Raw genomic sequence first — 57671 nt, forward strand, 5'->3', positions numbered from 1 at the left:
CCAGCCCGGCCGGCAACCCGTCCAGCCAGTCGGCCAGGCCCAGCTCGGTGAAGGCGGCGGCGAGGCGCGCGTCGGTCAGCTCCGGCCGGGCGAAGCGGACGTTCTCCCCGACCGTGGCGTCGAACAGGAACCCGTCCTGCGGCACCATCACCACCCGGGCGCGCAGCGAGTCGAAGCGCACCTGGCGCAGGTCGACGCCGGAGAGCAGCACCTCGCCCTCGGTCGGATCCATCAGCCGGGTGAGCAGCTTGGCGAACGTGGTCTTGCCGCTGCCGGTCTCGCCCACCACGGCCACCCGACTCTTCGCCGCGATGTCGAGCGTCACGTCGTGCAGCACCGGCGGCCCGCCCGGGTAGGCGTACGTCACGCCGGCGAACCGGACGTCGAGCGGACCGCCGGGCAGCTCCCGGCCCTGCTCGCCCGGGTCGGCGACGTCCGGTTCGACGTCCAGCACGTCGAGCACCCGGCGCCAGCCGGCGATCGCGTTCTGCGCCTCGTTGAGCACCTCGGTGGCGATCTGCACCGGCTGGATGAAGAGCGTGACCAGGAACAGGAACGCGGTGAGCTGGCCGACCGACAACGTGCGGTCGACGCCGAGGCTCACCCCGACCACCACCACGCCGGCCAGCGCGAGGCCGGCGGCCAGCTCGCCGACCGAGCTGCCGAGGATGCTGATCCGGATCGCCCGCTGCTGGGCCACCCGCTGCCCCTCGATCGCCACGTCCAGCCGGCGGGCGGTGCGCCCGGCGATCCCGTACGCCCGGATCACCGGCGCGCCCACCACGCTCTCGCCGATCGCGCCGAGCAGCGCGCCGGTCCGCTGCCGGACCAGCCCGTACGCGGCGGCGAGCCGCCGCTGGAGCTGCCGGATGATGAGCACCGCGGGCGCGAACGCCACGAGCACCACGAGCGTCAACTGCCAGGAGTACGCGAGCATCACCGCGGTGGTGACCACCAGTTGGCCCAGGTTGACGAGGAGGATCACGCCGCCCCACTGGAGGAACTGGGTGATCTGGTCGACGTCGCTGGTGACCCGGGAGACCAGCGACCCCCGTCGCTCGGACTGCTGGTGCAGCATGGACAGGTCGTGCACGTGCCGGAACGCGCGGGTGCGCACGCCGGCCAGGGCGGTCTCGCTGACCGTGAAGAGCCGGCGCATCATCAGGTAGCCGCAGGTGGTGGTGACCACCAGCACGGCGGCGGTGATCGTCACGGTCCGCGAGATGACGTCCAGGTCGAGCCCGCCGACGATGCCGTGGTCGATGCCGCGCTGCACCGCCACCGGCACGGCCACCCGGCCGACCATGTAGACCAGCGCCAGCGCCAGCGTGGCGGCGAGCCCGGTCTTCAACTCCGGCGAGAGCGCGAGCCCTCGCCGCAGCGTTCCCCAGGTCGTCTCGGTCCGCGCCTCGGCAGCGACAGTCACCGGTCCACCTCCATCTCCAGGCCGGAGGCCACCGGCGTGACCTCGTCGTACGTCCGGTTCTGCTCGCGCTCCTGCTCGGCCTGCTCGTACGCGGTGACCAGGTCGGCGTAACCGGGCACGGTGGCCAGCAGCTCGGGGTGGGTGCCGCGGGCGACCACCCGGCCCTGCTCGACGTAGATCACCTCGTCGGCGAGCGCGATGGTGGCCCGCCGGTAGGCCACCACCAGGATCGACGCCTGCGCGCCCCCACCTGCGGGGGCGCGCAGGCCGGCCAGGATGGCGGCCTCGACGCGCGGGTCGACGGCGCTTGTGGCGTCGTCGAGCACCAGCAGCCGGGGCCGCCCGGCGAGCGCCCGGGCCAGCGTCAGCCGCTGCCGTTGCCCGCCGGAGAGCGACGTGCCCCGCTCGCCGACCATGGTGTCCAGGCCGTCCGGCAGGGCGGCGACGAACCCGTCCGCCTCGGCCAGCCGCAGCGCCGCCCACACCTCGTCGTCGCCGATGCCGGCCCGGTCGAGCGTGATGTTGGCCCGGACGGTGTCGTCGAAGACGAACGGCACCTGGGCCACCAGCGCCACCGTGGCGGCGAGCGAGGCGGCGGTCAGGTCGCGCACGTCCACGCCGTCCAGGGTGACCCGGCCGGTGCGCGGGTCGACCAGGCGCACGGCAAGCGACGCGATGGTGGACTTGCCGGCGCCGGTCGGGCCGACCAGCGCGACCGTCTTGCCGGCCGGCACGGTGAACGTCACCTCGCCGAGCACCTCGGCGCCGGGCAGGTGCGCCTCGGCCGGCTCGTACGAGAAGTGGACGTCGCGGAAGGCGAGGGTGGCCGGGGCGGGCGTGGTGGGGTCGAGGGCCGTCGTGCCGTACGGCATGTCGCCGGTGGCGTCCAGGACCCGGCGCACCCGGTCCCAGCCGGCGACGCTGCGCGGCAGCTCGGCCAGCACCCAGCCGATGGCCCGCACCGGGAAGGCCAGCACGGTGAAGAGGAACGCGACGCTGACCAGCTCGGTGACGTCGATCGCGCCCTGCCTCAGTCGGACCGCGCCGACCACGAGCACGGCCAGCGTGCCGAGGCTGGGCAGGGTCTCCAGCATCGGGTCGAAGACGCCGCGCAGTTTCCCGACCGCGATGAGCGCGTCGCGCAGCTCGCCGGCCCGGGCGGCGAAGCGGGCCGTCTCCTGCGACTCGCGGCCCATGGTCTTGACCACCAGCGCGCCGTCGAAGCTCTCGTGGGCGATGCCGCTGACCTCGGCCCGCAGCCGCTGCGCCCGGGCCTGCCGGGGCGCCATCCGGCGGGAGTAGACCACGTTGAGCGCGAACAGCGCGGGGAAGACGGCGAGGCCGACCAGGGCGAGCGCCCAGTCGGTGAGGAACAGCGAGGCTACCGCGCCGACGAGCATCACCAGAGTGCCGACCGCGAACGGTAGCGGCGCGATCGGATACCAGGCGGCCTCGACGTCGGAGTTGGCGTTGGAGAGCAGGGTGCCGGTGGAGTTGCGGTGGTGCCAGGCCAGCGGCAGGTCCAGGTAGCGGCGGGTGACCCGGCGGCGGTAGGCGGCCTGGAGCCGGTACTGCATGTAGCCGGCGCCGAGCCGGCGGCCGAAGATGCCCACCACCCGCAGCACGCTGATGCCGAACAGGGCCGCCGCGGCCAGGGCGAGGGCGCCGCCGGCCACCGCGCCGCGCTCGACCGCGGGCACCACCACCTCGCCGACCACCGCGCCGATCACGTACGCGCTGGCGATCACGAGGAGGCCGAAGAGCACGCTGCCGGTGACCGCCACCGCGAAGATCCGGGGTTGTTCCCGGATCGCCTGGCCGAGCACCCGTAGCCCTCTGCCGAGAACGTCCCGACTTGTCCCGCTCGCCACGCTCGCCCCCGCCGTAAGCCGCAATTTTCTCCCCCATCCTTACCGCTCGCCGCCACCGCCGCCGACCCGCGCGGATATGTCCGCCGTCACGTTCCCACGGACCACCGACGGCGGCGGGCGGTGACCGGCCGGTCGCCGCCCGCCGCGCGGTTACCGCGCGCCGATCCGCCCGGTGGGGCCTACGATCGGGCCATGCCGCGGTACGCCCGAGCGGAGCGCGAGGCGCTCGCCGACCTGATGCTGGAACTGGGACCGGACGCGCCGACGGTCAACGAGGGGTGGACCACCCGTGACCTGGCGGCGCACCTGCTGGTGCGGGAGCGTCGCCCGGACGCGGCCGGCGGGCTCCTGCTGCCGCCGCTGCGCGGTTACGGCGAGGCGGTCCGTCGCCGGATCGCCGCCGGCCCGTACGCGGACCTGGTCGCCCGGGTCCGCCGCCCGCCGGTGTGGAGCCCGGTGAGCAACCCGCTCACCGACGAGCTGGCGAACGGCATGGAGTTCTTCATCCACCACGAGGACGTGCGCCGGGCCCGGTCCGGCTGGCGTCCACGCGACCTCCCGGCCGGGCAGCAGGCGGTGCTGTGGAAGCGGGTCGCCCTGCTGGCCCGGATGGCGCTGCGGCGCTTCCCGGCCGAGGTGCTGGTGCAGGCGCCCGGGCACGGCGAGGTGCGGGGCGGGCGGGGCGGTGAACGGCTGCGCCTGGTGGGCGCGCCGGGGGAACTCGTCCTGTTCCTGACCGGCCGGCAGCGGGTGGCCCGGGTCCAGGTGGACGGTCCGAGCGGTGCCGCACACCGCCTGCGCACCGCCGAACTGGGCCTGTGACGCAGGGTGTGCGGTCGGTGACCGACCCATCGTGAAAATTGCATCTCCAACGATGCTCACCGATCCGTTTCTGCCGTACGCTCCTGCCCGTCACCCGGCCGCACGGGCGGCGGACAGGGGGTATGGATGCGTGGCTTCGCGCTCGCGGCGCTGCACGAGCCGCCCTTTCCGGCACGGCGGCACCCCGCCGTGGAAGGCGTTGCCGCGGAGAGCGCCGGCTGGGTCCGTGACCTCGGCCTGGTCGACGACCCCGCCGGGCAGCGCCGGCTGGCCGGCGCGCACGCCGCCGAGCTGGCCGGGCGGGCCTGCCCGGAGGCGTCCCCCGGCGGCCTGCGCCTGCTCACCGACCTGATCAACTGGCTGTTCGTGGTGGACGACGCCTGCGACGACGACGGGCTGGGCACCGACCCGGTCCGGCTCGCGCCCACCGTGGCGGCGTTGCTGACCGTGCTCGACCGGCTCGGCGACCCGGCCCCGGCCGGCCCGGCCGGCGGGGATCCGCTCGCCGTGGCCCTGCACGACCTGTGCCGGCGGGCCCGCGAGGCGCAGCGGCCCGCGCTGCTGTTGCGCCTGGTCAGCCAGTTGCGTGAATACCTGCTGGCGCTGCTCTGGGAGGCGGCCAACCGGGAACGTCACCGGGTGCCCGGGGTGGCCGAGTACGTGCAGATGCGCCGGCACACCGGCGGCGTACGGCCCAGCTTCACGGTGACCGACCTGACCCGTCCGGCGCGATCCGGGCCGGCCCATCGGGCCGATCCGGCGCTGGCCGTGCTGGACGCGCTCGCCACCGACCTGGTCTGCTGGTGCAACGACCTGTTCTCCTACGCCAAGGAACGCGGCGGCGCCCCGGCGGCGCACAACCTGGTCACCACGATCGCCGGCGAGACCGGGCAGGGCGAGGAGGCGGCGCTCGCCGCGGCGGCGGCCCGGTTCAACGCGGCGCTCGCGGCGTACGCGGAACGGGACGCGGCACTCGTCGCCGGGGCCGACGACGGGCTGCGCGCGTTCCTGGCGACCCGGCGGGACTGGGTCCGGGCCACGTACGACTGGTCCCGCGCCGCCGCCCGCTACACCTGATCCCGGGGCTAGCCGCTGCCCCGGTACAGGCAATACCCTTCGGTAACCGCAGATCGGCGTGACCCCCGTCACGCCCCTCCACCCCGAAGGCGGCGCCAACGATGGCTCTCGACATACCGTACCGATCCGTACCGGACATGTTCCTCAAGCGCGTGGCGGACTCCCCCGACCGGCACGCGTTCGCCCACCCCGCCCCGGACGGTTCGGGCCCGGTCTGGTTGACGTGGGAGCAGGTCGGGCAGCGCGCCAAGGCGATCGCGGCCGGGCTGCACGGGCTCGGGGTGGGCCTTGAGGACCCGGTGGCGATCCTGGCCAACACGCGGCTGGAATGGGTGCTCGCCGACTTCGGCATCATGTGCGCCGGCGGGGCCACCACCACCGTCTACCCCACGACCGAGCCCGCGGACGCGGTCTACATCCTCGCCGACTCCGGCTCACGCGTGCTGTTCGCGGAGGACCCGGACCAGGCGGCGAAGATCTCCGGTGCGGAGTTGCCGGCGCTGACCCACGTGGTGCTCCTCGACGGCACGCCCGACCCGGCGGCCGGCGTCCCCCAGCTCACCCTGGCCGAGTTGGAGGACCGCGGGGCGGCGGCGCTGGCGGCCGAGCCCAGCCTGATCGACACGCTTGTCACCGCCATCGGCCCGGACCACCTGGCCACCCTCATCTACACCTCGGGCACCACCGGCCGGCCCAAGGGCGTGGAGCTGCTGCACGGCGGCTGGTGCTGGGAGGGGGTGGCGCAGGCCGAGCTGGGCCTGCTGCGCGTCGACGACCTGCAGTACCTGTGGCTGCCGCTGTCCCACTCGTTCGGCAAGACGCTGCTCTGCGGCGCCACCCACGTCGGGCTGCCCACCTACGTCGACGGCCGGGTGGACAAGCTGGTCGAGCTGCTCGCCGTGGTCCGGCCGACGTTGATGTGCGGCGCGCCCCGGATCTTCGAGAAGGTCTACAACAAGGCGGTGACCACGGCGCAGGGCGCCGGCGGCGCGAAGGCGAAGATCTTCGCCTGGGGGGTCGCGGTCGGCAAGGAAAAGGTCGCGCTGGAGCAGGCCGGCAAGCCGGTCCCGGCCGGGCTGCGTCTGAAGTACGGGCTGGCCGAGAAGCTTGTGTTCAGCAAGCTCCAGGCCCGGCTCGGTGGCCGGATGCGGGTGCTGGTCTCCGGCGCGGCGCCGCTGAGCACGGAGATCGCCACCTTCTTCGCCGCCGCGAACCTGCCCATCTCGGAGGGGTACGGCCTGACCGAGACCAGTGCCGGCGCGTTCGTCAACCCGCCCGACGGCCTCAAGATCGGCAGCGTCGGTCGTGCCATGGGCGACCTGGAGTGCCGGATCGACACCGACGGCGAGGTCCTGCTCCGCGGCCGTCCGGTCATGCGCGGCTACCACAACCTGCCCGAGGAGACCGCCGAGGCGTTCACCGAGGACGGCTTCTTCCGCACCGGCGACATCGGCACGCTCGACGACGACGGCTACCTGCGCATCACCGACCGGAAGAAGGACCTGGTCAAGACGTCCGGCGGCAAGTACGTCGCGCCGTCGCACATCGAGGGCGTGTTCAAGGCGGTCTGCCCGTACACCTCGCAGGCGGTGGTGATCGGGCAGGCCCGCAACTACTGCACGATGCTGGTCACCCTGGACCCGGACGCGATCCGGGCCTGGGCCGCCGGCACGCCGCTGGAGGGGCGGGACTACACCACGATCGTCACCTCGCCGGAGGCGCAGGCGATGGTCGAGGGCTACGTGGCCGAGCTGAACGCCAAGCTCAACCGCTGGGAGACGATCAAGAAGGTGACGATCCTCCCCCGTGACCTCACCATCGCCGACGGCGAGGTCACCCCGTCACTGAAGATCAAGCGCCGCAGCGTCGAGACCAACTTCGCCGGCGAGATCGACAAGATGTACGAGGGCTCGCTCGCCGAGTTGTGACGTGCCCCCGGACGCCGCGCGGGCCGTGCCCCACCGTCCCGGGGCACGGCCGGCGCGCGACGGCGCCGGTCGTCACAGGTGCCGCTGCCGCCACCGGCTCTGCTCGGCCTCGGCGGCGAGCTGCTCCTCCAGGGCGAGCCGGCGCACCCGCCGCCGGCGGCCGTCCTCGCTGCGGGTCTCCCAGGCCACGCCGGCGCCGGTGAGCACCCACAGCACGCCGAGCGCGACCACCTCCGGGATCCGGAACGCGAACGGGCCGGCCGCGGCGAGCGCCGCCACGGTGACCAGCAGCGGCAGGTGCACCTCGCCCACCGTCAGCCACCAGCACCCGGCGATGCTGAGCAGGTAGAGCGCGACGCCACCGAAGATGACGCCGCCCCAGAAGCCGCCGAGCGGCCAGCCCCAGTCCGGGGTCGGCGGGTCGGCGACCTCGGTCAGCAGGTCCTTCAGGCCGAGCGCGTAGAGGATGATGCCGGTGACCATCGGCAGGTGCAGGAAGGTGTAGACCGCGCGGGCCAGCCGCAGCCGGGCGGCCTGGTCCCGAGCGTGGTGCAGCGCCTGTTCCAGCGCGAACGCCAGCGTGTCGAAGTAGACCCACCAGAGCGCCGCCACGATCAGGATGCCGAGCAGCGCGGCCACCGCCACCGGCCCGGTCAGCGGCAGCCCGCGTTTCGGGCCGAGCCCCAGCGCGATGATCGATTCGCCGAGCGCGACGAGCACCATCAGCGCGTGCCGTTCCGCCCAGTGCCCGGCCGAGACCACCACCCACCAGCGTCGGGCCAGGGTGGACCCGACCACGTACTCGACAAGCACGGCGAGCGTCCAGAGCGCCAGTTGCAACCCCACCGCGAACCGCTCCTGCGGCAGCCGGGCCGGCACCGTGCCGGCGACCAGCAGCAGCGCGGTGGCCACGGCCGGGACCGAGGCACGCAGGAGGAACCGTTGACGGCGGACCGGGTCGGCGCGGTCGACCCAGCCGAAGACGGTGAGCTGGGCCACCCGGATCACGAAGTAGCAGCCGGCGAAGACGAGCGGGCCGGGCAGCCCGCCGGGACGGTCCACGAACGCGCCGGGGACGCTGAGCACCAGCAGGAACGTCGCCGCCACGGTGACGAAGCCGACGAGCGGCAGCACGCCCTGGTCGGCGCGGATCGCGTTGCCCATCCGGGCGAAGCCGGTCCACGACCACCAGAGCAGCGCCAGCACCAGCAGGAAGCGGTAGAGGTTGACCGGGGTGAGTTCGGAGGCGGTGAGCGTGGTGACGCTGAGGAACGCGAAGACGAAGACCAGGTCGTAGAAGAGTTCCAGCCGGGTGGTCCGGGAACCGGGCGCGCCGGCCCGCACGGCGCGCGACGACCGGACACCGGCGGAGTCTCCCACCCGGGCAGTCTGCGGGCACCTCCCGAGCCGATGGTCCCGTTCCACCGATCCCCACCGGAACGGGCGTCAGGCGATGACGCTCGGCTCCCGCCACTGCGGGCGACCGGCCCGGTCCAGGTCGTAGCGGACCGCGGCGAGCCGCCCGACCGCCTCCACCAGCTCGGTGGCGGGCAGGGTGAAGGGCAGCCGGAGGAACCGCTCCAGCGTCCCGTCCAGCCCGAACCGGGGGCCGGGCGCCAGCCGTACGCCGACCTCCTCGGCGGCCCGGGCCAGCGCGCTGGAGATCGGGCCGTCCAGCTCGGCCCAGAGCGTGACGCCGCCGCGCGGGACGGTGACCCGCCAGTCGGGCAGGCGGTCGGCGAGCGCGGCGACCAGGGCGTCCCGTTGGGCGGCGAGCTGCGCGCGGCGGGCCGCGACGATGGTCGGGGCCTGGGTGAGCAGGTGCACCGCGACGAGCTGGTCAAGCACCGGGCTGGCCATGTCCACCCCGACCCGGGCAGCGGCCAGCCGCTGCACCTGGGGTGCGGAGGCGCGCACCCAGCCGATCCGCAGTCCACCCCAGTAGGGTTTGCTCATCCCGCCGATGCTGATCACCCGGGAGTGCCTGTCGAAGACCGCCACCGGCGGCGGCAGCGGCGTGCCGTCGAGCGGCAGGTCGACGAAGGACTCGTCGACCACCAGGTCGGTGCCGGCCGCGTGGGCCGCGCCGACCAGCCGCTCCCGCAGGTCGGCCGCCATCAGGTGGCCGGTCGGGTTGTGGAACTCCGGAATCACGTACGCGAGCTTCGGCCGGGTCTGCCGGAGACTGCCGAACAGCAGGTCGGCGTCCCAGCCGTCGTCGGAGAGCCCGTGGGTGGTGATCCGGGCCCGCCGGGCGGCGAGCGCGGCGAGCGCGTTGGGGTAGGTGGGCGACTCGACGAGCACCGCGCCGCCGGGCGACAGGGCCAGGCGCAGCACCAGGTCGAGCGCGTGCTGGGTGCCGCTGGTGACCATGATCTGCTCGGGGCTGGTGGCCAGCCCGCGCTCGGTGTACCCGCGGGCCACCGCCTCGCGCAGCTCGATGATGCCGGTCGGGTGGTAGCCGGCGCCGCCGAGGTAGCGGGGCAGGTCCTCGGCCGCCGCCCGGGCGGCGGGGACGAGCTGCGGCGGGGCGGACAGCGCGGCCACACCGAGGTCGATCATCTCCCGGTCGTCGAGCGGCGTCCACAGGCCGGTGCTGGCCACCCGGTGGGTGCCGGGCAGCATGGTCCAGCTCCCGGCACCGCGCCGGCTGGCCAGGTGGCCGGTCTCCCGCAGTTCGCGGTACGCGGCCGTGACGGTGGTCCGGCTGATCCGTAACGCTTCCGCCAGTTCCCGTTCAGCCGGCAGGCGGATCCCGAGCGGGAGGCGGGCGTCTGCCAGCAGACCACGGACGGCGGCGGCCAGCGCCACGTAGTCGGGGCTGCGGCGGCGGCCCGGCAGGGCGTGCCACTGACCGAGCAACCGCGCCAATTGGGCACCGCGCACCTGGCTGGTCATGGCCACACCTCCGGAATTGGCCTCTTCAGCTTCATCAATTGGCACCTAGGGTGGCATGCATGGCACAGCTTGGCAATCTCCGGCACCGGCCAGTGCGGCGGCTCACCCAGCTCTACGCCGGCCTGGCCGTCTACGGGGTCAGCATGGCGCTGATGATCCGTTCCGAACTCGGACTCGACCCGTGGGACGTGTTCCACCAGGGGCTCGCCCGGCAGACCGGCCTCTCCTTCGGCACCGTCACCATCGCCGTCGGCGCCGTGGTGCTGCTGCTCTGGATCCCGCTGCGGCAGCGGCCCGGTCTCGGCACGATCAGCAACGTCGTGGTGGTCGGGCTGGTCGTCGACGCCACCCTGGTCGTGCTGCCACCGGGCGAGGGCCTGCCGGCGCGCGCCGCGCTGCTGGTCACCGGCATCGTCGCCAACGGCGCCGCCACCGGGCTCTACCTCGGCGCCGGCCTCGGCCCCGGGCCACGCGACGGCCTGATGACCGGCCTCACCGCCCGCCACCCCCGCCTGTCGCTCCGGCTGGTCCGGACCGCCATCGAGGTGACCGTGCTGGGCCTCGGCTGGCTGCTCGGCGGGACGGTCGGCCTCGGCACCGTGGCCTACGCGCTTGCCATCGGGCCGCTCGCCCAACTGTTCATCCCGATCTTCGCGATGCCACCCCGCCCGGTCGCCGCCTACGCTGCGTGAGCAACACCCGGCCCACCGCCACCGCGCGCGCCCGCTTCAACGGCTCTGAGCTGCAACGACGCGCGCCGGCGAAAACCGGGTGTTTCCTCCGGCGTCGCGGGCGGGCATCATGCGTGCATGGGGGAGAACGGATGGCGTTGGAGCGACGCCTGGATCTTCGTCGCGTTGGTCATCGCGAGCGGCGCCGGCCGGCACCGCCGGGCCGCCGCCACACGCCGCCCCGAGGGGGTACGCCTCACCGACGTCCTCTCCACCGCCGACCACCTCAACCAGGCCATCCCGGAACGGCACGAGGTCGAGGGGGCCGTCCGCCGGCTCGTCGGGGCCGGCCTGGTCAGCGTCTCCGACGGCTGGTTCCGGGTCACCCCGGACGGTGAACGGCTGTGGCGCACCCGGCCCAGCGCCGGGCTGGGCACCACCGTCGACACCGTGCAGGGCGTGCTGACCCGCCGGCACCCGCCCGGCGAGTCCGAGTGGCAGCTCGACGAGGACGACCACGCGGCGGCCGTGCAGGAATATGTGGTCCGTTCCATCCCGATGCCGCGCCGGTCCCCCGAGGGACGCTCCGGCCGGCCCTGACCGCCGGCCGCCGGACACCTCGGCCCGGGCGCTGGCGCGTGGCCTCGGACCGGGTCAGCGCACCGGGTGCCCGGCGCCGCGCAGCGCGTCCTTGACCTCGCCGACGGTCAGCTCGCCGAAGTGGAAGACGCTGGCGGCGAGCACCGCGTCGGCGCCCGCGCCGACGGCCGGCGGGAAGTGCGCCACCGCGCCCGCGCCACCGCTGGCGATCACCGGCACGTCGACCACGCCGCGCACCGCCTGGATCAGCGGCAGGTCGAAGCCGGCCTTGGTGCCGTCGGCGTCCATCGAGTTGAGCAGGATCTCGCCCGCGCCCAGCTCGGCGCCGCGCGCGGCCCACTCGACCGCGTCCAGGCCGGTGCCCCGCCGCCCGCCGTGCGTGGTCACCTCGAAACCGCTCGGTGCGACCCCCGCCGGGGCGCGCCGCACATCGAGCGAGAGCACCAGCACCTGCCGGCCGAACCGGTCGGCGATCTCGGCGATCAGCTCCGGCCGGGCGATCGCCGCGGTGTTCACCCCGACCTTGTCCGCCCCGGCCCGCAGCAGCGTGTCCACGTCCTCGACGCGGCGGATGCCGCCGCCCACGGTGAGCGGGATGAAGACCGACTCGGCGGTGCGCCGGACCACGTCGAGCATGGTGCCGCGGTCGCTCGACGACGCCGTCACGTCGAGGAACGTCAGCTCGTCCGCGCCGGCCCGGTCGTACGCCGCCGCCAGCTCCACCGGGTCGCCGGCGTCGCGCAGGTCGACGAAGTTGACACCCTTGACCACCCGCCCGGCGTCCACGTCCAGACACGGGATGACCCGTACCGCCACCGTCATGCCCGAAAGCCTAGCCAACGCGGCGGCGGCCGGCCGGTGCGGCCGGGCACCGCCGCCGCGCGTGCCGGTCAGAGGCGGACGAGCATCTTGCCGAGGTTCTCGCCGCGCAGCAGGCCGAGGAACGCCTCCGGCGCCTGCTCGATGCCGTCGACCACGGTCTCGTCGTAGGAGAGCCGGCCCTCCCGCAACCAGCCGGCCACCTCCTGGACGAACTGTTCGCGCAGGTGGCCGTGGTCACCGACGAGGAAGCCGCGCAGGGTCAGCCGCTTGCCGATCACCAGGGCCAGATTGCGCGGGGCAGCCGGCGGCTCGGCCGAGTTGTACTGGGCGATCATGCCGCAGATCGCCGCCCGGCCGTGCAGGTTCATCGCCCCGATCGCGGCCTCCAGGTGGTCCGAGCCGACGTTGTCGAAGTACACGTCGACACCGTCCGGGGCGGCGGCCTTGAGCTGCTCGTACACCGGCCCGTCGTGGTAGTCGAAGGCCGCGTCGAAACCGAGCGCGGCCAGCCGCTCGACCTTCGCCCGGGAGCCGGCGCTGCCGACCACCCGGCCGGCGCCGCGCAGCTTCGCGATCTGCCCCACCATGCTGCCCACCGCGCCGGCAGCGCCGGAGACGAAGACCGTCTCCCCCGGCTGCATCGCGGCCACGTCGAGCAGACCGGCGTACGCGGTCAGCCCGGTCATGCCGAGCACGCTCAGGTAGGCGCTGACCGGGGCGACCCCGGGATCGACCTTGCGGACCGCCCGGGCGTCGACGAGCGCGTACTCGCGCCAGCCGAGACCGTGCAGCACCACGTCGCCGGGCTTGACCCCGCCGGCCTCGCCGGCCACCACCTCGCCGATCGCGCCGCCGTCGAGCGGGGCGTCGAGCGCGAACGGCGGCACGTACGACTTGGCGTCGTTCATCCGCCCCCGCATGTACGGGTCGACGGACATGAACTGGTTGCGGACCACGACCTGCCCCGGTCCCGGCGTCGGCACATCGGTGGTGACCAGCCGGAAGTTGTCGGCGGTCGGCCAGCCCTCCGGGCGGGACGCCAGATGGATCTCCCGGTTGACGCTGCTCATGCTGCGTCCCGGACGGTCGGCGTGACCTCGATGTTGCCGCGGGTCGCGTTCGAGTAGGGGCAGACCTGGTGGGCCGCCTCGACGAGCTTCTCGGCGGCCGGACGCTCGACCGCGGGCAGGTCCACCACGAGGGTCACGGTCAGGCCGTAGCCGCCACTGCCGTTCGGGCCGATGCCCACCTCGGCCTCGACGACCGAACCCGAGACGTCCGCCTTGGCCTGGCGGGCCACGACGCGCAGCGCGGAGTGGAAGCACGCCGCGTAGCCGGCGGCGAAGAGCTGCTCGGGGTTGGCCGCGCCGCCGGCGCCGCCCATCTCCTTGGGTACGGCGAGATCCAGCTCGACCGTGCCGTCGGAGGTGCGGACGTGGCCGTCGCGGCCGTCGCCGGTGGCCTTGGCGGACGCGGTGTAGAGGACCTGCATGGTCACTGCTCCTTCTGTCGGTGGATCGTCTCGGTGACCCGGGTGAGGGTGTCGCGGAGGCCGATCAGCTCGGTCTCGGTGAGGCCGGTCGCCCGGGCCACCCGCATCGGCACCTCGTCCATCCCTTCCCGCAGGGCCCGGCCCCGGCCGGTGAGGCCCACCTCGACCCGGCGCTCATCGGTCGCCGAGCGGGTGCGCACCACCAGGCCGGCCGCCTCCAGCCGCTTGAGCAGCGGGGAGAGCGTGCCGGAGTCGAGCCGGAGTCGCGCGCCGAGCTCGGAGACCGTGGGGGCGTCGTCGCCGCGCTCCCAGAGCACCAGCAGCACCAGGTACTGCGGGTAGGTCAGGCCGTGCTCGTCGAGGATGGGCCGGTAGACGTCGGTGAGGGCGCGCGACGCCGCGTAGAGGGCGAAGCACACCTGCCGGCGCAGCACCAGATCATCGGTCACGCCAAAACCGTAGCGCGCAATCAAGTTGTGCACAACTTAATCGCGTGGATCCGGGTGCGAGGCCGGTCACGTTCCCGGTCCGGTGCGGCGGAGAAACCAGCGCCAAGAACGCCTTTCGAGCTGATATCAGCAACGACTCGGCAGCGTCGGGGCCGGTGAGTCGTTCGTGACATCAGCTCGAAAGGCGCCGGAAAGCCGACCCTGCCGCCGCGGGCCGAGGAGATCAGCCCTCGGGGAGGTACGCCTCCAACTCCACCTCGACCAGGTGCTCCGGGTCGAGAAGACCGGCCACCACCACCATGGTCGCCACCGGACGCACCGGGCCGAACACCGCGTTGTGCGCCCGACCCACCTCGTCGGTGTAGAGCCGGTCGGTCACGTACATCCGGGTCCGCACCACGTCGCCCGGCTGGGCGCCCACCTCGGCCAGGGCGTCCAGGCCGATCCGGATCGCCTGCGCGGTCTGCGCCGCCGCGTCCCCCACGTGCGCCACCCGGCCGTCCACGGTCGAGGTGCAACCGGCGGTGATCGCCAGCGCGCCGGCCCGGACCACCCGGGAGTAGCCGTAGAGCGCCTCCCACGGGCCGCCCGAGCCGAGCCGGGTCACCACCGCGCCGTCGAGCGGCGGCTCCCCCACGCCGTCGACCGGCGACCGGCCCAGGTCCTCGACCGGCCCGCCCACGTCGGTGGTCACGCGCCGGCCCGCAGCGTGGCCAGCGCCTCGGCGACGGTGAACGCGCCGGCGTACAGCGCCTTGCCGGCGATCACGCCCTCCACGCCGACCGGCTCCAGCGTCGCAAGCGCCCGCAGGTCGTCCAGGGTGGACACCCCGCCGGAGGCGATCACCGGGGCGTCGGTGCGGGCGCACACCTCGCGCAGCAGGTCCAGGTTCGGCCCGCGCATCGTGCCGTCCTTGGTGATGTCGGTCACCACGTACCGCGCGGCGCCGGCGGCGTCCAGCCGGGCCAGCACGTCGTAGAGGTCACCGCCGTCGCGGGTCCAGCCCCGCGCCGAGAGGGTACGACCCCGCACGTCCAGCCCGATCGCCACCCGGTCGCCGTACTCGCCGCAGATCCGGTCGCACCACTCGGGATCCTCGAGCGCGGCGGTGCCGATGTTGACCCGGGCCGCCCCGGTGCCCAACGCCGCCCGCAGCGACCCGTCGTCCCGGATGCCCCCGGACAGTTCCACCTTGACGTCGAGCTTGCCGACCACCTCGGCGAGCAGCTCGGCGTTGGAGCCCCGGCCGAACGCGGCGTCCAGGTCGACCAGGTGGATCCACTCGGCGCCGTCGGACTGCCAGGCGAGGGCCGCCTCCAGCGGGTCGCCGTAGGCGGTCTCGCTGCCGGCGGCGCCCTGCACGAGCCGGACGGCCTGGCCGTCGGCGACGTCCACGGCGGGCAACAGGTCAAGGCTCAACGCTTGTCTCCTCGCATGCTCAACGACGGTCCAACGCGATCACCACGATCGCCGGCAGGACCAACAGCAACAACACGACCAACGCCAGGCGCAGGGCGAGATCGTCGACGAAACTCCAGATGCCGGCCACCGCGACGGCGGTGAGCAGCACGATGGCCGCCCGCTCACCCCGGCTGTGCCGGCGCAGCCGACCGGTGCGACCCCGGCGCAGCCGCGGCGTCAACCGGCGTACCACCGAACGGCGTCGTTCCCGGCGCGCCACCCGGCGGGCCCGGGCGGCGCGCGCCCGCTGCTGGTCGGCCTCGCGGGCGGCCCGGCGGCGGGCTCGCTCCTTACTCAAGTGTGCCCAACCAGTTGCGCAGCAGCGCGGCGCCGGTGTCGGCCGACTTCTCCGGGTGGAACTGGGCCGCGGCGAGGGCGCCCCGCTCCACCCCGGCGACGAAGTCGGCGCCGTGCTCGGCGGTGGTGACCGTCGCGCCGGCGGCGGCCAACCCGGCGGTGTCGGTCACCCCGTAGGAGTGGACGAAGTAGAACCGGGCGTCCGCCGGCAGCCCGGCGAAGAGCACCGAACCCGCCGGCGCGCGCACGGTGTTCCAGCCCATGTGCGGCAGGCGCGGGGCGGGCAGCTTCGTCACCCCGCCCGGCAGCAGCCCGAGGCCCTTGGTCACCACGCCGTGCTCGTCGCCGTGCTCGAAGAGCACCTGCATCCCGACGCAGATGCCCAGCACCGGGCGGCCGGCGGCGACCCGCTCGGCGATGACCGGGCCGGCGCCGAGCGCCTCGATGCCGGCCATGCACGCGGCGTACGCGCCGACACCCGGCACCACCAGGCCGTCGGCGGTCGCGGCGGCGGCCAGGTCGGCGGTGACCGTCACGTCGGCGCCGGCCCGCTCCAGCGCGCGTTCGGCCGAACGCAGGTTGCCCGACCCGTAGTCGAGCACCACCACCCGCCTGCCCATCACGCCTCCCCCGGCAGCAGCCAGAGCACCCCGCCGACGGTGGCCAGCACCGCCAGCAGGCCGGTGACCACCACGGCCGGACCGGCCGCGCCCTGCTTGTGCAGCGACCACGTCCCGCCGACAAGCACCCCGGCCAGGATCAACAGCAGCGTCGGCAACACCTTCATCGGCAGTGCCGTCCTTCATTCGCGACTGCGGGACTCCGCTGCGCTGCGTTCCTCGCGCTCATCAGAGCCGTCCTTCATTCGCGACTGCGGGACTCCGCTGCGCTGCGTTCCTCGCGCTCATCAGAGCGCGCCCTTCGTGGACGGCACCACGCCGGCGCTGCGCGGGTCGATCGCGGTGGCCTCGCGCAGCGCGCGGGAGACGGCCTTGAACTGGGCCTCGACCACGTGGTGCGCGTCCGGGTGGCCGCCCGGCCGGGCCGCCCGCAACACGTCGACGTGCAACGTCACCCGGGCCGCCTGGCCGAACGACTCCCAGATGTGCCGGGTCATGCTGGTCGGGTAGACCGGCCCGATGTACGGCGACAGCGCCGGCTCGTCGTGCACCACGTACGGCCGCCCGGACAGGTCGACCGCGGCCCGGACCAGCACCTCGTCCATCGGGACGGTGGCCGAGCCGTACCGCCGGATGCCGGCCTTGTCGCCGAGCGCCCGGTCGAACGCGGCGCCCAGCGCGAGCGCGGTGTCCTCCATCGTGTGGTGCGCGTCGATCTCCAGGTCGCCGACCGTGTGCACGGTCAGGTCGAAGCCCCCGTGCCGGGCGATCTGGTTGAGCATGTGGTCGTAGAAGCCGACACCGGTCTCGATGTCGGCCTTGCCGGTGCCGTCGAGGTCGATCTCGACGAGCACCTTGGTCTCGTTGGTGACCCGCTCGATCCGGGCGGTGCGGTTCATGACAACTTCTCCATCGCGGACAGAAAGGCGTCGGTCTCGGCCGGGGTCCCGGCGGTCACCCGCAGCCAGCCCGGCAGGCCGACGTCGCGGACCAGCACGCCGGCGTCGAGCAGCGTACGCCAGGCGGCGCCCTGGTCGCCGTCGACGGCGAAGAGCACGAAGTTGGCGTCGCTGTCGGCCACCCGGTGCCCCCGCGCGCGCAGCTCGGCGACGATCCGGTCGCGTTGCTCCATGATCGCGGTGACGGTGCCGAGCAGGGCGTCCCGGTGGGCCAGCGCCGCGCGGGCGGCGGCCTGGGTGAGCGCGGACAGGTGGTAGGGCAGCCGGACCAGTTGCACCGCCGCCACCACCGCCGGGTCGGCGGCCAGGTAGCCCAGCCGGCCGCCGGCGAACCCGAACGCCTTGCTCATGGTGCGGGTGACCATCAGCCGCGGGTGGCCGGGCAGCACGGCGAGCGCGCTGACCGTGCCGGGGCGGGCGAACTCCGCGTACGCCTCGTCCACCACCACCATGCCGGGCGCCTCGTCGAGCACGGCGGCGACGACGGACGGGTCGAGCGCGGTGCCGGTCGGGTTGTTCGGCGAGCAGAGGAAGACCACGTCCGGCCGGTGCCGGCGCACCTGGGCGACCGCGTCGGCGGCGGTCAACCCGAAGTCGGCGTCCCGGTCGGCGGCGACCCAACCGGTGCCGGAGCCGAGCGCCAGCAGCGGATGCATCGAGTAGGCCGGGGTGAAACCGAGCGCGGTGCGCCCCGGCCCGCCGAACGCCTGGAGCAGCTGCTGCTGGATCTCGTTGGAGCCGTTGGCCGCCCACACGTGGTCGACGGTGAGCCCGTGGCCCAGGTAGGCGGCCAGGTCGGCGCGGAGCGCCACGGCGTCCCGGTCCGGGTAGCGGTTGAGGTCGCGCAACTCGGCCGCGACGGCCTTGCCGATCGCCTCGACCACCGGCTCGGGCACCGGGTAGGAATTCTCGTTGGTGTTCAGCCGCACCGGCACGTCGAGCTGCGGCGCGCCGTACGGGGAGCGCCCCCGCAGGTCGTCGCGGATCGGCAGGTCGTCGAGGGTGGTCACGACACGCCTCCGGGGAAACGGACGCTGACCGCCTGGCCGTGCGCCGGCAGGTCCTCGACACCGGCCAGCGTGACCACGTGCGGGGCCACCTCGCGCAGCGCCGCCTCGGTGTATTCGACCAGGTGCACGCCGCGCAGGAAGGACTGCACGGACAGCCCGGAGGAGTGCCGGGCGCAGCCACCGGTGGGCAGCACGTGGTTGGAGCCCGCGCAGTAGTCGCCGAGCGACACCGGCGACCAGGCGCCCACGAAGATCGCACCGGCGTTGCGCACCCGCAACGCCCACTCGCGGGCGTTCTCGGTCTGAATCTCCAGGTGCTCGGCCGCGTACGCGTCGACCACCCGCAGCCCGGCCTCCAGGTCGTCGACCAGGACCACCCCGCTCTGCTCGCCGCGCAGCGCGGTGCCGATCCGCTCGGCGTGCTTGGCGGCCGGCACCTGCCGGGCCAGCTCCGCGTCGACCGCGTCGGCCAGCTCCGTCGACGGGGTGACCAGCACGCTCGCCGCGAGGGGGTCGTGCTCGGCCTGGCTGATCAGGTCGGCGGCCACGTGCGCCGGGTCGGCGGTGTGGTCGGCCAGCACGGCGATCTCGGTCGGGCCGGCCTCGGCGTCGATGCCGACCACGCCGCGCAGCAGCCGCTTGGCGGCGGTGACCCAGATGTTGCCCGGACCGGTGATCAGGTCGACCGGGTCGCAGCGCCGCTCGCCGGCCGGGTCGACAGCGGCGCCGTAGGCGAGCATGGCCACCGCGTGGGCGCCGCCCACCGCGTACACCTCGTCGACGCCGAGCAGCGCGCAGGCGGCCAGGACCCGGCGGTCCGGGAGGCCGTCGTTGTCCTTCTGCGGCGGGCTCACCACCACCAGCGACCGGACGCCGGCCGCCTGGGCCGGGACCACGTTCATCACCACGGTCGACGGATACATCGCCAGGCCGCCGGGGACGTAGAGGCCGACCCGGTCGACCGGCAGCCACCGCTCGGTCACCGTGCCGCCGGCCACCACCCGGGTGGTGTGGTCGGTGCGGCGCTGGTCGGCGTGGACCCGGCGGGCCCGGGTGATCGACTCCAGCAGCGCGGCGCGGACCTGCGGGTCCAGCTCGCTCTCGGCGGCGCGGATCACCTCGACCGGCACCCGCAGATGCTCCGGGGAGATGCCGTCGAACCGCTCGCTGGCCTCCCGGATCGCCGGGTAGCCATGCTCCCGGACCGCCTCGACGAGAGGACGGATCCGCTCGACCGCCACGGAGACGTCGAGCTGGGCACGGGGCAGCAGGCGGCGCGGGTCGCGTGTCCCGCCGCGCAGGTCGATCCGAGTCAGCACGCCTGCGAGTCTAGGCTGCCGCCGGTCGGACCGGCCGGAGCCGCCCGTACGCCGGGACGGTGAGCCGGGACACGCCGGCCGAGCGCGATCGGGATACGCTCGATCACGTGAGCGCACGGCTGCCGGTGTTCCCTCTCGGGACCGTCCTCTTTCCCGGGCTGGTCCTTCCGCTGCACATCTTCGAGGAGCGCTACCAGGCGCTGGTGCGCCACCTGGTGGGCCTGCCCGAGGGCGCGCCACGCGAGTTCGGGGTGGTGGCGATCCAGGCCGGCTGGGAGGTCGCCCCGGCCGGGCCGTCGGGTCGCTCCGGGCCGGCCGGCGGCGACGTCACGTTGCACGAGGTCGGCTGCACCGCCGAGCTGCGGCAGGTCACCGAGCTGGCCGAGGGCGGGTTCGACATCGTCACGGTGGGCCGGCGGCGGTTCCGGATCGCCGAGATCGACGACGCCGCCGAGCCCTACCTCACCGCCGAGGTGGAGTGGCTGCCCGAGCCGGCCGGCCCGGACGAGGTGGCCGACGTGCTGGCGGCCCGGGTGATCTCGGTGTTCCGGCAATATCTCAGCCTGATCCGGCCGGAGCAGGAGGAGATCTCCGAGCAGCTCCCGGAGGATCCGACCGTGCTGTCGCACCTGGTCGCGGCGACCGCCGCGCTGACCGTGGCCGACCGGCAGCGACTGCTCGCCATCGACGACACCCCCGGCCGGCTCCGCGCCGAGTTGCGCCTGCTCAACCGGGAGTCGGCGCTGCTGCGCCAGGTCCGGGCGGTGCCGGTGCCGCTCAGCGAGCTGGCGGGCCCTCCGGCCCCGAACTGACCCCGGGCGCGGACGGCCCGTCGCCGTGGAACCCCGGCGCGGACGGCCCGTCGCCCTGACGTCCCGGTGGGCCACTGAAGCCGGGCGGGGGCGGCCAGGTGCCGCTGAAACCGGGCGGGGGCGGCCAGTCGCCGGGCTCCGGCTCCGGGCGCAGCGACGGCCACCGCGACCAGCCGGCCAGCAACGTGTACGTGACGGCCGCGCCGAACGCCGCGAGCAGCAGGTTGCCGTGCGGCGCCGGCAGCGGGCCGTACCAGTCGACGCCGCCGGCGCGCAGGTCGACCGGCCTGGTGAAGTCGGTCCCCGGCGGCGCGGTCTCCAGCAGCCGCTCGAAGGTGGCCAACCCGATCCGGCGGCCGACCTGCCAGGCCACCACCGCCGCGCCGAGGCCGCCGAGCGTCACCGCGAGCAGGATCACCGGGCCGCGCCGCCACCGCAGCAACATCCACAGGGCGATGGCGGCGAGCACCCCGAAGCCGAGCACGAGAAGGCTGAACCAGCCGTCGGCCGCGATCGGCTGTTCCGGCTGCGGGACGGCGTAGACCGCGCCCCCAGGGGTCTGCCGCACCGGCGTGCCCGGCGCCAGCCACACCCAGAGCAGCCCCAGCGGCACGCCGAGCGCGCTGAGCAGCGCCGTCACGCCGAGCACGGTCGCCACCGCCCGGCCACCACCGCGACGGGTCGCGGGTGCCGCGCCCAGTGTCTCCGGCTCCGTGCCGGGTGTCTCCCGCTCCGCGCCGAATGGCTCCCGCTCCGCGCCCGGATGCCCGGCGAGCGGGTCCGCAGCGGTCGGATGGTCGGCGGCGCCGGGACGGTCGGCGGTCCGCTCGGGATCAGGGGTGTCCGGACTCACCCGGTGATCCTCTCAGGCCCGAGGGCGGCGTGGGTGCGGTGGTCGGCGGTCAGCGCGCGAACGGCTCCAGCATCACCGAGGCGGCCTTGAGCCAGGCGTTGCGCGTCTCCGCCTGGAGCTGGTGGTATTCGATCGAGGAGCCGGTCTCCAGCGCCGGGTCGTAGGGCACCACGGCGACCGCCCGGGTGCGGGTGGCGAAGTGCCGCTCCAGGTCGTCCTGGAGGGAGGTGCGCCCCGGCGTCGGGCAGGAGATCAGCGTGACCGCGTTGTCGGCCAGCTCGCCCATGCCCACCTCGTGCAGCAGGTCGAGCATCCAGTCCGCGCTGAAGGCGGCGTCCTCGCGCGGCACGGTGGTCACCACGAGCTGGTCGGCGGCCTGCATCACGGTGCGCCAGTTCGGGCTCTCCACGTTGTTGCCGGTGTCCACGCAGACCACCTCGTGGGTGCGGCGCAGCAGCTCCAGCACCCGCTTGACGGTGAACTGGTCGAGCCGCTGGGCGAAGCGCGGGCTCTCCTCGCCGGCCAGCACGTCGTACGACCCGTCGGAGGCGTGCCGCAGGTAGTCGTCGAGGTGCGACAGCAGGGTGTTGCCCTCCAGGATCTCGATGTGCGCGAGGTCCTGGACGAGGTGCCGGATGGTGCGGGCGTGCCGGGCGCTGCCGGCGCGCAGGCCGAGGGTGCCCCGCAACTCGTTGTCGTCCCAGGCGAGCACGCCGCGACCGCGCACGCTGCCCACGGTGGCCGCGGCGAGCACGGTGGCGGTGGTCTTGTGCACCCCGCCCTTGGGGTTGGCGAAGGCGAGCACCCGGGGGGTGCCCAGCTCGCGGCGGAGCACGCCGGTCGCCCGCTCCAGCTCCGGATCCTGCTCCGGGGCACGCCACTGCGCCTGCGCCGGCTCGGCCCGGCCCGCCACCGGTCGGCGTGGGGCGGGCGCCACGGGTTGTTCCGGCGCCGGCGGGAGCACCGGTCGGTAGCGTCCCCGGTCCAGCAGGGCGTAGCGGGACTCCGGTGGCGGCGGCGCGGGCCGGTAGCCGCCGTCGAGCAGGGAGTAGCGCGACTCGACCGGGGCCTCGGACCGCCCGCGCGGCTCCGGGTCGGCCCGCCAGGACGGCTCGGCCGGCGACTCCGGGACGTACGACGGATCGGCCCGCCAGGAGGGATCGGCCGGCGACTCGGGGGCGTAGGACGGGTCGGCGCGCCAGGACGCCTCGGCCGGCGGCTCCGGGTCGGTGCGGTAGGCCGGCTCGGCCCGGTAGGCGGGCTCGCCGTCGTAGCGGGGGTCGGCGCGGAAGGCCGGATCGACCCGGAACGTGGCCTCGGCCCGGTAGCCGGGTTCGGCGCCGTACGACCCGTCCGCGGCGCGGCCGACGGCGGCGGCGCGCCCGGTCCAGCCGGTGCCCGCGCCCCGGCGCGGCAGCGGATCAGGGGGCGGCACCTGGTTCTCCTCGACGCGCCGGTCGGCGTCGGTGTGCTCCGCGCCGCGACCGCCGAGCCGGGCCCGGTCGAGCAGCGCCCGCCACCGCGGTGCCGGCTCGCCCTGCCGACCCCAACCGGTCTCGCTGCCGTCCAAGGATTCGCCCTCTCCCCCAGCCCATCGATCTCCGCCTGACAGGCTACGAACGAAACCCTATTCGGACCACTCCCCGCGCCGCACATCGCCCGGTGGGTCTGCTCACCGCGGCGTCCGGCCGGTGGTGGCGTACCCGGATGTCTCAGGAGGTGGGAGCGGGATTGGGCGGCCCGGACCCGGAGGCGGGTGGACGGCCGGCCGGTGAAGGTGCGCTCACTGTCGGTGCGGCTTCCGACGAATCGCCCATTCCACCGACCGGCGCGGGACCGGCATCGGCCGGCGCGGGACCGGCATCGGCCGGCGGGCGGGCCACGTCGCGCTGCTCGGGCAGCGGCGGGGTGAACACCGTGCGATCCAGCCGGGTCACCTCCGGCGCCGGGTCCACCACCCGCACCCCGGGACGCTCGGCGAGCGCACGCAGCGCGGCCGGGACGCCCCGGACCACGGCGGCGTAGAGGCAGGCGCAGCCGGCCCGGTAGCCGGCCGCCTCCCCGGCCGCGACCGCGGCGCCGGTGTCGTACTCCCGGCGACGCCCGGGATCGGCGGTGGCCGACGGGGCGGCGGCGCGGGCGCGGTACTCCGCGGCCTCCCGGTCCTTGCGCGCGGCCACCTCGGCCATCGCGGTGACCGCGTCGTCGGGCAGGCGCAGCACGGCGAGCCGGACGATCTCGGTCTGCCGACCGGGCAGCGGCACCCGCGCCAGGACCGCCGAGACCGGCGTGCCGGCAAGCGTCTCCGCCACCCGGGCCGGCGTCAGGTAGGCCGCGAACGAGACCAGGGCGTAGCCGTCGGGCGCGTCGAGCCGGGCCAGCTCGTCCCCGGCGGCGCGCAGGTACGCCGGGACGGACGCGCCGCCGGCCACCCCGACGCGGGTCACCTCGCCGACCGTCCGGTCCCCCACCGGCCGGTCCCGCCGCTGCGCGACGGCGACCACCAGCACCACCAGCGCGCAGCCGAGGGCGAGCCAGGTCAGCGCCGTGGACCGCGACCGGCGCGGCGGCGTGGTGTCGTCGCTCATGGTCAGTCGCGCAGGATCTCCAACGCCCGGGCCAGGTCGTCCGGGTATTCGCTGACGAAGGTGACCTCGTCGCCGGTGCGCGGGTGCCGGAAGCTCAGCGAGCGGGCGTGCAGCCACTGCCGGGACAGCTTGAGCCGGGCCGACAGGGTCGGGTCGGCGCCGTAGGTCAGGTCACCCACACAGGGGTGCCGCAGCGTCGAGAAGTGCACCCGGATCTGGTGCGTACGCCCGGTCTCCAGCCGCACGTCCAGCAGGCTGGCCGAGGGGAACGCCTCAAGCGTGTCGTAGTGGGTGATGCTCGGCTTGCCACCGGAGACCACCGCCCACCGGTAGTCGTGGTGCGGGTGCCTGTCGATCGGCGCGTCGATGGTGCCGCGCAGCGGGTCCGGGTGCCCCTGCACCACGGCGTGGTAGCGCTTCTCCACCTCGCGTTCCTTGAAGGCCCGCTTCAACGCGGTGTAGGCCAGCTCGCTCTTGGCCACCGCCATCACGCCGGTGGTGCCCACGTCGAGCCGGTGCACCACGCCCTGCCGTTCGGCCGCGCCGCTCGTGGAGATCCGGTGACCGATGCCGGCCAGCCCGCCGATCACGGTCGGGCCGGTCCAGCCGGGGCTCGGGTGCGCGGCCACCCCGACCGGCTTGTCGACCACCACGATGTCGTCGTCGGCGTAGACCACGGTCAGACCGGGGACGGCCTGCGGCACCACGGTCGGCGGGGCGACCGGCGCGGGCAGCGTGACCTCCAGCCAGGCCCCGGCCCGCACCTTGTGCGAGTTGGCCCGGGCCGTGCCGTCGACGAGCGCGTCCCCGGCGTCCACGAGCGCCGCCGCGGCGGTGCGGGACAACCCGAACAGCCGGGACACGGCCTGGTCCAGCCGCATGCCGTCGAGGCCGTCCGGCACGGGCAGGGACCGGTGGTCGCCGCCGGTGGCGTACGCGGCGGTCACGCGCGCTCCCGCTGACCCGCCGGGGCGTCGTCACCGGCCGGTTCGGCGCCGGCCCGGGAGCCGTCGCGCTGCCGGCCGGTCAGTTCCAGGAAGACCGCCAGCACCACGCCGCAGACAAGCGAGCTGTCGGCCAGGTTGAACACCGGCCAGACCTGGCCGTACGGGTCGAACAGGCTGATCATGTCGACCACGTGGCCGACGAAGTGCCCCGGCGCACGGAAGATCCGGTCGGTCAGGTTGCCCAGCGCGCCGCCCAGCACCAGGCCCAGCGACACCGCCCACGGCAGTGAGCGCAGCCGCAGCGCCATCCACCCGATCCACCCGATCACCGCGAAGGTGATCAGCGGGAAGACCCAGGTGTGGTCGGAACCGATGCTCCAGGCGGCGCCGCTGTTGCGGGTGAGCGTGAGATAGACGGCGCCGCCGAGCAGGGACACGGGCTCCCGGCCGGTCAGCTCGCCGAGCGCGAGCTGTTTCGTGCCCAGGTCCGCGAGGAACGAGAGCAGGGAGACGCCGAGCAGCAGGCCGACCGCCCTGCGCCGGGGCGCGCCGGCGTCCGGCTCGGTGGTGCCGGACCCGGCGGGCGGTGCTGCGGTCATCTGCTCCCCATCGACGCTCGCGACGGTGGCGGTCACCGTCTGCCGTTCGGCGGCCGGGGAGCGGACGTCAGCGCCGCTCCGCCAGCTGCTTGCAGCTCACGCAGAGGGTCGCCGACGGGAACGCGGCGAGCCGCTCCACCGGGATCGGGTTGCCGCACCGCTCGCACCAGCCGTAGCCACCCTCGTCGAGGCGCTCCAGCGCGCGCTCGACCTGCGTGATCCGCTCCTTGATGCTGTTGGCGAGAGAGATCTCCTGCTCGCGCTCGAACGTCTTGGTGCCGGTGTCGGCCTGGTCGTCCCCGGCCGAGTCGGTCAGCCGGTCGCGCTGCAGCTCGGTGATCTCGCTCAGCGTCTGATCGTACTCGGCGTTCAGCTCGTCCCGTCGGGCCGCCAGCGCGGCCCGGATCTTCTCGGTCTCGGCCGCGCTGCGGGTGGCCTTCGCCACCGGCTTCTGGCCGGCGGTCCTGGTGTCGGCTGGCTTCGCCATCGTCAGCTCCCTCAGCCGCGTGGCGCGGCGGTCAGCGGTAAGTGGGCAGGGGGCACCGGCGTGTCCCCCGCGAACGGAACGGGCACGCGGCGGCCAGCCGCGCACTCCAGAGGTTGGCAAGAATACGGAACGTACGCCGCGTGCGACAACGTGCCGCACCGTCGCACCGCGTTTCGGCCCCGGACCGCCACAACTGGGGCAAAAGGAACGCTAGCAGATCACCCGGTCCGGTCCTCGCCGTCCTCCCCAAACCACCGGGCCAGGCGACCCCGGCGACTGACCGCCCGCAACCGCCGTTCCGCCTCGTCCCGCACCCCCGCGGTGGCGACGATGAGCAGGCTGTCGCCCACCTTGAGCCGGGTGCCCGCGTCGGGCACGAACCCGGCCCCGTCCCGCAGCACGAGCGTGACCGCGGCGCCGACCGGCAGCCGCAGCTCGTCCACGTGCACCCCGGCCAGCCGGGAGGCGGACGGCACCTCCAACTGGAGCAGGTCGGCCCGCATCCGCTCCAGCGGGGCGGTCTCCAACAGGATCTCCGTCGCCTCCGCCGGCGCGGTCACACCCAACCGGCGGGCGGCCGGGGCCAGCGTGCCGGCCTGGAGCAGCGTGAAGATCACCACCAGCACGAAGACCGCGTCGAAGAGCCGGTCCGCGCCCGGCACCCGCAACGACAGCGGGATGGTGGCCAGCACGATCGGCACCGCGCCGCGCAGCCCGGCCCAGGAGAGGAAGAGCTGCTTGCGCACGGGAACCCGGAACGGCAGCGCGGACACCGCCACCGACAGCGGCCGGGCGAACAGCAGCAGGGCCAGCCCGGTGATCACCGCCGGCACCACCGCCGAGCCCAGCCGGCCCGGCGTGACGAGCAGGCCGAGCAGCACGAACAGGCCGATCTGGGCCAACCACGCCAGCCCGTCGGCGAACCCGAGGATCGCCTGCCGGTGCGGCAGGCGGGAGTTGCCGAGCAGCACCCCGGCCACGTAGACGGCGAGGAAACCCGAGGCGTGCAGCGCCGAGCCGGCCGCGTACGCCAGAACGGTGAAGCCGACCACCGCGATCGGGTAGAGACCCGCCGACGGCAGCGCGGCGCGACGCAACGCGTACCGCCCGGCCAGGCCCGCGACCACCCCGACCGCCGCGCCGACGGCCAGCTCGTAGGCGAGCAGCAACGCTTCGTACCACCAGGGGTGGGCGGCCTCCACCCCGGCCCGGGACAGCAGCAGCACCAACAGGACCACCGGGGCGTCGTTCATCCCGGACTCGGCCTCGAGCGTGGCCACCAGCCGGGGCGGCAGGCGCAGCCGCCGCAGGGTGGCGAAGACCGCCGCGGCGTCGGTCGAGGAGAGCACCGCGCCGTAGAGCAGGGCGAGCCGCCAGTCCAGGCCGAGCAGCACGTGCACCACCACGCCGACGGCCACGATGCTGACCACGACACCGACCGTGGAGAGCACGGCGGCCAGGCCGAGCACCGGACGCAGCAGGCTCCACCGCGCGCTCAGGCCGCCCTCGGCGATGATCACGATGAGCGCGCAGAAACCGAGCATCCGGGTCAGCTCGACGTCGTCGAAACGGATGCCCAGGCCCGCCTCGCCGATCAGCACGCCGAGCGCCAGGTAGACCAGCAGGCTGGGCACGCCGAGCCGGGTGGAGAAGCGCACCGCGCCCACCGCGACCAGCAGCACGGCGGCGCCCACCAGCAGCGCGAGGTTCAGCCCCGGAGTCATCGCGGACCGGCCCGACGCTTCCTCACCCGGCGCTGCCGTCGCGGAGCCGACGCAGCACCTCGGTCAACCCGTCGGTCGGGCGCTCGACCAGGAAGAGCTTGTCCCGGCTGGCCACACCGGAGCGCAGCGACACCGCCGCCGGCCGGACGCCGAGCGCGTCGGCCAACGCCCGCCGGGCGGCCTCGGTGGCCCGGCCGTCCACCGCCGGGGCGTGCACGGCGACGACCAGGGCGGGACCGTGCGGCCCGTCGAACCGCCCGCCGACCCGGGCACGGGCCGCGCCGGGCTTCACCCGCACCGCGACGGTGAGCGGGGCCTCCGCGTTCGTCATGGTCAGCGCGGCCGGCCGTCGGCGAGCAGGGTGCTGGCGGCGGCGCAGTGGGCGCACGGGGTGAAGCCGAGGCCGATCGCCTCGGTGACCGGCATCGGCTCGTCCAGCCGGCCCACCAGGTGGGGGCAGTCGGTCAGGTGGAAGCGGGGATGCCCGTCGACCACCCGGACCTCGTCGGGCAGTCGCACCAGCCGGGCGACCTGCCCGGCGGAGAGGAACTCGGCCGGCGGATCACCGTCGAACGGACCACCGGGCGCGGGCGAGGTGGGCGCCGGCTCGGCCATCGGAGAGTACGCGCCGCCCAGCGGCGCCTCCGCGTCGTACGGCTCGGCGGCCGGGGAGTACGCGGTGGCCGGCGCGTCGTACGGCTCGGCGGCCGGGGACCCGGGCGGTTGCCGCCATCCGGGTCCACCGGCGCCGACCGTGGACGTGTGGTGCGGGACCGGGCTCACCGGCTCGTCCGGGGACGGGCCGGTGGGTGCGGTCCGGGAGCGCGGCCCGGCCTCCCGGGCCGCCGTGGCCCGGGTCGCGGCCGCCTGGCGGGCGAACGCGACGAAGGCGACGGCGGACAGCAGGCTGGCCGCGATCGAGACGATCAGCAGCGAGCTGGACCCACCGGCCAGCCCGACCACCAGGAGCACGACCGCGACGAGGATGAGCAGGATGCTGGCGGCTATCACGGCTCACCCCCGGCCGCGTCGTGTCGGTCTGGTGCGGTCGGTGGCCGCCGCGGGGACGGCCACCGACGTGGGCTCAGCGGCCGGACTCGAGCGCGCCGCCGCGACCGCCGCCGTAGGAGCCGGCGAGGCCCGCAGTGGCGAGGCCGTTGCTGCCGCCGGCGGCACGGTTGCCCTCGGCGCGGTTCATCTCGACCTCGAGGCCCTGGCCGCGACCGTCGAGGTCACGCAGCTGGCTCTCCAGGTACGCCTTGAGGCGGGTGCGGTACTCCCGCTCGAACTGCTTGAGCTCCTCGATGTGCTTCTGGAGCGCGGTGCGCTTGGCGTCCAGGCCGCCCATGGCCTCCTGGTGCCGCTGGCGGGCGTCCCGCTCCAGGGCGTCGGCCTTGGCCCGCGCCTCGCGGGTGACCTCCTCGGCCTTGGACCGGGCCTCGGAGAGCAGGCTGTCGGCCTCGCGCCGGGCGTCGGAGACGTGGTCGTCGGCGGTGCGCTGGGCCATCATCAGCACCCGCAGCGCCTGCTGCTCGCCGTCACCGGTGACGCCCGCCGGGCCGCCCTGGGTGCGGACCTGCTCGAGCTCGGCCTGCATCGCCCGGGCCGCCTGCTCGGCGGCCGCCTTGTCGCGCTGCACCCGGTCGAGCTGGGCCTTGACGTCGTTGAGCTCCGCCGCGAGCCGGGCGTCGCCGCCAGGGCCGGCGGGCGCGCCACCCCGACCGCCGCGCTCCACCTGGGCGCGCAGCTCGTTGTTCTCCTCGATCAGACGGGCCAGCTCGCGCTCGACCTCGTCCAGGAAGGCGTCGACCTCCTCCTCGTCATACCCCCGCTTGCCGATCGGCGGCTTTTTGAAGGCGACGTTGTGGACGTCGGCCGGGGTCAGCGGCATCGAAACTCCTCGGGTCAGTTGCGGCCGCGAAAGCGCTCTGGTCAGGCAAACGCCACGATCAGACGCTGTAACACGAACTCCATCAGCACGAACAGGATAACCAGGAGCACAAGGGAGGCCAGGTCGATGCTCACGGTACCAATTCGCAGAGGTGGGATCACACGCCTCAACGCTCGCAGGGGCGGATCAGTGACGCTCCACACGACTTCCAGTCCTGCCGATGCGCCTCGCCCCGGCTGCCAGCGGCGGCCGTAGGCCAGGACGGCTCCCAGAACAAACCTCGCCAAAAGGACAAGGAGGAAGAAGTAGAGCAGCAGGTAGAGCACCTGGAACAGGATCGACAACACGGCAGGCGACGTCCCTCGGTCGTGCGGGCTAGCTCAGACTGAAAAAGCCGCCCTCAGCGATCTTGGCCTTGTCCTCCGCGGTGACCTGGACGTTGGCCGGTGAGAGCAGGAACACCCGGTTGGTCACGCGCTCGATCGTACCGCGCAGGCCGAACGCGAGCCCGGCGGCGAAGTCGACAAGTCGGCGGGCGTCCGCCTCGTCCATCTCGGTGAGGTTGATGATCACCGGCACCCCGTCCCGGAAGTGCTCGCCGATGGTCCGGGCCTCCCGGTAGGTGGTCGGGTGCAGCGTGGTGATCTGGTAGCGCTGCTCGTCCTCCGGAACCACCGCCCGCTCACGCGGCGACGCCTGCGGCGCCAGGGCGAGGTTGTCCCGGGTGTGGTAGGCCAGCGCGCCGGACGTCTCGCCGGCGGAGGAGCGGGTGATCGACCGGACGCTGGCCCGCTCGGCCCGCTCCGCGCGCTCCGGACGCTCGGTGTCGGAGCGGTCGGTGTCGACCCCGCGGCTCGTGGCGCGCTCGGCCAGCCGACCCCGGTCGCCCGCGCGGGTCCGGGGCGCCGGCGGCTCCTCCGGCTCCTCGTCGTCCTCGTCGGCGAACTCCTCGGCGTACCGGCTCGACCGGTAGCGCGAGTCACGGTAGCCACCCTTGTCGTAGCCACCGTCCTCGTACGCCCGCTCGTCGTCCTCCTCGACGAGACCGAGCCAGACCCCCGCCTTGCGCAGTGCACCCATCCCCGCGCCCTTCCGTCCGCCATGCGGCACGCGCCCCCGTGCCGTGTCGCCTGATCACGAGTGGACGATCATGCCCACCGGACCGGATCGGCAATCCCCTGACGTGCGGTTCGCGGCCCGCCCGCCACGGCCCCCGGCTACGGGAAACGCCGTCCTGAACAACACTGATGTAATTTGCTTCCGTCGCGGCCAGGCTACCCCAGCGTGGGACGCATGCCGAGCAACGCGCTGCCGACGCGGACATGTGTCGCGCCGTGAGCGATCGCGCTCTCCAGATCGCCGCTCATCCCCGCGGACAGCGCCGTCGCGCCCGGATGGTCGGCCCGCAGCCCCGCCGCCACCTCGGCCAGCCGGGCGAACGCCCGATCCGGCTCCCAGCCGAGCGGGGCCACCGCCATCAGACCGGCCAGCCGCAGCCCACCCGCCCCGGCCACGGCCGCGGCCACCGGCCCGAGCCCCCGTTCCGGCTCGGCCGCGCCCGGCAGCGCCCCGCCCCGGGCCGGGTCACCGTCGATGCTGACCTGCACCAGCACGTCCAACGGCCGGTCCCGGACGCCGGTCACGGCGGCGTCCAGGGCGGCGGCCAGTCGCACGCTGTCGACCGACTGGACCACATCGGCGTACCGGACCACCGAACGGGCCTTGTTGCGTTGCAACTGGCCGATGAAGTGCCAGCGCGGGGCGGCCCCGGCATCGGTCACCGCCGCCGCCTTCGGCGCCGCCTCCTGGTCCCGGTTCTCCCCCACGTCGGTCACCCCGAGCCCGGCCAGCGCGACCACGTCGGCGGCCGGGTAGGTCTTCGTCACCGCGACCAGGGTCACCTCGTCCCGGGACCGGCCGGCCGCCGCGCAGGCGTCCGCGACGCGGGCCCGGACCCGGGTCAGGCCGGCCGCGAGTTCGGCGCGACGCTCGGGTCGCACCGCGATGGGTGAGTCGGTCATCGGCGCGGCTCAGGACCCGTTCTTGAGGAAGTCGGGCACGTCGACGTCGTCGAAGAGCACCCGGCGCGACGGCTGCTGCGGGGCCGGCATGGTGGCCGGCGGGCTCACCGGCGCGTTCGGCTGGGCGGGCGGGTTCTGGTTGCTCTTGCGCGGCGGCTCGACCGCCTTGTAGGCCGGCGTGCCCCCGTCGAAGCCGGCCGCGATCACGGTCACCCGCACCTCGTCACCGAGGGCGTCGTCGATGACCGCGCCGAAGATGATGTTGGCGTCCGGGTGGGCCGCGTCGGTGACCAGCTGCGCCGCGTCGTTGATTTCGAACAGGCCGAGGTCCGAGCCGCCGGCGATGGAGAGCAGCACCCCCCGCGCGCCGTCCATGCTCTGCTCCAGCAGCGGGCTGGAGATGGCCGCCTCGGCCGCCTCGACGGCGCGGTTCTCACCCCGGGCGCTGCCGATGCCCATCAGCGCGCTGCCCGCGCCGCTCATTACGCTCTTCACGTCGGCGAAGTCCAGGTTGATCAGGCCCGGCGTGGTGATCAGGTCGGTGATGCCCTGGACACCGGAGAGGAGCACCTGGTCCGCGGTGCGGAAGGCGTCCATCATGGAGATGTTGCGGTCGCCGAGCGCGAGCAGCCGGTCGTTCGGGATCACGATGAGCGTGTCGCACTGGTTGCGCAGCTCCTCGATGCCCGCCTCGGCCTGCACCTGGCGGCGCTTGCCCTCGAACGAGAACGGCCGGGTGACCACGCCGATGGTGAGCGCACCGAGCTTGCGCGCGATGTTCGCCACCACCGGCGCGCCGCCGGTGCCGGTGCCGCCACCCTCGCCGCAGGTCACGAAGACCATGTCGGCGCCCTTGAGCACCTCCTCGATCTCGTCGCGGTGGTCCTCGGCGGCGTTCTTCCCGACGTCCGGATTCGCGCCGGCGCCCAACCCTCGGGTCAGTTCCCGCCCCACGTCGAGCTTGACGTCGGCGTCGCTCATCAGCAGCGCCTGCGCATCGGTGTTGATCGCGATGAACTCGACGCCCTTGAGCCCAACCTCGATCATCCGGTTGACGGCGTTCACGCCGCCGCCCCCGATGCCGACGACCTTGATGACCGCCAGGTAGTTGTGCGGAGGTGTCATCTCCGGTCCTTTCCCTTCGAGATTGGCATGGGCCGACCCCACACGGCTTGGCCGGACCAGCGGCGGAGCAACTCCGGCGAACCCCTCCGCGACGAGAACCCTAACCCTCTACTAGAGGCTTAGAGTTATGTCAACCACTGATCTCTTCGGGGCAACGTATGCGCCGCCGCGCCAGGAGCCAAGGACCCCTTTCGGCGTGTCGCCGACGGAGCGACCAGCGACACAACGCCCGCCCACTGACCCACCGGTCACTTGAACGTGACCACGTCCGGCGCGCTGACGTCGATCCGGTCGGCGCGGCGCGGCAGCAACGCGGTGGCCACCGAGGACTTGTCCGCGCTGCGGGAGGCGTCGCCCCAGAAGATCTCCCGGCCGTCGCGCAGCCGCACCGTGATCCGGGCCAGCCCCGCCACGTCCACCGTGACCAGCTCGGCCCGCAGCTTCTCGCCGAGCGCGGCGAGCACCGCCAGGCCGGCCCGGGTACCCGGGTCGTCCGGGCCCGGCCGGACCACCCGGACCAGCGGCAAACCGTCGGGGGCCCGGTCCAGGCGCTGGAAGACCACGCCGGCGGCGTCGATCACGGCGAACCGCTCCCCCTGCGGCACCGCCGCCACCGGCACCCGCTCGACCACCCGGATCACAAGCGTCGACGGCCATTCCCGCGCCACCGTGGCCCGCGCCACCGGCGGCAGCGTGCCGATCCGGCGGGCGGTCGCGGCCAGGTCCACCCGCGCCAACGGCGCGTAGTCCGGCACCGCCGCGGCGTCCCGGATCTCCACCGGCGTGACCAGCCGCGCGCCGACCACCCGCACATCGCGGACGCCGAACAGCCCGGTGCCGAGCACCGTCCAGGCGACCAGACCGGCGACCGAGAGCACCGCCGCCGCCACCGCCCAGGGCAGCGCGGCCCGCATCCGCCGCTGCCGGGCCCGGGCCATGAAACGGCGGGTGGACGGCGGCACCGCGTCCGCGCCGGCCCGCACCAGCTGCCAGCGGCGGACCGGACTCCGCCGCCCCGCCCCGCCGTCCTGGCCGCCCGTGCGTCCGCGGGCCGGGCCGGGACTCATCCGGCGGTGGTCGCCGCGCCGTCCGGGTCGACGCCGACGCCCGGGGCCGCGGCGCCGCCGGTCCGGGCCACCAGGGCGTCCAGCAGCTGGTCACCCATCAGCGAGATCGGCGGCGCACCCATGGTCACCACCACGTCGCCGGTACGGGCCCGGCGGGCCACCTCGGCCGGCACGTCGTCCCACGCCTCGACGAAGACCTTCCGATCCGCCGGCAGCGGCACCGCCGCGAGCAGCGCGGCCGACCCCTCGCCGGGGTCGCGCTGCTCGCCGGGGCCGAAGACCTCCAGCAGCACCACCTCGTCGGCGATGCCGAGCGCGGCGGCGATCTCCGCCTGGAGGTCCCGGGTGCGGTAGAGCCGGTAGGGCTGGAAGACCACGATCAGCCGGCCGTCGCCGGCCACCTCGCGCAGCGTCTGGAGCGCAAGCGTCATCGAGGTCGGGTGGTAGGCGTACTCGTCGTAGACGAGCACGCCGTCGGCCACGCCCTTGCGCTCGAAGCGCCGCCGCACGCCGGGAAACGCGCCGAGCGCGGCCTCCGCCGCCGCCACCGGCAGCTCCAGCAGGTACGCCGCGAGCACCGCGGCGGCGCTGTTGAGCGCCATGTGCCGGCCCGGGATCGGCAGCCGGATCTCGCCCAGCGACCGGCCCTCGATCTCGGCCTGGTAACGCACGCCGCGCGCCGAGGACACCACCTCGCTCATCCGCAGGTCGGCGTCGGCGGACTCGCCGTACGTCCAGACCCGACGCCCCTCGGACCGCAGCGTCTCGGCCAGCCGCCGGCCACCGGCGTCGTCGGCGCAGGTGACGACGAAACCGTCCGGATCGGTGAGCCGGGCGAACTCGGCGAAGGCCGCCTCCAGGTTGGCCAGGTCGCCGTAGGTGTTGAGGTGGTCCGCCTCGATGTTCGTGATGATCGACACGTACGGGCGGTAGATGAGGAAGGAGCGGTCGCTCTCGTCCGCCTCCACCACGAAGTGCTCGCCGGTGCCGTGGTGCGCGCCGGAGCCGACCTCGGAGATCTCGCCACCGATCACGAAGGACGGATCGGTGCCGGCCTGCTGGAGCACCATGGTGACCATCGACGTGGTGGACGTCTTGCCGTGCGTGCCGGCCACCGCCACCGTGCGCCGGCCGGTCATCGCGGCGGCGAGCGCCTCGGACCGGTGCAGCACGCGCAGGCCCCGGCGACGCGCCTCGACCATCTCCAGATGGTCCTGCGGGATCGCCGAGGAGTAGACGACGGTGTCCACCCCGTCGAGGTTGGACGCCTCGTGAGCGGGGTGGATCGTCCCGCCCAGCGCCCGCAGGCCGGCAAGCGACGGCCACTCCCGCAACTCGCTGCCGGAGACCGGCAGCCCGCGGGTGAGGAAGAGACGGGCCAGACCGGCCATCCCGACGCCGCCCACCCCGATCAGGTGGATCCGGCCCAGATCCTCCGCGGTCATGGTGCCGGCGGGCGTGAACTGCGCGGTGTTCATGTCAGGTACCTTCCCGTCACGACGGCCCGCATCAGCGGGACACCGCCTCGTAGACGAAGTTCAACAGCGCCACGTCGCCGTCGCGGCGACCGTAGCCGGCCGCGGCGTGGCTCATCGCCCAGAGCCGCTGCGTGTCCCGGATCAGCGGGATCACCGTGTGCTCCACCCAGGCCGGGGTCACCTCGGCGTCGTCGACGAGCAGCCCTCCGCCGGCGTCCACCACGGGCAGCGCGTTGCGCTTCTGCTCCTGGTTGCTGTGCGGATAGGGCACGTAGATCGTGGGCAGGCCGATCGCGGCCACCTCGGCGCAGGTCATCGCGCCGCCCCGGCCCAGCATCAGGTCGGCCGCCGCGTAACCCAGCTCCATCTCGGACAGGTAGGGCAGCGTCACGTACGGCACCGGCAGGTCGGAGGGGACGGAGACCGGCTCGTTGCGGGCGCCGATCACGTGCAGCACCTGCACGCCGTTGCGCGCCAGCTCCTTGGCGGCGCCGGAGACGGCCAGGTTGATCGAGCGGGCGCCCTGCGAGCCGCCGGCCACGAAGAGCACCGGCAGGTCGGGGCGGAGCCCGAAGTGGGCACGCGCGGCGTCCCGCAGGGCGGCCCGGTCCAGCCCGGCGATGCCGCGGCGCAGCGGAACCCCGACCACCCGGGCGTCGCGCAGCGCCTCGGCCTGCACCGGTTGGTGCGGGAAACCCACCGCGACGTTCTTGGTGAACTTCATGCCCATCCGGTTGGCCACACCCGGCGGCACGTTCACCTCGTGGATGACGATCGGCAGGTCGCGCCGCCACGCGGCCAGGTAGCCGGGCACCGAGACGTACCCGCCGAAACCGACCACGACGTCGGCCTGCACCTCGTCGATCACCTTGCCCGCGGCGCGGGCCGCCTTCCACATCCGGTCCGGGGTGCGCACCAGGCTCATGTTCACCGACCGGGGCAGCTGGTAGGCCGGGATCTGCCGCAGGTCGTAGCCGGCCGGCGGGATCAGCTCGTTCTCCAGCCCCTTCGGTGTGCCCAGGCAGGTGATCCGGACGCTCGGGTCGTGTCGGCGCAGGCAGTCGGCGAAGGCGAGCAGCGGGTAGATGTGCCCGCCCGTACCCCCTCCGCAGAGCACCACCGAACGCAGCGGACCCATCAGCGTCTCCTCTCGCTCGCCGAGCCGGCGCGCGCCCGGTCGGACCGGGCGCCGCGGGCCGCGGCCTGATCGTCGCGCCGACGCTGGCGGGACCGGGGCACGGACCCTCGGTCCGCCGGTGGCGGCGCCGGTCGGCGGCGCCGGCCGGGAAGCGGCGGCAACGGGGCCCACACTAGTCGGACCCATCGGGCCGGTGGACGGGCGTTCAGGGCCCGGGCCGCGTCCGGCTCCGCGCGGGCGAAGGAGGCGAGCATGCCGATCGCGGCAAGCGTCACCACCAGGGCGCTGCCGCCGTCGGAGATGAACGGCAGCGGTACGCCGGTCAGCGGCAGCAGCCCGGTGACCCCGCCGATGTTGATGCCGGCCTGCCCGACCAGCCAGGCGGTCACCCCGGCGGCGGCGAGCCGGCGGAACGGATCCTCCACCCGGCGGGCGATCCGCATCCCGGTGTAGGCGAGCACGGCGAACAGCGCCAGGATCACCGCGCAGCCCACCACGCCCAGCTCCTCCGCGATGATGGCGAAGATGAAGTCGTTGTGCGCCTCGGGCAGCCAGTCCCATTTGAACACGCTCTGACCCAGGCCGACGCCGAACCAGCCGCCGTTGCCGATCGCGTACCGGGCCATCATCGGCTGGTAGCAGTTCTCCAGCTTCAGCTCGATGCAGGTCTGCGGATCCGGCGGGTTCAGCCACATGGTGAGCCGGCCCAGCCGGTAGTTGTCGGCGTCCCGGGAGCCGGAGCCGGCGCCGAGCGAGGCGGCGGCGACCAGCAGGCCGATACCGGCCAGGCCGATCGTGGAGAGCACGGCGAAGACCCGGCCCCGGACGCCGGCCGCCCAGAGCAGACCCACCACGAGCGCCACCAGGCACAACATGCTGCCCAGGTCGTTGAAGCCGACGAGCACGAAGAGCAGGCCGACCACCGGGAACAGCGGCGTGGCCAACTCCCGCCACCAGCCCAGCTTGGCGCCCTTGCGGGCGAGCACGTGCGCGCCCCACAGCACCAGCGCGAACTTGGCCACCTCGGCCGGCTGGAGCGAGATCGGGCCGAGGGAGAGCGAGAGGAGTTCGCCCTTCAACGGCCCGATGGACGCCACCCCGAACAGCGATTCCATGGCGACCAGCAGGTTGAGCAGGAGCAGCAGCGCCACCGCCACGCCGAGCGCGGGGCGGCTCACCCCCCGGAACGTACGCGCGGGCAGCCGCTGGCAGGCCCAGAACGCGCCGACGCCGATCACCGCGAACACGGTCTGCTTGGTCAGCGAGGCGGCGGCGTCACCGCCCTCGGCGTAGTCCCGGACGCTCGTCGCCGAGAAGACCATGGTGAGGCCGATCAGCAGCAGCAGGCCGGCGCTGGAGAGCAGCAGGTAGTAGGAGGCCAACGGCCGAGCCAGCAGGCCCCGCAGCGCGGCCAGGCCGCCCGCCGGATCCCAGCGCGCGGCCGGCGGATCGGCCGGTGGCGTCGCCGCGGGCGCACGGCGGACCGGCGGGTCGCTGCTGACCTGGATGTCTCGTCCCTCCCCCACCCGCCCATCATGGCGGCTCGCCCCGCCCGCCCGTGGCGCAACCGCGCGGTCGGCGTGTCGGATCTGAAGGAGGGGCCCCTTTTTAACAGACGTCTGTTAAAAAGGGGCCCCTCCTCACACCTAGCTGACCGCGGCGAGGAACTCGCTGTAGAACAGGCCCAACGCGATGGCCACGCCGATGCCGGCGATGATCCAGAACCGGACCACGATGTTGACCTCGCTCCAGCCGGCCAGCTCGAAGTGGTGCTGGAGCGGCGACATCCGGAACACCCGCTTGCCGGTGGTGCGGAACGAGATGATCTGGATGACCACGGACATCGTGATGATCACGAAGAGGCCGCCCAGGATCGGCAGCAGCAGGATCGTCCGGGTGGACATCGCCATGCCGGCGATCAGGCCACCCAGCCCGAGCGCGCCGGTGTCACCCATGAAGATCCGCGCCGGCGACGTGTTCCACCAGAGGAAACCGACGCACGCGCCGGCCGCCGCGCCGGCGATCAGCGCGATCTCCAGCGGGTCGCGCACCGTGTAGCAGTACGCCTCGGTGTAGTTCGGGTCCGCGCACCAGTGCCGGTACTGCCAGAACGCGATGAGCGCGTACGCGGCGAGCACCATCACCGAGGCGCCGGTGGCCAGGCCGTCCAGCCCGTCGGTGAGGTTGACGCCGTTCGTCGCCGCCATCACCACCATGATGATGACGATCACCGCGCCGATCCTGCCGATCTCCAGCGCCGGGATGTCCCGGATGAAGCTCAGCGTGGTGCTGCCCACCGTCTCGGTGTTGGTCGCGTTGCCGCTGACGTCGGTCATGCTCGACGGGAAGTAGACCGCCACCGCGCCGAACACGGCGCCGACGAGGATCTGCCCGGCCAGCTTGCCCCGCTTGTTGAGACCGCCGCTGTGCCGCTTGCGGACCTTGAGGAAGTCGTCGATGAAGCCGACCGCGCCGGAGAACACCATCAGTCCCAGCAGCACCAGCGCCGTGATGGTCGGCTCGACCTGCGCGATCTGCGCGTCCGGCAGCGTGGTCAGGGCCAGGTGCCCGGCGACGTACGCGATGACCGTGGCCAGGATGAAGACCACGCCGCCCATCGTCGGCGTGCCCTTCTTGCCCTCGTTGCTGGCCAGCCCGAGGTTCGATCGGATCGGCTGGCCGGCCTTCAGCCGGGCGAACACCTTGATCGCGATCGGGGTGCAGAACAGCGAGATCAGGAACGCGACGCCGATGGCGACGATGACCGCCCTCATGCGGCGCCGCCCTCCGCCGCCTCCCGGGCGTCCGCGCGCAGCGCGTCGGCCACTTCCCAGGTCCGATACCGGGAGCCCTTCACCAGCACCACGTCCCCTGGACGCAGCTCGCTCCGCAGCACCTCGACGGCCGCCGCCTGATCGGTGAGCAGCACCGACTCTCCTCCCCAGTTGCCTACCGCTGTCGCGCCCTCGTGGATCGGCGCCGCCGGCTCGCCCACCACGAGCAGCCGGTCCACTCCCAACTCGGCCGCGAGCCGGCCGACCTGCTGGTGTCCCTCCCGTTCGAAGTCGCCCAGCTCGGCCATGTAGCCGAGCACCGCGACGGTACGCCCCTCGCCCCGCATGCTTGCCAACGCGCGCAGCGCCACGCCGGTGGAGGCCGGGTTGGCGTTGTACGAGTCGTCGATCACGACCACCCCGTCGGGGCGTTCGAAGACGTCCATCCGCCGGGTGGAGACCAGACCCAGCTCGCCCAGGGCCGCGGCCAGGTCGGCCAGGGGCAGCCCCAGCTCCCGGGCGACCGCCGCGGCGGCGAGCGAGTTGGACACCTGGTGCCGGCCGGTCAGCCCGAGCCGCACCGGCGCGCTCCCCTCCGGTGTCACCAGGGTGTACGAGGGCCGACCCCGGCCGTCGAGCGTCACGTCCACCGCGCGCACGTCGGCCTGCGCCGACTCGCCGTACCGGACCACGCGGGCGGAGGTCCGGGTGGCCATCGCGTCGACCCGGGGATCGTCGGCGTTCAGCACCGCCAGCCCGTCGTCGGGCAGCGCCTCGACCAGCTCCCCCTTGGCCAGCGCGATGGTCTCCACCGAGCCGAACTCGCCGAGGTGCGCCACCCCGACGTTGAGCACCACCGAGATCCGCGGCGGCACCACGTCGCACAGGTAGCGGACGTGACCGACCCCGCGGGCGCCCTTCTCCATCACCAGGTAGCGCGTCTCCGGGGTGGCCTGCAACGCCGTGTACGGGTGCCCCAACTCGTTGTTGAACGAGCCGGGCGGCGCCACGGTCGGGCCGAGCCGGACCGCCAACTGGGCGATCAGGTCCTTGGTGGTGGTCTTGCCGGAGGAGCCGGTCAACCCGATCACGGTCAGCCCGGGCAGCCGGTCGACCACCGCGCGGGCCAGCCGGCCCATCGCGTCGAGCGCGTCGTCGACGAGCACCATCGGCACGCCCGGCACCTGCCGGGTGCCGAGCACCGCGACCGCGCCGGCCGCCACCGCGCGGGCCGCGTAGTCGTGACCGTCCACCTTCTCGCCGGGGAACGCGACGAAGAGCCCGCCCGGGGTCAGCTTGCGGGAGTCGAACTCCACCGTCGACGTCACCGTGGCGCCCGGGTCGGCGTCGGCCAGCCGCCCACCCACCGCGGCGGCCACCTCGGCCAGCGTCAGCGGGATCACCGCTGACCCACCAGGTCGCCGAAGCGGGCGCGCAGCGCCGCCGCCAGCTCCACCCGGTCGTCGAACGGCAGCACCTCGCCGCCGACCTCCTGGCCGCGTTCCTGGCCCTTGCCCAGCACCGCCACCACGTCACCCGGTTCGGCCACCCGGACCGCCTCCTCGATCGCCGCCCGCCGCCCGGGCACCTCGATGATCCGCGCCGCGGTGGCCGCGGCGTACGCGCCGGCCAGCACCTCGGCCCGGATCGTGGCCGGATCCTCGGTACGCGGGTTGTCGTCGGTCACCAGCACCACGTCGGCGCCCCGGGCTGCCGCGTCGCCCATCACCGGCCGCTTGCCGCGGTCCCGGTCGCCGCCGGCGCCAAGCACGCACACCAGGCGACCGTCGGTCAGGTCGCGCAGCGCGGTCAGCACCGCCTCGATCGCGTTCGCCTTGTGCGCGTAGTCGACCACGCCGCGCACCGGGGCGTCGCCGCTCACCAGTTCCAACCGGCCGGGCACGCCGCCGCAGGCGGCCACGCCGCGCGCCGCGGTCACCGGGTCGACGCCGGCGGCCACGAGCGTGGCGACGGCCAGCAGCGCGTTCGCCACGTTGTGCCGGCCGGGCAGCGCCACGCCGGTGGGCAGCGCCGGCACCTCCGGGCCGTGCAGGGTGAAGCGCTGCGCGTAGCCCTCGCCGTCGACCTGGTCGGCCCACCAGGTGGCGGAGGGGTCACCGGCCGCCGAGTAGGTGACCGTGGCGGGCTTGCGCAGCGGGCGCAGCGCCGGGTCGTCGTGGTTGAGCACCTCGACCCGGCACCTGCCGTCGAAGAGCCGGGCCTTGGCGGCGAAGTAGTCCGCCTCGTCGGCGTGGAAGTCGAGGTGGTCGGAGCCGAAGTTGGTGTAGCCGCCGACGTCGAACCGGACGCCGCCGACCCGGCCCATGACGAGCGCGTGGCTGGACACCTCCATGACCACGGCGTCCACCCCGCGCTCGCGGGCCACCGCGAGCATGGCGTGCAGGTCGGTGGCCTCCGGGGTGGTCCGGACGCTGTCCACCACCAGGTCGCCGAGGCGGGTCTCCACGGTGCCGACCAGGCCGGTGACGTGCCCGGCGGCGCGCAGCCCGGATTCGATCAGGTAGCTGGTGGAGGTCTTGCCGGCGGTGCCGGTCACCCCGATCACGGTCAGCCCGGCGGTGGGGTCCCCGTAGACCGTGGCGGCCACGTCGCCGAGCGCGCCCCGGGCGTCGTCGACGACGAGCACCGGCAGGCCCGCGGCGGCGGCCAGCGGCGCCCCGGCCGGGTCGGTGAGCACGGCCACCGCGCCGGCGCCGGCCGCGGCGGCGGCGAACTCCGCGCCGTGCCGGCGGGCGCCGGGCAGGGCGGCGTACAGGTCGCCGGGGCGGACCTCCTGGCTGGCGTGGGTGACCCCGGTGACGGGCACGTCGGCGGCGGCCTCCGGCGGTGTCACCGACAGGCGGGCGGCGAGGTCGCCGAGCCGGACGGGGAGCACGGTGGCGGGACGTGGATTGCCGGGCACGGCGTCAGACCCTACCCGGTCGTCCGGTTCCGACCGCACAGCCGCCCCGGTGGTTCGTCGCCACTCACCGATGATGTCCCGCCGGGCCCGCTCAGCGCGGAAAGACCTCGAACTTCGGGGACTTGTCGGTGCGCGACGGCGGCACCCGGTAGTGGCGGAGAGTGAAGCCCATCATCTCGCGGAACGCCGGCGCGGCGACCGCCCCGCCCTCGCCGCCGGGGCTCCAGACGAAGACCGCCACCACGTACCGCGGATTCTCCGCCGGGGCCATCCCGATGAACGAGCCGACGTCGCCCGGCTGCCGCTTGCCGTTGTCGTAGCGCAGGCCGGTGCCGGTCTTGCCGGCCACCCGGTAGCCCGGCACCGCGGCGGCCAGGCCGGTGGCCCGCCCGTCCGGGCCGTCGACGGTGGTGACCGCCTCCAGCATCCTGCGCAGGGCGGCGGCGTTGGCCGGGCTGAGCACCGAGTGGGAGGCCGGGGCCGCGCTCGGGGTCCGTTTGTCGTCCGGCCCGATCGTCTCCTTGATCAGGTGCGGCTGCACGTACGTCCCGTTGTTGGCGATGGCGTTGTACGCGGCGGCCATCTGCAACGGCGTGGCGTCCACGCTGTGCCCGATCGGCACCGACCCGTACGCCGAGCCGCTCCACTCGTCGGCCGGGAGCAGCCGGCCGGACGCCTCGCCGGGCAGGCCCTCGCCGGTCGGCTGGCCCAGCCCGAACCGCTTCTGGTAGTCGATCAGCCGTTCCTTGCCCAACCGGTCGGCGATCTCGATGGTGCCGATGTTGGACGAGAAGGCGAGCATTCCCGGGATGCTCATGACGCGGCCGTTCGCGTGGTGGGTGTCCTCGAACGTGACGCCGCCCCGGACCGTGGTGTTGGCCACCGGGAACGTGGTGTTCGGCGTGATCACGCCCTCCTGGAGCGCCGCGCCGTAGGTGATCGCCTTGTGGATCGAGCCGGGGTCCACCACGAAGCTGGTGGCCGCGTCGTCCCGGTCCGCCGGCGAGTCGACGTTCGTCGGGTCGGCCGCGTCGTACGTGGGCTGGCTGGCCTGGGCCAGCACCTCCCCGGTCGGGACGTCCATGATCACGGCGGCGGCGACGCTGCCCCTGGCCTGGGCCACCTGCTTGGTCAGGATCCGCTGGGTCATGAACTGGAGGTCCCGGTCGATGGTGAGCCGGAGCGAGCTGCCCGGTTGGGGCTTGGTGGTCCGGCTGTAGCCGCCCGGGATGGGCGCGGCCAGGTCGCCCTGGCCCACCTCGTAGGTCCGTTTGCCGGCCACGCCGCGCAGCAGGTCGTCGTACTTCGCCTCCAGCCCCTCCAGGCCGTTCATGTCCGGGCTGACGAAGCCGAGCATGTTGGCGGCCAGGTCGCCGCCGGGCACCTCGCGCCGCTCGTCCCGGTGCACGCCGATGCCGGCCAGGTCGAGCGCCACGATCTGCTTGGCCGTGCCGATCTCGACCCCCCTGGCCAGGTAGACGAACTCCAGGTCTTTGTCGGTGCCGGGCAGCTTGCTCGGCTTCATCCGGTCGGCCAGCTTCGAGGCGGGCACGCCGAGCAGCGGGGAGAGCGCCCGCGCGGTCGCGTCCCGGTCCTCGACCTCGGTCGGGTCGGCGAAGACGTACCGGGCCTCCACGCTGTGCGCCAGCGGCTGGCCGTTGCGGTCGAGGATGGCCCCGCGCGGCGCCGGCAGCTCGACCGTGGCGACCCGCTTGGACAGGCCGCCGTCGGCGTACGCCGGGGCGTTCGCGGTCTGCAGGTAGACCAGGCGGACGCCGATGCTGGCGAACATCGCCAGCGCCAGCACCGTGGCCAGGCGCAGCCGCCGGCGCGGGTCGCCCAGCCGGGGCGGGCGGCGCGGCTTGCGGACCGGCCGGCGGGCCGCCGGCCGGCGCGGGCCGGGCCGGCGCCGCGGCGGCGGGTCCTCCTCGTCGTCCTCGAACGGCTCGCGGGCCGGGCGGGCGGAGACGGTCCGCACCACGCCGGCGCGACCGCCGGTCGTCGGCGCGCGGCGGCCGGCCCGGGCGCTCTCGCCGGCCGCGGCCGGCTCCCGGCGGCCGGCGCGGGTGACCCGGCCGCCGTCGAGGACCTGCAACGCCGGCCGGAACGGGTCGCCGGACCGGCTGCTGCGGGGGGTACGCCGTTGCTCCGCGCCACCCTCGCGGATGGTCCGCCCGCGCGGGGTGTACGCGCGGGCGTCGGAGATCCCCCCGACGCCCGGCTCCCGTGACTCGGACCCGCGCGGCTCGGCCCCACGCGACGAACCGCGCCGGGAGCCCGTGGGGTCCCGGCGCGGTTCGTCCGATCTCGGCGGCATCGCTCAGCCTCCGTTGCCCTGCTGGCCGCCCGCCGTCCCACCCTCCGCGGGGTGCGGGACGCCGATCGTCTCCCCGTCCGGCAGCCGGATGTACGCGGGGTCCGCGGACTCCACCAGGCCCAGCTTGCGGGCGTTGGCGGTGAGGTTGCCGGGCGCCTCCTGGTCGGCGATCTCCTTCTTCAGCTCCTGCTCGTCCACGTCGAGCTTGGCCTGCTGCTGCTGGAGCCGCTCCAGTCGGAAGGCGTTCTCATTGATCTTGGTGTTGACCGCCAGGATGCCGAGCACCCCGCCGACGACGAGCACCAGGATCAGCCCGACGAAGGGCGCCCGCGGCACCCGGATCGGCGGCGGCGGGGCGACCCGCAGCCGCGGCGCCGCCGGCGCGGTGGTCCGGCTGCGTTCGGCCGGACGCAGCGCGGCGCTGCCCTCGGTCGGGTAGTCGCGCGTCCCCCGGGCGCGGGTCCCCTCCCGACCACCGGCCGTCGTCGTGTCTCGCGTGGTGCGCTGCGCCGTGGTCCGGCCCCCCGACCGCGGTGCGCGCTGCCCGACGGCCCCCCGGCCGTCGCGCTTCTCGACGTTCATGTCCCCTCCCCCTCTTCGTCCGTGCCGTTCCCCGGTTGGTGCATCGCCTTCACCCGGCGGCGGTACCGTTCGCGGTCGGTACCCTCCTGCCGGGTCGCCTCCGGATCGAGCCGAACCGCGGCCCGCAGCCGCACCGAGGCGGCCCGCGGATTCGCGGCCACCTCCGCCTCCCCGGGAAGCTCGGCGCCCCGGCTCAACAGCCGGAACGTCGGGCCCGACCCGGGCAGTTCGACCGGGAGGTCGACCGGGCCCTTGCTGCGGACCCGATCGGCGAGCGCCTGCTTGGTGAGCCGGTCCTCCAGCGAGTGGTAGGACAGGACCACCATGCGGCCGCCCACGGTGAGCTTGTCCAGAGCGGCCGGCAGCGCCGTCTCCAGCGCTGCCAGTTCTCTGTTTACCTCGATCCGTAAAGCCTGAAACGTTCTCTTTGCGGGGTGTCCGCCCGTTCGTCGGGCTGGGGCGGGAATGGCCTCCCGCACCAGCTCGGCCAGCCGGGCCGACGACGTGATCCGGGTCCGCTCGCGCTCCCGGATGATCGCCGAGGCGACCTTCCCGGCGAACTTCTCCTCGCCGTACACCCGCAACAGCCGGGCCAGATCCGGATGGGAGTAGGTGTTGACCACCTCCTCGGCGGTCACCCCCCGGGTCTGGTCCATTCGCATGTCCAGCGGCGCGTCCTGCGCGTACGCGAACCCGCGGTCGGGCGCGTCGAGTTGCAGGGACGAGACGCCGAGATCGAACAGCACGCCGTCGATCGCCGGGTAGCCGAGCCGGTCGAGCACCTCGGGCAGCTCGTCGTAGACGGCGTGCTCCAGGTGGACCCGGTCGGCGAACCGGGCCAGGCGGACCCGCGCGTGGGCGAGCGCCTCGGTGTCCCGGTCCAGGCCGATCAGGACCGTGTCCGGGTGTGCCGTGAGCACCGCCTCGGCGTGCCCGGCCAGGCCGAGCGTGGCGTCGACGTGCACGGTCCGGCCGGGGCGGCCCAGCGCGGGGGCCAGCAGCTCGAGACACCGCTCGAGCAGCACCGGCACATGCGTGCCGCGTAGCTCCCCCATGTCGACCCCCACTGCTCGAAACCCGTCTTCGTCCACGTGTCCGTCGTCGCCACGACGCCTCGCCATACCGCCAGATCCCCATCCGCTCCCCGCCCGCCGGAGGCCGCGGCCCTCCGTGTCGGATCGTGCGCCTGGCACCGGGGAAGGGGTGCCAGGAACTCGAAAGCGGCTGGAGATCTCGCAGTACGTCGGGCGCCGTCACGCCCTACAGACCGCCCGGCAGCACCCCCTCCTCGATGTCGGCGAAGTCGTCTTCGCTCTCCGCGAGGTAGGCCTCCCAGGCCGCCCGGTCCCAGATCTCCACCCGGGTGCTCGCCCCGATCACGACCAGATCCCGGTCGAGGGCCGCGTAGGACCGCAGGTGCCCGGGAATCGTGACCCGGCCCTGCTTGTCCGGCACCTCGTCGTGCGCGCTGGCGAAGAAGACCCGGCTGTAGGCCCGGGCCGCCTTGCTCGTCATCGGTTGCGCACGCAACTGGTCGGCGATCCGCTGGAACTCGGGCATCGGGAAGACGTAGAGGCAGCGCTCCTGCCCTTTGGTGATCACGACACCCCCCGCCAGCTCGTCCCGGAACTTGGCCGGCAGGATCAACCGGCCTTTGTCGTCCAGGCGCGGAGTGTGGGTGCCGAGGAACATCGGCCCAACCCCCTCGCCCTGAGCGGCGTTCGCGGCGCCGCTGACCCCCCGGGCCGGTGTGGCCCTCCCGGCCTCACCATCGCGCCCCACTCTACTCCACTTCCCTCCACCTGCAACCAGAATCGCCCGCTCGGCGCGGCGATCCGGCGCGTAAAACCGCACGTCAATGCGGGTGGGGCGGAGTGGAGGGGGTGCACGCCCCCCGCCGACGGTCCGTTACCCGACATCGACCGCCACCGTCCGGGCGAGCGCGCTCCGGCCGTCCACCGTGTCGTCCCCGGCCGAACGGTTCACCGTCGGCGGCGATCTGGCGGCGTCCGTGGTCCGGTAACCTCGCTCGCGTGACGGACGCGAAGATGCCCATGCGGGCAAAGGTGGCAAGCTCCGTGTCGCGCACCGCCGCGGCGCTGTCGCGGGCCGCGGGCCGTGGCGACGGCTCGGTGATCGGCGGCTGGATCGGCCTCAAGATCGACCCGGACCTGCTCGCCCACCTCTCGGCCGGGCGGGCCATCGCCCTGGTGTCCGGCACCAACGGCAAGACCACCACCACCCGGCTCACCGCCGCCGCGGTAGGCGTGCTGGGTCGGGTCGCCTCCAACGCCTTCGGCGCCAACATGCCGACCGGGCACACCTCGGCGCTGGCCAAGGCCGGCAGCACGCCCTACGCCGTGCTGGAGGTGGACGAGCACTACCTCGCCCAGGTGCTGGAGGCGACCGAACCGCACGTGGTGGCGCTGCTCAACCTCTCCCGCGACCAGCTCGACCGGGCCAAGGAGGTCGCCATGATGGCGCAGCTCTGGCGCGCCGCCCTGGTCCGGCACCCGGACGTGCGGGTGGTCGCCAACGCCGACGACCCGATGGTGGTCTGGGCCGCCACCCCGCCGGCCGACCCGGCCCAGGGCCACGTGCCGCCGCACGTCACCTGGTTCAGCGCCGGCCAGCGCTGGCACGACGACTCGTGGGTCTGCCCCGAGTGCGGCTCCACCATCCAGCGTTCCGGCGGGCAGTGGTGGTGCACCGGGTGCCCGCTGCGCCGCCCCGAACCGCAGTGGACGGTCGAGGACGACGGCGTGCTCGACCCCACCGGCGCCTGGCACAAGATCCAGCTCCAACTCCCCGGCAAGGTCAACCTCGGCAACGCGGCCACCGCGCTGGCGGTCGCCGCCGAATTCGGCGTACGCCCGGTGGACGCGGTCTCCCGACTCGGCACGGTCGCCTCGGTGGCCGGCCGGTACGCCCAGGTGCAGCGGGACGGGCGCAACATCCGGCTGCTGCTGGCCAAGAACCCGGCGAGCTGGCTGGAGGCGTTCGACATGGCCGACGTCGCGCCGACACTGCTCTCCATCAACGCGCGCGACCCCGACGGACTGGACACCTCGTGGCTGTTCGACGTCGACTTCTCGCCGCTGGCCGGCCGGCAGGTGCTGATCACCGGCGACCGGGCGTACGACCTCGCGGTACGGCTCGACGTCAACGGCGTGCCGTTCCGGCACGTGCGCACGTTCGACGAGGCGGTCCGCGCGGTGCCGCCCGGCCGGCTGGAGGTCATCGCCAACTACACCGCCTTCCAGGACATCCGAGCGGAGCTGGACCGTGTCAACTGAGAGCCTGCGCATCGTCTGGGTCTACCCCGACCTGCTGTCCACCTACGGCGACCGGGGCAACGCGCTGATCCTGGCCCGCCGGGCCCAGCTGCGCGGCATGCCGGTCGAGGTGCTTGAGGTCCGCTCCGACCAGCGGCTGCCCGCCACCGCCGACATCTACCTGATCGGCGGCGGCGAGGACGGCCCGCAGGCGCTCGGCGCCCAGCGCCTGCACGCCGACGGCGGCCTGCACCGGGCGGTGGCCCAGGGCTCGGTGGTGTTCGGCGTCTGCGCCGGCTACCAACTGCTCGGCACCTCCTTCTTCGCCAAGGGCACCAGGTGCGCCGGCCTGGAACTGCTCGACCTCTCCTCCGACCGGGGTCCGACCCGGGCGGTCGGCGAACTGGCCGGCGAGGTCGACCCGCGGCTGGGCATCCCGCACCTGACCGGCTTCGAGAACCACGGCGGGCGCACCCACCTCGGCCCCGGCGTGTCGCCGCTGGCCCGGGTCACCGCCGGGGTCGGCAACGACGGCGCCACCGAGGGCGCCTGGCGGGGCAAGCTGCTCGGCACCTATTCCCACGGCCCGGCGCTCGCGCGCAACCCCGACCTGGCCGACCTGCTGCTGCGCTGGGCGACCGGCATCCACCAGCTCCCCGCGCTCGACGACACCTGGGCCGACCGGCTCCGGTCCGAGCGCCGCGCCGCGGTCGCCGCCGCCGCCCGGGCATGACCGGCGCCGCCCCACCGGGGCGGCGACCGGTGGTCCGCCGGCTCGCCGGGCTGCTCGGGCAGCCGTCGGCACGCCGGTTCGGGCTGTTGCTCCTGCTGCTCGCCGGCTTCGCGGTGACGCTGCTGCTGGCGCCCCGGCCGGACGCGGCCGACCTGCCCCGGCTCGCCGACGCGCTCGGCGGGTACGCCCCGGTCGCGGCCGTGGTCGGCGGCGCGCTGCTGCTGGTGGCCCTGGTGCCCCGGACGTTCGTCACGCTGGCGTCCGGCGCCATCTTCGGTCCGGTGCAGGGCGCCGCGTACGCGCTGGGCGCGGCGCTGCTCGCGGCGGCGCTCGGCTTCGCGGTCGGCCGCCTGCTGGGCCGTGAGTTCGTGGCCGAGCGGGTCCGCGGCCGGCTGGCCCGGCTCGACGGCTGGTTCGCCCGGCAGAGCGTGTTCGGGGTGATCACCGTACGGCTGCTGCCGATCGCCGGTTTCGGGCTGGTCAGCTACGGCTACGGCACCACCGGCGCCCGGGTGCTGCCGTTCCTCGCCGGCAGCGTGATCGCCTCCGCGCCCACCGCCATCGGTTACGCCGCGATCGGCGCGGCGGTGAGCAGCCCCGGTTCGATCAACTGGTACGCGGCGGCCCCGGCCAGCCTCGGCCTGATCGCCAGCGTGCTGATCATCCACCGCTGGTGGCGGGCCGAACGGCAACGCCGCCTCGGCCCGACCTGACCTGCCGGGCACCGGCGAGCGGCTGACCGGCGGTCGAGGCCGCGCTCGACCTGACCACCTTTCCCCCCACTTCGCCGCACCGCTGAGTCCCGCGATGTCACGTTCCGGTCCGGACCTGCCTCCTCTGTTGCCTACAAACTTGATGGCATAGATGACTCAGCCGCGCGGACGCGCGTGGTTGCCTCCGCACGGACGCCAGGCTGCCTCCGCACGGACGTGGATTGCCATCGCGGAGGAGCGAGTCATTCACGTCATCAAGTTTGTAGGCGCCGCAGACCCCTTTCCGACCCGGCCGGTCCGTCCAGTCCTCGTCGCCGCAGCCGTCCGTCAGCCCTCGACGGCTCGGCCGCCGCCCCGGCCATACCAGCCGGACCGAGCCTCGAAGACGGCGAGGTCAGGCGACGACCGAGACCATCCGTCCCTTCACCACGATCACCTTGCGCGGCTCCTTGCCGGCCAGCGCGCCGGCCACCGCCTCCAGCGCCGCCGCGCGGACCGCGTCCTCGGGCGCGTCGGCCGGCACCTCCACCCGGCCGCGCACCTTGCCGTTGACCTGCACCGGGTAGGTCACCGACTCGGCCACCAGCAGACTCGCGTCGGCCACCGGGAAGTCCGCGTACGCCAGTGAGGTGTCGTGGCCCAGCCGGCGCCACAGTTCCTCGGCGACGTGCGGGGCGAACGGGGCGACCATCAGCACCAGCGGCTCGGCCACCTCGCGCGGCGTCCCGGCCAGCCGGGTCAGGCTGTTGGTCAGCTCGATCAGCTTGGCGATCGCGGTGTTGAACCGGATCCCGTCCATGTCGGCGCGGACCCCGTCGACGACCTTGTGCAGCAGCCGCCGGGTCGCCTCGTCGGCCGGCGCGTCGGTGACCCGCGACCCGCCCGTCTGCTCGTCCACGACGGTGCGCCAGACCCGCTGCAGGAAACGGTACGAGCCGACCACCGCCCGGGTCTCCCACGGGCGGGACACCTCCAGCGGACCCATCGACATCTCGTACACCCGGAACGTGTCGGCGCCGTACGCCGCGCACATCTCGTCCGGGGTGACCACGTTCTTCAGCGACTTGCCCATCTTGCCGTACTCGCGCCGGACCTCGTTCTCGCCGTGGAACCAGCGGCCGTCGACCTCGACGACCTCCTCGGCCGGCACGTAGGCGCCCCGGGCGTCGACGAACGCGTACGCCTGGATCATGCCCTGGTTGAACAGCTTGCGGAACGGCTCGAACGACGAGACGTGCCCCAGGTCGAACAGCACCTTGTGCCAGAAGCGGGCGTACAGCAGGTGCAGCACGGCGTGCTCCTGGCCGCCGACGTACAGGTCGGTGCCGCCGCAGTCGCCGGGTCGCTGCGGGCCCATCCAGTACGCCTCGTTCGCCGGGTCGGCGAACCGCTCCGCGTTGGCCGGGTCCAGGTAGCGCAGCTCGTACCAGCAGGAGCCGGCCCACTGCGGCATCACGTTCGTCTCCCGGGTGTAGCGCTTCGGCCCGTCACCCAGGTCCAACTCCACCTCCACCCAGTCGCGCCGCCGCGACAGCGGGGTCTCCGGGTTGCTGGCGGCGTCCTCCGGGTCGAACGTCTTCGGCGAGAAGTCGTCCACCTCGGGCAGTTCGACCGGCACCATCGACTCCGGCAGCGCGATCGGCGCCCCGGTCTCGTCGTAGACGATCGGGAACGGCTCGCCCCAGTAGCGCTGCCGGGAGAACAGCCAGTCGCGCAGTCGCCAGGTGACCGCGCCCGCGCCGTGCCCGTTCGCCTCCAGCCACTCGATGATCCGCGCCTTGGCCTCGGCCACCCCCAGGCCGTCCAGGTCGATGCCCCGCTCCGGCGCCGCGCTGTTGACCGCCGGGCCGTCGCCGGTGAACGCCTTGCCGTCGAAACCCTCCGGCGGGGCCACGGTGCGCACGATCGGCAGGTCGAAGACCTCCGCGAAGGCCCAGTCCCGCTCGTCCTGGGCGGGCACCGCCATGATCGCCCCGGTGCCGTAGCCGGCCAGCACGTAGTCGGCGACGAAGATCGGGATCCGCCCGCCGGTCACCGGGTTGGTCGCGTACGCGCCGACGAAGACGCCAGTCTTCTCCTTGCTGTCCGCCTGCCGCTCGACGTCCGTCCTGGCCGCGGCGGTCTTGCGGTACGCCTCGACGGCCTCGCGCGGGCTGCCGTGCCCACCGGTCCAGGCGTCCTTCGTCCCCTCCGGCCAGGCGGCCGGCACCAGCACGTCGACCAGCTCGTGCTCGGGCGCCAGCACCATGTAGGTGGCGCCGAAGATCGTGTCCGGGCGGGTCGTGAACACCCGCGCCGGGGCGGCGTCGGTCGGAAAGTCGATGTGCGCGCCGGTGGACCGGCCGATCCAGTTGCGCTGCTGCAGCTTGATCGGCTCCGGCCAGTCCAGCGTGTCCAGGTCGTCCAGCAGCCGGTCGCCGTACGCGGTGATCCGCATCATCCACTGCTTCAGGTTGCGCTTGAAGACCGGGAAGTTGCCCCGCTCGGAGCGACCGTCGGCGGTGACCTCCTCGTTGGCCAGCACGGTGCCCAGGCCCGGGCACCAGTTCACCGGCGCCTCCGAGACGTACGCCAGCCGGTGGTCGTCGACGACGCGGCGGCGCTCGGCCACGGTCAGCTCGGCCCACGGACGGCCGTCCGGGGTGGGACGGTTCCCGCCCTCGAACTCGGCGATCAGCTCGGCGACCGGCCGGGCCTTCTTCGCGTCCGTGTCGTACCAGGAGTTGAAGATCTGCAGGAAGATCCACTGCGTCCAGCGGTAGAAGTCGGTGTCGATGGTCGCGACCGAACGCCGCTCGTCGTGGCCCAGCCCCAGCCGGCGCAGCTGCGCCTTGAAGACCCCGATGTTGGCGACGGTGGTGGTCCGCGGGTGGGTGCCGGTCTGCACCGCGTACTGCTCGGCGGGCAGGCCGAAGGCGTCGAAGCCCATCGCGTGCAGCACGTTGCGCCCGGACATCCGCTGGTAGCGGGCGTAGCAGTCGGTGCCGATGTAGCCCAGCGGGTGGCCGACGTGCAGGCCGGCGCCGGACGGGTAGGGGAACATGTCAAGCACGTACAGCTTCTCGGCGCCCGCGCGGGGGTGGTCCGGATCGGCCAGCGGGCCGGTCGGGTTCGGCGCGTGGAAGGTGCCCTCCCGGGCCCAGGTCTCCTGCCAACGGTGCTCGATCTCGTCGGCCAGGGCGGCGGTGTACCGGAACGGGGGGATGTCGGTGGCCGGTGCGGCTGCCTCACTCATGGCGTCTCCTCGGCGCGTTCGTCTCGGGTGGTGGGAGGTCTGCTGCGGGCACAAAAAAGCCCCTCGCACAGGAGGGGCGGCCGTGCTGTCGCGCGTTCAGCGCATCAGCACGGCTCGGTAAGAAGCAGGAACACTCCGGCCATGCCCGGCAGTGTACCCCGATCCCCCGTCCGGCGAATATTCCGGGTGTAACCGACCGACCACCTGCGGGAGTCGGCGTTGACGAGAAACATGGTTAGCCTGAGAGGCCAGTGAGATGCGTGCGGCAGACGAGGCTCGGCGTCGCGAACCCAACGGCGGGTCCAGGTGCTCTATACAGAGCTGCCGTTCCGGCGACGAGGAGGAGGCCCGTGACACAACAGACCTGGGACGAGGTGGGCGGTCTGCTGCCGCACGACGAGTTCCGTGCCGCCAGCGAAGCCGTCGTGGCCAACATCGAGCAGGTCATCGCGGGCAAGACGGCCACCGTCCGGCTCGCCCTGGCGGTGCTGCTGGCCGAGGGCCACCTCCTCATCGAAGACGTTCCCGGCGTCGGCAAGACCAAGCTCGCCAAGGCGATGGCCCGCTCCATCGACTGCTCGGTCCGCCGCATCCAGTTCACCCCCGACCTCCTGCCCAGCGACGTCACCGGTGTGAGCGTCTACAACCAGGAGACCCACGACTTCGAGTTCCGCCCGGGCGCGGTCTTCGCCAACCTGGTGGTCGGCGACGAGATCAACCGGGCCTCGCCGAAGACCCAGTCGGCCCTGCTCGAGTGCATGGAGGAACGGCAGGTCACCGTCGACGGGGTGACCTACCAGCTCCAGACCCCGTTCATGGTGATCGCGACGCAGAACCCGATCGAGATGGAGGGGACCTACCCGCTGCCCGAGGCGCAGCGGGACCGGTTCACCGCCCGCATCGCGATGGGCTACCCGGACCCGAGCGCCGAGCTGGCCATGCTCGACGGGCACGGCGCCACCGACCCGCTGCCGGCGCTGCGGCCGGTCGCCGACGCGGCCACCGTGCGCCGGCTGATCGGCCACGTCCGTCAGGTGCACGTCGCCGACGCCGTCAAGCAGTACGCCATCGACCTGGTGACCGCCACCCGCGAGGCGCCCGACCTGCGACTCGGCGCGTCCCCGCGGGCCACCCTGCAACTGCTGCGCACGGCCCGCGCGGTGGCCGCCCTGGAGGGCCGCGACTACGTCCTTCCGGACGACCTCCAGACCCTGGCGGTGCCGGTGCTGGCGCACCGCATCATCCCGACCGCGGACGCGCAGCTGGCCCGGCGTACCACCGACGCGATCGTGGCCGAACTGGTGCACCGCCTGCCGCTGCCGCACGACCGGCAGCGTTCCCCGTACGACACCCGGCCCGGGAGCGGCAACGGCCGCGGGCCGTACGAGCCGCGGAGGCCGTGACGTGCGTGACGGCCTGCGCGGGCTGACCACCCGCGGCCGCTCCTTCCTGGCGGCGGCGGTCGCCGCCGCGATCTCCGCCGGCATCCTCGGCGAGAAGGACCTGCTCCGGGTGGCCGTCCTGCTCGCCGTCCTGCCGCTGCTCGCCGCCGCGTACGTCGGGCGCAGCCGCTACAAGCTGGCCTGCAACCGCACGCTCGAACCGCACCGGGTGCCGGTCGGGGCCAGTTCCCGGGTGGTGCTGCGGCTGCAGAACCTGTCCCGCCTGCCCACCGGCACGCTGCTGCTGGAGGACCGCCTGCCGTACGCGCTTGGGAGCCGGCCCCGGGTGGTGCTGGAGCGACTCGGCGCGCACCAGGCCAGCTCGGTGGCGTACACGGTCCGCGCGGACGTGCGGGGCCGCTACGACGTGGGTCCGCTGGTGATCCGGCTGACCGACCCGTTCGGGCTGTGCGAGCTGACCCGGTCCTTCCCCAGCACCGACCACCTCACCGTGATCCCGCAGGTCACCCCGCTGCCCGCGGTGCGGTTGCCGGGTGAGTACGCCGGCAGCGGCGACAGCCGCGCGCGTTCGGTGGCGGTGCACGGCGAGGACGACGCCGCCACCCGGGAATACCGGATGGGCGACGACCTGCGCCGGGTGCACTGGAAGTCGACCGCCCGCACCGGCGAGCTGATGGTGCGCCGCGAGGAACAGCCGTGGGAGAGCCGGGCGACAGTGGTGCTCGACACCCGGGCCGCCGGCCACCGGGGCGAGGGCCCGACGGCCAGCTTCGAGTGGGCCGTCTCCGCCGCCGCCAGCATCGCCGTGCACCTGCGTCAGGCCGGCTACAAGCTGCGCCTGGTCACCGGCGCCGGCACCGACGTCGGCGCCACCGAGGCCGGCGGCGACGGGTTGCTCCTCGACCACCTGGCCGAGGTGCACCTCGACCGGCGGGGCGAGATCACCACGCTGGTGCAGCAGGTTCGGCAGCGGGCCGACGGCGGCCTGATCATCGCGCTCCTCGGCACGCTCGGCGACGCCGAGGCGGAGCTGCTGGCCGGGCTGCGTGGCAACGGCGCCACCTGCGTGGCGTTCCTGCTCGACAGCAACACCTGGCTGAACCTGCCGCCGAAGGCACGGGCCGAGGCGGAGCGGGCACACGGCAGCTCCGCGCTCGCCCTGCTGCAGAGCGGCTGGCGGGTGATCGGGGTGGAGCACGGCAACCGGCTGCCGGCGCTGTGGCCGCAGGCCGGCCGCGGTTCCCAGGGCTTCGCCCTGCGGGCGGCGCTGGCCGAGACGGTCGCCGGCGGCATGCGATAACCGAGAGGTGGTCAGGTGACCCCGCACCGCAACATCGGCTTCGTCGCCGCGGCGGCGACCCTGCTGTCGGCGGCCCCGCTGTCGGCGATCTTCGAACGCTGGACGTGGCTGGTCCAGGCGGCCATCGTGGTCTCCGTGGTGGCCGGCGCGGCGGCGCTGAGCCGGCTGGGCCGGGCCCCGCTGTGGGGTCAGCTGCTGGCCATGCTGGGTGGCCTGACCCTGGGCCTGACGTGGGTCTTCCCGGGTGGCACCGAGGTGTTCGCGTTCGTGCCCACCCCGGCCACGTTCGTCCACTTCGGTGACCTGCTCTCGTCCTCGCTCGAGGACATGCGCACGTACGGCGTCGAGGTGCCCGACGTCGACTCGCTGCTCTTCCTGGCCGTGCTCGGTATCGGCGCGGTGGCCGTGGTGGTGGACGTGCTCGCGGTCGGGCTGCGCCGGCCGGCGCTGGCCGGGCTGCCGATGCTGGCCATCTACTCGGTGCCGGTGGCGGTCTACGTGGACAGCGTCCCCGCCACCCCGTTCGTGGTGGGCGCCGCCGGCTACCTGTGGCTGTTGGTCACCGACAACGTCGACCGGGTGCGCCGGTTCGGTCGCCGGTTCACCGGCGAGGGGCGTGACGTCGACGTCTGGGAGGCGTCGCCGTTGGCCGCGGCCGGCCGCCGGCTGGCCGTGGTCGGGGTGGCGGTGGCGGTGGCGGTGCCGCTGGCCGTACCGGGGATGACCGGCGGCCTGATGAGCACCGTCGGCGCCGGCAACGGCGACGGCAACGGCCGGCCCGGTCAGGGCGGCAGCCCGGGCCGGGTCGACCTGTTCGCCGCGCTCAGCGGTCAGCTCAACCAGAGCGAGCGGTTCGACCTGGTCAAGGTCACCACCAACGAGCCCGACCCGTTCTATCTGCGCCTCGGCGTGGTGGACGACCTGCGGCCGAACGGCTTCCAGGCGCGGGTGCCCACCGGCCGGGCGGTCACCCGTGGCCTGCCCGACCCGGGCGAGCGCGCGCCCCGCGGGGTCGAGCAGCAGCGCTACCGGGCCACCGTCGAGGTGACCAAGAACCTGAACATGCCGCTGTTGCCGGTCTACGCCGAGCCGGTCGACACCGACGACCTCAGCAACTACTGGCTGTACGACCCGAACCAGCAGGTCGTGTTCTCCAACCGGGAGAACGCCCGGGGCAAGCGCTACTCCTTCGACTACGTGCGGTCGACGTTCAGCCCGTCGGCGCTGCGCGCCGCGCCGTCCCTCCCCTCGGACAGCCGGATCATGACGCTGCAGACCGCCAGGCCGTCCGTGCCGGCCGTCGAGCGGCTGGTCAAGCAGTTGGTCAAGGGCAAGCAGACCGACTACGACAAGGTGCGGGCGGTCTACGACTACTTCTCGGTGGAGAACGGCTTCACCTACGCGCTGTCCACCCGCAACGGCAGCAGCGGGGATGACATCACCGACTTCCTCGCCACCAAGGTGGGTTACTGCCAGCAGTACGCCGCGGCGATGGCCTGGCTGGTCCGGGAGGCCGGCGTACCGGCCCGGGTGGCGGTCGGGTTCACCAACGGCAGCAACGTCGACGGCGGTACCTACGTGCTCACCAACCAGAACCTGCACGCCTGGACCGAGGTCTACTTCGGCGGCATCGGCTGGGTGCCGTTCGACGCCACGCCGGCGGCGAGCATCCCGGGTGCGGTCCGGTCGTCCTGGGCGCCGGACACGAACGCCCCGGAGGAGAACGCCCCCGCGCCCGGCAGCAGCGCCGCACCCGGTGGGGTCGACCCGTCCGCCGGCCCGAACGAGCCGGACCGCCTGGACAAGGACGCCGACCAGGGTCTGGCGCTCGGCGAGAGCGGGCCGACCCGGCGGGCGCCGGTCTGGCCGTGGTGGCTGGCCGGGGCGCTCGCCCTGCTGGCGTTGCTCGCCGTACCGGCCCTGCGCCGCTCGGCGCTTCGCCGCCGGCGCCGGGTCCGGGCGAC

Annotated in this window: 54 protein-coding genes (2 of these 54 only partly in view); 12 read left to right on the forward strand and 42 right to left on the reverse strand. The window is 74.0% G+C overall.

What is annotated here, in order from left to right; translation table 11 throughout:
- Positions 1–1426 carry the 5' portion of an ABC transporter ATP-binding protein gene (locus O7613_RS16630; RefSeq protein WP_282289249.1) on the reverse strand. The gene continues 347 nt to the left of window position 1, outside the view, so the window shows 1426 of its 1773 coding nt (coding positions 1–1426); its start codon is at positions 1424–1426; the stop codon falls past the left edge of the window.
- Positions 1423–3297, reverse strand: coding sequence for an ABC transporter ATP-binding protein (locus tag O7613_RS16635; RefSeq protein WP_282289250.1), 1875 nt, complete (start codon positions 3295–3297; stop codon positions 1423–1425). The genes O7613_RS16630 and O7613_RS16635 overlap by 4 nt, the downstream gene beginning before the upstream one ends.
- A gap of 192 nt (positions 3298–3489) precedes the next feature.
- Here O7613_RS16635 and O7613_RS16640 point away from each other — a divergent pair, with 192 nt between their 5' ends.
- The 3 genes from O7613_RS16640 to O7613_RS16650 all read left to right on the forward strand — a co-directional run bounded on the left by O7613_RS16640 (position 3490) and on the right by O7613_RS16650 (position 7124).
- Complete coding sequence (locus O7613_RS16640; protein ID WP_281587488.1) at positions 3490–4119, forward strand: TIGR03085 family metal-binding protein; 630 nt, start codon at positions 3490–3492, stop codon at positions 4117–4119.
- Positions 4120–4245: 126 nt separating this feature from the next.
- Positions 4246–5196 (forward strand): terpene synthase, encoded by a 951-nt coding sequence (locus tag O7613_RS16645; RefSeq protein ID WP_281587487.1) that lies wholly within the window; start codon positions 4246–4248, stop codon positions 5194–5196.
- 101 nt (positions 5197–5297) lie between these two features.
- Positions 5298–7124 carry a long-chain fatty acid--CoA ligase gene (locus O7613_RS16650; protein ID WP_282289251.1) on the forward strand — a complete coding sequence of 609 codons (1827 nt, stop codon included), beginning with the start codon at positions 5298–5300 and terminating at the stop codon, positions 7122–7124.
- A 72-nt stretch (positions 7125–7196) separates the two neighbouring features.
- Here the strand turns inward: O7613_RS16650 and O7613_RS16655 are convergent, their stop codons facing one another.
- Complete coding sequence (locus O7613_RS16655; RefSeq protein ID WP_281590190.1) at positions 7197–8468, reverse strand: low temperature requirement protein A; 1272 nt, start codon at positions 8466–8468, stop codon at positions 7197–7199.
- A 102-nt stretch (positions 8469–8570) separates the two neighbouring features.
- A complete protein-coding gene (locus tag O7613_RS16660) occupies positions 8571–10022 on the reverse strand; it encodes a PLP-dependent aminotransferase family protein (protein ID WP_281587485.1) in 1452 nt (483 codons plus the stop codon).
- Positions 10023–10081: 59 nt separating this feature from the next.
- Here O7613_RS16660 and O7613_RS16665 point away from each other — a divergent pair, with 59 nt between their 5' ends.
- Together O7613_RS16665 and O7613_RS16670 are read left to right on the forward strand one after the other, a co-directional pair.
- Positions 10082–10714: a hypothetical protein gene (locus O7613_RS16665; protein WP_281587484.1), complete on the forward strand. Its 633-nt coding sequence runs from the start codon at positions 10082–10084 to the stop codon at positions 10712–10714.
- 117 nt (positions 10715–10831) lie between these two features.
- A complete protein-coding gene (locus O7613_RS16670; protein ID WP_281587483.1) occupies positions 10832–11293 on the forward strand; it encodes a hypothetical protein in 462 nt (153 codons plus the stop codon).
- A 54-nt stretch (positions 11294–11347) separates the two neighbouring features.
- On the opposite strand, the gene hisF is transcribed toward O7613_RS16670, so the two are convergent.
- The 12 genes from hisF to hisD form a co-directional block, all read right to left on the reverse strand.
- Positions 11348–12115 (reverse strand): imidazole glycerol phosphate synthase subunit HisF, encoded by a 768-nt coding sequence (hisF, locus tag O7613_RS16675; RefSeq protein WP_282289252.1) that lies wholly within the window; start codon positions 12113–12115, stop codon positions 11348–11350.
- A gap of 68 nt (positions 12116–12183) precedes the next feature.
- On the reverse strand, positions 12184–13185 hold the full coding sequence (locus tag O7613_RS16680; RefSeq protein ID WP_281587481.1) for an NADP-dependent oxidoreductase: 1002 nt from the start codon (positions 13183–13185) through the stop codon (positions 12184–12186).
- A complete protein-coding gene (locus O7613_RS16685) occupies positions 13182–13607 on the reverse strand; it encodes an organic hydroperoxide resistance protein (protein ID WP_281590188.1) in 426 nt (141 codons plus the stop codon). Before O7613_RS16685 ends, O7613_RS16680 begins: the two co-directional genes overlap by 4 nt.
- 2 nt (positions 13608–13609) lie before the next feature.
- Complete coding sequence (locus O7613_RS16690; RefSeq protein WP_281587480.1) at positions 13610–14056, reverse strand: MarR family transcriptional regulator; 447 nt, start codon at positions 14054–14056, stop codon at positions 13610–13612.
- A 223-nt stretch (positions 14057–14279) separates the two neighbouring features.
- Positions 14280–14750, reverse strand: a complete 471-nt coding sequence (locus O7613_RS16695; RefSeq protein WP_282289253.1) for a RidA family protein — start codon at positions 14748–14750, stop codon at positions 14280–14282.
- Positions 14747–15475, reverse strand: coding sequence for a bifunctional 1-(5-phosphoribosyl)-5-((5-phosphoribosylamino)methylideneamino)imidazole-4-carboxamide isomerase/phosphoribosylanthranilate isomerase PriA (gene priA / locus O7613_RS16700; RefSeq protein WP_281587478.1), 729 nt, complete (start codon positions 15473–15475; stop codon positions 14747–14749). Before priA ends, O7613_RS16695 begins: the two co-directional genes overlap by 4 nt.
- Before the next feature lie 19 nt (positions 15476–15494).
- Positions 15495–15815 (reverse strand): hypothetical protein, encoded by a 321-nt coding sequence (locus O7613_RS16705; protein ID WP_281587477.1) that lies wholly within the window; start codon positions 15813–15815, stop codon positions 15495–15497.
- A complete protein-coding gene (gene hisH / locus O7613_RS16710; RefSeq protein WP_281587476.1) occupies positions 15808–16434 on the reverse strand; it encodes an imidazole glycerol phosphate synthase subunit HisH in 627 nt (208 codons plus the stop codon). Before hisH ends, O7613_RS16705 begins: the two co-directional genes overlap by 8 nt.
- A complete protein-coding gene (locus O7613_RS16715) occupies positions 16434–16601 on the reverse strand; it encodes a hypothetical protein (RefSeq protein WP_282289254.1) in 168 nt (55 codons plus the stop codon). The genes hisH and O7613_RS16715 overlap by 1 nt, the downstream gene beginning before the upstream one ends.
- 120 nt (positions 16602–16721) lie before the next feature.
- Positions 16722–17333, reverse strand: a complete 612-nt coding sequence (gene hisB, locus O7613_RS16720; protein ID WP_281587474.1) for an imidazoleglycerol-phosphate dehydratase HisB — start codon at positions 17331–17333, stop codon at positions 16722–16724.
- Positions 17330–18403 carry a histidinol-phosphate transaminase gene (locus O7613_RS16725; protein ID WP_282289255.1) on the reverse strand — a complete coding sequence of 358 codons (1074 nt, stop codon included), beginning with the start codon at positions 18401–18403 and terminating at the stop codon, positions 17330–17332. The genes hisB and O7613_RS16725 overlap by 4 nt, the downstream gene beginning before the upstream one ends.
- Positions 18400–19722 (reverse strand): histidinol dehydrogenase, encoded by a 1323-nt coding sequence (gene hisD / locus O7613_RS16730; protein ID WP_281587472.1) that lies wholly within the window; start codon positions 19720–19722, stop codon positions 18400–18402. Before hisD ends, O7613_RS16725 begins: the two co-directional genes overlap by 4 nt.
- 107 nt (positions 19723–19829) lie before the next feature.
- On the opposite strand from hisD, the gene O7613_RS16735 reads away from it, so the two are divergent.
- Positions 19830–20534 (forward strand): LON peptidase substrate-binding domain-containing protein, encoded by a 705-nt coding sequence (locus tag O7613_RS16735; protein WP_281587471.1) that lies wholly within the window; start codon positions 19830–19832, stop codon positions 20532–20534.
- On the opposite strand, the gene O7613_RS16740 is transcribed toward O7613_RS16735, so the two are convergent.
- The 25 genes from O7613_RS16740 to mraZ form a co-directional block, all read right to left on the reverse strand.
- A complete protein-coding gene (locus O7613_RS16740) occupies positions 20500–21387 on the reverse strand; it encodes a DUF2567 domain-containing protein (RefSeq protein WP_348775377.1) in 888 nt (295 codons plus the stop codon). The genes O7613_RS16735 and O7613_RS16740 overlap by 35 nt on opposite strands.
- Before the next feature lie 49 nt (positions 21388–21436).
- The gene (locus O7613_RS16745) at positions 21437–22957 is read right to left on the reverse strand and encodes an ATPase (RefSeq protein ID WP_282289256.1); all 1521 of its coding nucleotides are present in this window, start codon (positions 22955–22957) and stop codon (positions 21437–21439) included.
- Between the two features lie 142 nt (positions 22958–23099).
- Positions 23100–23975 (reverse strand): hypothetical protein, encoded by an 876-nt coding sequence (locus O7613_RS16750; protein WP_282289257.1) that lies wholly within the window; start codon positions 23973–23975, stop codon positions 23100–23102.
- A 2-nt stretch (positions 23976–23977) separates the two neighbouring features.
- Entirely contained in the window at positions 23978–24922 is a 945-nt protein-coding gene (locus O7613_RS16755) for an RluA family pseudouridine synthase (RefSeq protein WP_281587467.1), read from the reverse strand.
- Positions 24919–25521, reverse strand: coding sequence for a signal peptidase II (gene lspA / locus O7613_RS16760; RefSeq protein WP_282289258.1), 603 nt, complete (start codon positions 25519–25521; stop codon positions 24919–24921). Before lspA ends, O7613_RS16755 begins: the two co-directional genes overlap by 4 nt.
- Positions 25522–25588: 67 nt before the next feature.
- Positions 25589–26008: a TraR/DksA family transcriptional regulator gene (locus tag O7613_RS16765; protein ID WP_281587465.1), complete on the reverse strand. Its 420-nt coding sequence runs from the start codon at positions 26006–26008 to the stop codon at positions 25589–25591.
- Positions 26009–26226: 218 nt separating this feature from the next.
- Complete coding sequence (locus tag O7613_RS16770) at positions 26227–27732, reverse strand: potassium/proton antiporter (protein ID WP_281587464.1); 1506 nt, start codon at positions 27730–27732, stop codon at positions 26227–26229.
- 22 nt (positions 27733–27754) lie between these two features.
- Entirely contained in the window at positions 27755–28063 is a 309-nt protein-coding gene (locus O7613_RS16775) for a DUF167 domain-containing protein (RefSeq protein WP_281587463.1), read from the reverse strand.
- Positions 28064–28065: 2 nt separating this feature from the next.
- Positions 28066–28743 (reverse strand): hypothetical protein, encoded by a 678-nt coding sequence (locus O7613_RS16780; protein WP_281587462.1) that lies wholly within the window; start codon positions 28741–28743, stop codon positions 28066–28068.
- Positions 28744–28816: 73 nt separating this feature from the next.
- On the reverse strand, positions 28817–29623 hold the full coding sequence (locus tag O7613_RS16785; RefSeq protein ID WP_281587461.1) for a DivIVA domain-containing protein: 807 nt from the start codon (positions 29621–29623) through the stop codon (positions 28817–28819).
- 41 nt (positions 29624–29664) lie between these two features.
- Entirely contained in the window at positions 29665–29970 is a 306-nt protein-coding gene (locus tag O7613_RS16790; protein WP_091059628.1) for a YggT family protein, read from the reverse strand.
- Between the two features lie 28 nt (positions 29971–29998).
- Entirely contained in the window at positions 29999–30703 is a 705-nt protein-coding gene (gene sepF / locus O7613_RS16795; RefSeq protein WP_281587460.1) for a cell division protein SepF, read from the reverse strand.
- Positions 30704–30897: 194 nt separating this feature from the next.
- Positions 30898–31644 carry a YggS family pyridoxal phosphate-dependent enzyme gene (locus O7613_RS16800; protein ID WP_281587459.1) on the reverse strand — a complete coding sequence of 249 codons (747 nt, stop codon included), beginning with the start codon at positions 31642–31644 and terminating at the stop codon, positions 30898–30900.
- Positions 31645–31653: 9 nt separating this feature from the next.
- Positions 31654–32769 (reverse strand): cell division protein FtsZ, encoded by a 1116-nt coding sequence (gene ftsZ / locus O7613_RS16805; protein ID WP_135241281.1) that lies wholly within the window; start codon positions 32767–32769, stop codon positions 31654–31656.
- A 248-nt stretch (positions 32770–33017) separates the two neighbouring features.
- Positions 33018–33836 (reverse strand): FtsQ-type POTRA domain-containing protein, encoded by an 819-nt coding sequence (locus tag O7613_RS16810; protein ID WP_282289259.1) that lies wholly within the window; start codon positions 33834–33836, stop codon positions 33018–33020.
- A complete protein-coding gene (gene murC, locus O7613_RS16815) occupies positions 33833–35314 on the reverse strand; it encodes a UDP-N-acetylmuramate--L-alanine ligase (protein ID WP_282289260.1) in 1482 nt (493 codons plus the stop codon). Before murC ends, O7613_RS16810 begins: the two co-directional genes overlap by 4 nt.
- 31 nt (positions 35315–35345) lie before the next feature.
- On the reverse strand, positions 35346–36452 hold the full coding sequence (murG, locus tag O7613_RS16820; RefSeq protein ID WP_281587456.1) for an undecaprenyldiphospho-muramoylpentapeptide beta-N-acetylglucosaminyltransferase: 1107 nt from the start codon (positions 36450–36452) through the stop codon (positions 35346–35348).
- Complete coding sequence (locus tag O7613_RS16825; RefSeq protein ID WP_281590186.1) at positions 36452–37867, reverse strand: putative peptidoglycan glycosyltransferase FtsW; 1416 nt, start codon at positions 37865–37867, stop codon at positions 36452–36454. Before O7613_RS16825 ends, murG begins: the two co-directional genes overlap by 1 nt.
- Positions 37868–38098: 231 nt before the next feature.
- On the reverse strand, positions 38099–39226 hold the full coding sequence (mraY, locus tag O7613_RS16830; protein WP_281587455.1) for a phospho-N-acetylmuramoyl-pentapeptide-transferase: 1128 nt from the start codon (positions 39224–39226) through the stop codon (positions 38099–38101).
- Complete coding sequence (gene murF / locus O7613_RS16835; protein WP_282289261.1) at positions 39223–40629, reverse strand: UDP-N-acetylmuramoyl-tripeptide--D-alanyl-D-alanine ligase; 1407 nt, start codon at positions 40627–40629, stop codon at positions 39223–39225. The genes mraY and murF overlap by 4 nt, the downstream gene beginning before the upstream one ends.
- Positions 40626–42188, reverse strand: coding sequence for a UDP-N-acetylmuramoyl-L-alanyl-D-glutamate--2,6-diaminopimelate ligase (locus tag O7613_RS16840; RefSeq protein ID WP_281587453.1), 1563 nt, complete (start codon positions 42186–42188; stop codon positions 40626–40628). Before O7613_RS16840 ends, murF begins: the two co-directional genes overlap by 4 nt.
- 52 nt (positions 42189–42240) lie before the next feature.
- Entirely contained in the window at positions 42241–44466 is a 2226-nt protein-coding gene (locus O7613_RS16845; RefSeq protein WP_282289262.1) for a penicillin-binding protein 2, read from the reverse strand.
- Positions 44467–44469: 3 nt separating this feature from the next.
- Positions 44470–45048 (reverse strand): hypothetical protein, encoded by a 579-nt coding sequence (locus O7613_RS16850; RefSeq protein WP_281587451.1) that lies wholly within the window; start codon positions 45046–45048, stop codon positions 44470–44472.
- Positions 45045–46103, reverse strand: a complete 1059-nt coding sequence (rsmH, locus tag O7613_RS16855) for a 16S rRNA (cytosine(1402)-N(4))-methyltransferase RsmH (protein ID WP_348775378.1) — start codon at positions 46101–46103, stop codon at positions 45045–45047. The genes O7613_RS16850 and rsmH overlap by 4 nt, the downstream gene beginning before the upstream one ends.
- A 205-nt stretch (positions 46104–46308) precedes the next feature.
- Positions 46309–46740 (reverse strand): division/cell wall cluster transcriptional repressor MraZ, encoded by a 432-nt coding sequence (gene mraZ, locus O7613_RS16860; RefSeq protein ID WP_073831045.1) that lies wholly within the window; start codon positions 46738–46740, stop codon positions 46309–46311.
- Between the two features lie 356 nt (positions 46741–47096).
- Between mraZ and O7613_RS16865 the strand changes: the two genes are divergently transcribed.
- The 3 genes from O7613_RS16865 to O7613_RS16875 are packed head-to-tail and all read left to right on the forward strand — an operon-like array spanning position 47097 to position 49769.
- Entirely contained in the window at positions 47097–48344 is a 1248-nt protein-coding gene (locus tag O7613_RS16865; protein ID WP_281590184.1) for a MurT ligase domain-containing protein, read from the forward strand.
- Positions 48334–49056, forward strand: a complete 723-nt coding sequence (locus O7613_RS16870; RefSeq protein WP_281587450.1) for a glutamine amidotransferase — start codon at positions 48334–48336, stop codon at positions 49054–49056. The genes O7613_RS16865 and O7613_RS16870 overlap by 11 nt, the downstream gene beginning before the upstream one ends.
- Complete coding sequence (locus tag O7613_RS16875) at positions 49053–49769, forward strand: VTT domain-containing protein (RefSeq protein WP_282289263.1); 717 nt, start codon at positions 49053–49055, stop codon at positions 49767–49769. Before O7613_RS16870 ends, O7613_RS16875 begins: the two co-directional genes overlap by 4 nt.
- A 394-nt stretch (positions 49770–50163) precedes the next feature.
- Here the strand turns inward: O7613_RS16875 and leuS are convergent, their stop codons facing one another.
- Positions 50164–53004, reverse strand: coding sequence for a leucine--tRNA ligase (gene leuS / locus O7613_RS16880; RefSeq protein WP_282289264.1), 2841 nt, complete (start codon positions 53002–53004; stop codon positions 50164–50166).
- A gap of 350 nt (positions 53005–53354) precedes the next feature.
- Between leuS and O7613_RS16885 the strand changes: the two genes are divergently transcribed.
- The 3 genes in view from O7613_RS16885 to O7613_RS16895 are tightly spaced (at most 15 nt apart) and all read left to right on the forward strand, a layout consistent with a single transcriptional unit that may run on beyond the window.
- Positions 53355–54407, forward strand: coding sequence for a MoxR family ATPase (locus O7613_RS16885; protein ID WP_282289265.1), 1053 nt, complete (start codon positions 53355–53357; stop codon positions 54405–54407).
- Position 54408: 1 nt separating this feature from the next.
- Positions 54409–55707 (forward strand): DUF58 domain-containing protein, encoded by a 1299-nt coding sequence (locus tag O7613_RS16890; protein ID WP_281587446.1) that lies wholly within the window; start codon positions 54409–54411, stop codon positions 55705–55707.
- Between the two features lie 15 nt (positions 55708–55722).
- Positions 55723–57671, forward strand: partial view of a DUF3488 and transglutaminase-like domain-containing protein gene (locus O7613_RS16895; RefSeq protein WP_281587445.1) — the 5' portion only. Its footprint extends 505 nt past the window's final position; the window shows 1949 of its 2454 coding nt (coding positions 1–1949); it begins with the start codon at positions 55723–55725; its stop codon lies off the right edge, out of view.

Origin of the sequence: Micromonospora sp. WMMD975, assembly GCF_029581215.1 — a bacterium.
Lineage (GTDB): Bacteria > Actinomycetota > Actinomycetes > Mycobacteriales > Micromonosporaceae > Micromonospora.

Bases quoted from the DNA above. Each gene is read 5' to 3' on its own strand.
- hisF (WP_282289252.1), bottom strand. From the start codon at position 12,115: ATGACGGTGGCGGTACGGGTCATCCCGTGTCTGGACGTGGACGCCGGG.
- O7613_RS16715 (WP_282289254.1), bottom strand. From the start codon at position 16,601: ATGAAGGTGTTGCCGACGCTGCTGTTGATCCTGGCCGGGGTGCTTGTC.
- O7613_RS16665 (WP_281587484.1), top strand. From the start codon at position 10,082: ATGGCACAGCTTGGCAATCTCCGGCACCGGCCAGTGCGGCGGCTCACC.
- rsmH (WP_348775378.1), bottom strand. From the start codon at position 46,103: ATGGGGGAGCTACGCGGCACGCATGTGCCGGTGCTGCTCGAGCGGTGT.
- O7613_RS16810 (WP_282289259.1), bottom strand. From the start codon at position 33,836: ATGAGTCCCGGCCCGGCCCGCGGACGCACGGGCGGCCAGGACGGCGGG.
- sepF (WP_281587460.1), bottom strand. From the start codon at position 30,703: ATGGGTGCACTGCGCAAGGCGGGGGTCTGGCTCGGTCTCGTCGAGGAG.
- lspA (WP_282289258.1), bottom strand. From the start codon at position 25,521: ATGACCGCAGCACCGCCCGCCGGGTCCGGCACCACCGAGCCGGACGCC.
- O7613_RS16750 (WP_282289257.1), bottom strand. From the start codon at position 23,975: ATGAGCGACGACACCACGCCGCCGCGCCGGTCGCGGTCCACGGCGCTG.
- mraZ (WP_073831045.1), bottom strand. From the start codon at position 46,740: ATGTTCCTCGGCACCCACACTCCGCGCCTGGACGACAAAGGCCGGTTG.
- O7613_RS16845 (WP_282289262.1), bottom strand. From the start codon at position 44,466: ATGCCGCCGAGATCGGACGAACCGCGCCGGGACCCCACGGGCTCCCGG.
- O7613_RS16770 (WP_281587464.1), bottom strand. From the start codon at position 27,732: ATGACTCCGGGGCTGAACCTCGCGCTGCTGGTGGGCGCCGCCGTGCTG.
- murC (WP_282289260.1), bottom strand. From the start codon at position 35,314: ATGAACACCGCGCAGTTCACGCCCGCCGGCACCATGACCGCGGAGGAT.
- murG (WP_281587456.1), bottom strand. From the start codon at position 36,452: ATGGGTCCGCTGCGTTCGGTGGTGCTCTGCGGAGGGGGTACGGGCGGG.
- O7613_RS16800 (WP_281587459.1), bottom strand. From the start codon at position 31,644: ATGACCGACTCACCCATCGCGGTGCGACCCGAGCGTCGCGCCGAACTC.
- O7613_RS16765 (WP_281587465.1), bottom strand. From the start codon at position 26,008: ATGGCGAAGCCAGCCGACACCAGGACCGCCGGCCAGAAGCCGGTGGCG.
- O7613_RS16685 (WP_281590188.1), bottom strand. From the start codon at position 13,607: ATGCAGGTCCTCTACACCGCGTCCGCCAAGGCCACCGGCGACGGCCGC.
- leuS (WP_282289264.1), bottom strand. From the start codon at position 53,004: ATGAGTGAGGCAGCCGCACCGGCCACCGACATCCCCCCGTTCCGGTAC.
- O7613_RS16775 (WP_281587463.1), bottom strand. From the start codon at position 28,063: ATGACGAACGCGGAGGCCCCGCTCACCGTCGCGGTGCGGGTGAAGCCC.
- O7613_RS16680 (WP_281587481.1), bottom strand. From the start codon at position 13,185: ATGAGCAGCGTCAACCGGGAGATCCATCTGGCGTCCCGCCCGGAGGGC.
- O7613_RS16670 (WP_281587483.1), top strand. From the start codon at position 10,832: ATGGGGGAGAACGGATGGCGTTGGAGCGACGCCTGGATCTTCGTCGCG.
- O7613_RS16850 (WP_281587451.1), bottom strand. From the start codon at position 45,048: ATGAACGTCGAGAAGCGCGACGGCCGGGGGGCCGTCGGGCAGCGCGCA.
- O7613_RS16785 (WP_281587461.1), bottom strand. From the start codon at position 29,623: ATGCCGCTGACCCCGGCCGACGTCCACAACGTCGCCTTCAAAAAGCCG.
- O7613_RS16640 (WP_281587488.1), top strand. From the start codon at position 3,490: ATGCCGCGGTACGCCCGAGCGGAGCGCGAGGCGCTCGCCGACCTGATG.
- O7613_RS16660 (WP_281587485.1), bottom strand. From the start codon at position 10,022: ATGACCAGCCAGGTGCGCGGTGCCCAATTGGCGCGGTTGCTCGGTCAG.
- O7613_RS16865 (WP_281590184.1), top strand. From the start codon at position 47,097: ATGCCCATGCGGGCAAAGGTGGCAAGCTCCGTGTCGCGCACCGCCGCG.
- hisB (WP_281587474.1), bottom strand. From the start codon at position 17,333: ATGAACCGCACCGCCCGGATCGAGCGGGTCACCAACGAGACCAAGGTG.
- O7613_RS16650 (WP_282289251.1), top strand. From the start codon at position 5,298: ATGGCTCTCGACATACCGTACCGATCCGTACCGGACATGTTCCTCAAG.
- hisH (WP_281587476.1), bottom strand. From the start codon at position 16,434: ATGGGCAGGCGGGTGGTGGTGCTCGACTACGGGTCGGGCAACCTGCGT.
- O7613_RS16875 (WP_282289263.1), top strand. From the start codon at position 49,053: ATGACCGGCGCCGCCCCACCGGGGCGGCGACCGGTGGTCCGCCGGCTC.
- ftsZ (WP_135241281.1), bottom strand. From the start codon at position 32,769: ATGACACCTCCGCACAACTACCTGGCGGTCATCAAGGTCGTCGGCATC.
- O7613_RS16645 (WP_281587487.1), top strand. From the start codon at position 4,246: ATGCGTGGCTTCGCGCTCGCGGCGCTGCACGAGCCGCCCTTTCCGGCA.
- mraY (WP_281587455.1), bottom strand. From the start codon at position 39,226: ATGAGGGCGGTCATCGTCGCCATCGGCGTCGCGTTCCTGATCTCGCTG.